The organism is Dickeya fangzhongdai (assembly GCF_002812485.1).
Taxonomy (GTDB): domain Bacteria; phylum Pseudomonadota; class Gammaproteobacteria; order Enterobacterales; family Enterobacteriaceae; genus Dickeya; species Dickeya fangzhongdai.
This window is the reverse complement of the sequence record NZ_CP025003.1, coordinates 804,808-862,478: the sequence shown is the minus strand read 5'-3', so window position 1 is coordinate 862,478 and position 57,671 is coordinate 804,808. Positions and strand designations below refer to the sequence as shown.

General features: G+C 56.1%; 46 protein-coding genes and 1 tRNA gene (2 of these 47 only partly in view). 15 read left to right on the top strand and 32 right to left on the bottom strand.

Annotated features, from left to right (window positions below; all coding sequences use genetic code 11):
* A protein-coding gene (locus CVE23_RS04070; RefSeq protein ID WP_100848953.1) for a glycosyltransferase family protein crosses the window boundary here: on the top strand, nt 1-859 show its end. It extends 1,040 nt beyond the left edge of the window; 859 of the gene's 1,899 nt are visible here — the last part of the coding sequence; its start codon lies off the left edge, out of view; the stop codon is at nt 857-859.
* 240 nt (nt 860-1,099) lie between these two features.
* Here the strand turns inward: CVE23_RS04070 and CVE23_RS04065 are convergent, their stop codons facing one another.
* From CVE23_RS04065 to CVE23_RS23195, 12 genes are all read right to left on the bottom strand, one after another.
* Nucleotides 1,100-1,552: a hypothetical protein gene (locus CVE23_RS04065; protein WP_038917890.1), complete on the bottom strand. Its 453-nt coding sequence runs from the start codon at nt 1,550-1,552 to the stop codon at nt 1,100-1,102.
* A gap of 495 nt (nt 1,553-2,047) precedes the next feature.
* Nucleotides 2,048-3,058, bottom strand: a complete 1,011-nt coding sequence (locus CVE23_RS04060; RefSeq protein ID WP_038917889.1) for an AI-2E family transporter — start codon at nt 3,056-3,058, stop codon at nt 2,048-2,050.
* A gap of 226 nt (nt 3,059-3,284) precedes the next feature.
* A complete protein-coding gene (locus CVE23_RS04055; protein WP_100848952.1) occupies nt 3,285-4,235 on the bottom strand; it encodes a DUF4880 domain-containing protein in 951 nt (316 codons plus the stop codon).
* A 4-nt stretch (nt 4,236-4,239) separates the two neighbouring features.
* On the bottom strand, nt 4,240-4,713 hold the full coding sequence (locus tag CVE23_RS04050; RefSeq protein WP_100850404.1) for a sigma-70 family RNA polymerase sigma factor: 474 nt from the start codon (nt 4,711-4,713) through the stop codon (nt 4,240-4,242).
* 227 nt (nt 4,714-4,940) lie between these two features.
* Nucleotides 4,941-5,714: an ABC transporter ATP-binding protein gene (locus tag CVE23_RS04045; protein ID WP_161130952.1), complete on the bottom strand. Its 774-nt coding sequence runs from the start codon at nt 5,712-5,714 to the stop codon at nt 4,941-4,943.
* 42 nt (nt 5,715-5,756) lie between these two features.
* On the bottom strand, nt 5,757-6,650 hold the full coding sequence (locus CVE23_RS04040; protein WP_373287793.1) for an ABC transporter ATP-binding protein: 894 nt from the start codon (nt 6,648-6,650) through the stop codon (nt 5,757-5,759).
* Nucleotides 6,622-7,425 carry an ABC transporter permease gene (locus tag CVE23_RS04035; protein WP_369831427.1) on the bottom strand — a complete coding sequence of 268 codons (804 nt, stop codon included), beginning with the start codon at nt 7,423-7,425 and terminating at the stop codon, nt 6,622-6,624. Before CVE23_RS04035 ends, CVE23_RS04040 begins: the two co-directional genes overlap by 29 nt.
* Before the next feature lie 98 nt (nt 7,426-7,523).
* Nucleotides 7,524-8,582 carry an ABC transporter permease gene (locus tag CVE23_RS04030; protein ID WP_038917884.1) on the bottom strand — a complete coding sequence of 353 codons (1,059 nt, stop codon included), beginning with the start codon at nt 8,580-8,582 and terminating at the stop codon, nt 7,524-7,526.
* Nucleotides 8,583-8,667: 85 nt separating this feature from the next.
* Nucleotides 8,668-10,278: an ABC transporter substrate-binding protein gene (locus tag CVE23_RS04025; protein WP_100848951.1), complete on the bottom strand. Its 1,611-nt coding sequence runs from the start codon at nt 10,276-10,278 to the stop codon at nt 8,668-8,670.
* Nucleotides 10,279-10,357: 79 nt separating this feature from the next.
* Nucleotides 10,358-11,512, bottom strand: a complete 1,155-nt coding sequence (locus CVE23_RS04020; protein WP_100848950.1) for a mandelate racemase family protein — start codon at nt 11,510-11,512, stop codon at nt 10,358-10,360.
* Nucleotides 11,513-12,334: 822 nt separating this feature from the next.
* Nucleotides 12,335-14,722 (bottom strand): TonB-dependent siderophore receptor, encoded by a 2,388-nt coding sequence (locus CVE23_RS04015; protein WP_100848949.1) that lies wholly within the window; start codon nt 14,720-14,722, stop codon nt 12,335-12,337.
* 593 nt (nt 14,723-15,315) lie between these two features.
* The gene (locus CVE23_RS23195; RefSeq protein ID WP_100848948.1) at nt 15,316-15,708 is read right to left on the bottom strand and encodes a transcriptional regulator; all 393 of its coding nucleotides are present in this window, start codon (nt 15,706-15,708) and stop codon (nt 15,316-15,318) included.
* Nucleotides 15,709-16,465: 757 nt separating this feature from the next.
* Here CVE23_RS23195 and acs point away from each other — a divergent pair.
* From acs to actP, 3 genes are all read left to right on the top strand, one after another.
* Nucleotides 16,466-18,427: an acetate--CoA ligase gene (gene acs, locus CVE23_RS04005; protein WP_100848947.1), complete on the top strand. Its 1,962-nt coding sequence runs from the start codon at nt 16,466-16,468 to the stop codon at nt 18,425-18,427.
* A gap of 120 nt (nt 18,428-18,547) precedes the next feature.
* Nucleotides 18,548-18,859 (top strand): DUF485 domain-containing protein, encoded by a 312-nt coding sequence (locus CVE23_RS04000; RefSeq protein ID WP_038917878.1) that lies wholly within the window; start codon nt 18,548-18,550, stop codon nt 18,857-18,859.
* Nucleotides 18,856-20,514, top strand: a complete 1,659-nt coding sequence (gene actP / locus CVE23_RS03995; protein WP_038917877.1) for a cation/acetate symporter ActP — start codon at nt 18,856-18,858, stop codon at nt 20,512-20,514. Before CVE23_RS04000 ends, actP begins: the two co-directional genes overlap by 4 nt.
* A 47-nt stretch (nt 20,515-20,561) precedes the next feature.
* Here the strand turns inward: actP and CVE23_RS03990 are convergent, their stop codons facing one another.
* The 4 genes from CVE23_RS03990 to CVE23_RS03975 all read right to left on the bottom strand — a co-directional run bounded on the left by CVE23_RS03990 (nt 20,562) and on the right by CVE23_RS03975 (nt 26,188).
* Nucleotides 20,562-22,208, bottom strand: coding sequence for a Na+/H+ antiporter (locus CVE23_RS03990; protein WP_038662213.1), 1,647 nt, complete (start codon nt 22,206-22,208; stop codon nt 20,562-20,564).
* Nucleotides 22,209-22,421: 213 nt separating this feature from the next.
* Entirely contained in the window at nt 22,422-23,789 is a 1,368-nt protein-coding gene (locus CVE23_RS03985; RefSeq protein ID WP_038662216.1) for an NCS2 family permease, read from the bottom strand.
* A 793-nt stretch (nt 23,790-24,582) separates the two neighbouring features.
* A complete protein-coding gene (gene lpxP / locus CVE23_RS03980; RefSeq protein WP_038917875.1) occupies nt 24,583-25,503 on the bottom strand; it encodes a kdo(2)-lipid IV(A) palmitoleoyltransferase in 921 nt (306 codons plus the stop codon).
* A 256-nt stretch (nt 25,504-25,759) separates the two neighbouring features.
* Complete coding sequence (locus tag CVE23_RS03975) at nt 25,760-26,188, bottom strand: TOBE domain-containing protein (RefSeq protein WP_038917874.1); 429 nt, start codon at nt 26,186-26,188, stop codon at nt 25,760-25,762.
* Nucleotides 26,189-26,419: 231 nt separating this feature from the next.
* Between CVE23_RS03975 and CVE23_RS03970 the strand changes: the two genes are divergently transcribed.
* The 5 genes from CVE23_RS03970 to CVE23_RS03950 are packed head-to-tail and all read left to right on the top strand — an operon-like array spanning nt 26,420 to nt 31,401.
* Nucleotides 26,420-27,292, top strand: coding sequence for a carbohydrate ABC transporter permease (locus CVE23_RS03970; protein ID WP_038662225.1), 873 nt, complete (start codon nt 26,420-26,422; stop codon nt 27,290-27,292).
* Nucleotides 27,282-28,169 carry a carbohydrate ABC transporter permease gene (locus tag CVE23_RS03965; protein WP_042858712.1) on the top strand — a complete coding sequence of 296 codons (888 nt, stop codon included), beginning with the start codon at nt 27,282-27,284 and terminating at the stop codon, nt 28,167-28,169. Before CVE23_RS03970 ends, CVE23_RS03965 begins: the two co-directional genes overlap by 11 nt.
* Nucleotides 28,170-28,179: 10 nt before the next feature.
* Nucleotides 28,180-29,001, top strand: coding sequence for a phosphodiesterase (locus CVE23_RS03960; protein WP_049854550.1), 822 nt, complete (start codon nt 28,180-28,182; stop codon nt 28,999-29,001).
* On the top strand, nt 29,001-30,086 hold the full coding sequence (locus CVE23_RS03955; protein WP_100848946.1) for an ABC transporter ATP-binding protein: 1,086 nt from the start codon (nt 29,001-29,003) through the stop codon (nt 30,084-30,086). The genes CVE23_RS03960 and CVE23_RS03955 overlap by 1 nt, the downstream gene beginning before the upstream one ends.
* A complete protein-coding gene (locus CVE23_RS03950) occupies nt 30,079-31,401 on the top strand; it encodes an ABC transporter substrate-binding protein (protein WP_100848945.1) in 1,323 nt (440 codons plus the stop codon). Before CVE23_RS03955 ends, CVE23_RS03950 begins: the two co-directional genes overlap by 8 nt.
* A gap of 60 nt (nt 31,402-31,461) precedes the next feature.
* Here CVE23_RS03950 and CVE23_RS03945 read toward each other — a convergent pair whose 3' ends face one another.
* Both CVE23_RS03945 and CVE23_RS03940 read right to left on the bottom strand, forming a co-directional pair.
* Nucleotides 31,462-32,010 (bottom strand): sugar transferase, encoded by a 549-nt coding sequence (locus CVE23_RS03945; protein ID WP_161130555.1) that lies wholly within the window; start codon nt 32,008-32,010, stop codon nt 31,462-31,464.
* Nucleotides 32,011-32,019: 9 nt separating this feature from the next.
* The gene (locus tag CVE23_RS03940; RefSeq protein ID WP_100848943.1) at nt 32,020-32,994 is read right to left on the bottom strand and encodes an NAD-dependent epimerase/dehydratase family protein; all 975 of its coding nucleotides are present in this window, start codon (nt 32,992-32,994) and stop codon (nt 32,020-32,022) included.
* Nucleotides 32,995-33,149: 155 nt separating this feature from the next.
* Here CVE23_RS03940 and CVE23_RS03935 point away from each other — a divergent pair, with 155 nt between their 5' ends.
* Entirely contained in the window at nt 33,150-35,051 is a 1,902-nt protein-coding gene (locus CVE23_RS03935; RefSeq protein WP_049854554.1) for a polysaccharide biosynthesis protein, read from the top strand.
* Nucleotides 35,052-35,241: 190 nt separating this feature from the next.
* Here CVE23_RS03935 and CVE23_RS03930 read toward each other — a convergent pair whose 3' ends face one another.
* The 8 genes from CVE23_RS03930 to CVE23_RS03900 form a co-directional block, all read right to left on the bottom strand.
* The gene (locus tag CVE23_RS03930) at nt 35,242-35,619 is read right to left on the bottom strand and encodes a winged helix-turn-helix transcriptional regulator (protein ID WP_038917863.1); all 378 of its coding nucleotides are present in this window, start codon (nt 35,617-35,619) and stop codon (nt 35,242-35,244) included.
* Between the two features lie 230 nt (nt 35,620-35,849).
* Complete coding sequence (locus tag CVE23_RS03925) at nt 35,850-36,569, bottom strand: phosphatase PAP2 family protein (RefSeq protein WP_100848942.1); 720 nt, start codon at nt 36,567-36,569, stop codon at nt 35,850-35,852.
* A gap of 149 nt (nt 36,570-36,718) precedes the next feature.
* Entirely contained in the window at nt 36,719-36,943 is a 225-nt protein-coding gene (locus tag CVE23_RS22645) for a hypothetical protein (RefSeq protein ID WP_127353471.1), read from the bottom strand.
* A gap of 137 nt (nt 36,944-37,080) precedes the next feature.
* A complete protein-coding gene (locus CVE23_RS03920) occupies nt 37,081-37,659 on the bottom strand; it encodes a class I SAM-dependent methyltransferase (RefSeq protein WP_038917862.1) in 579 nt (192 codons plus the stop codon).
* A 75-nt stretch (nt 37,660-37,734) separates the two neighbouring features.
* The gene (locus tag CVE23_RS03915) at nt 37,735-39,159 is read right to left on the bottom strand and encodes a heavy metal sensor histidine kinase (protein WP_100848941.1); all 1,425 of its coding nucleotides are present in this window, start codon (nt 39,157-39,159) and stop codon (nt 37,735-37,737) included.
* Nucleotides 39,143-39,844 carry a heavy metal response regulator transcription factor gene (locus CVE23_RS03910; RefSeq protein ID WP_038917860.1) on the bottom strand — a complete coding sequence of 234 codons (702 nt, stop codon included), beginning with the start codon at nt 39,842-39,844 and terminating at the stop codon, nt 39,143-39,145. The genes CVE23_RS03915 and CVE23_RS03910 overlap by 17 nt, the downstream gene beginning before the upstream one ends.
* A complete protein-coding gene (locus tag CVE23_RS03905; protein ID WP_049854557.1) occupies nt 39,841-42,921 on the bottom strand; it encodes an efflux RND transporter permease subunit in 3,081 nt (1,026 codons plus the stop codon). Before CVE23_RS03905 ends, CVE23_RS03910 begins: the two co-directional genes overlap by 4 nt.
* On the bottom strand, nt 42,921-44,048 hold the full coding sequence (locus tag CVE23_RS03900; protein ID WP_167389538.1) for an efflux RND transporter periplasmic adaptor subunit: 1,128 nt from the start codon (nt 44,046-44,048) through the stop codon (nt 42,921-42,923). The genes CVE23_RS03905 and CVE23_RS03900 overlap by 1 nt, the downstream gene beginning before the upstream one ends.
* A 293-nt stretch (nt 44,049-44,341) precedes the next feature.
* Here CVE23_RS03900 and CVE23_RS03890 point away from each other — a divergent pair, with 293 nt between their 5' ends.
* Complete coding sequence (locus tag CVE23_RS03890) at nt 44,342-46,861, top strand: hypothetical protein (RefSeq protein WP_100848939.1); 2,520 nt, start codon at nt 44,342-44,344, stop codon at nt 46,859-46,861.
* Between the two features lie 436 nt (nt 46,862-47,297).
* On the opposite strand, the gene CVE23_RS03885 is transcribed toward CVE23_RS03890, so the two are convergent.
* From CVE23_RS03885 to CVE23_RS03875, 3 genes are all read right to left on the bottom strand, one after another.
* A tRNA-Gly gene (locus CVE23_RS03885) sits at nt 47,298-47,371 on the bottom strand.
* 85 nt (nt 47,372-47,456) lie between these two features.
* Nucleotides 47,457-48,128, bottom strand: a complete 672-nt coding sequence (locus CVE23_RS03880) for a LysE family translocator (RefSeq protein WP_049854558.1) — start codon at nt 48,126-48,128, stop codon at nt 47,457-47,459.
* A gap of 136 nt (nt 48,129-48,264) precedes the next feature.
* Entirely contained in the window at nt 48,265-49,026 is a 762-nt protein-coding gene (locus CVE23_RS03875) for a helix-turn-helix transcriptional regulator (RefSeq protein ID WP_225623142.1), read from the bottom strand.
* A gap of 450 nt (nt 49,027-49,476) precedes the next feature.
* On the opposite strand from CVE23_RS03875, the gene CVE23_RS03870 reads away from it, so the two are divergent.
* The 4 genes from CVE23_RS03870 to CVE23_RS03855 all read left to right on the top strand — a co-directional run bounded on the left by CVE23_RS03870 (nt 49,477) and on the right by CVE23_RS03855 (nt 54,196).
* Nucleotides 49,477-50,904: an alkaline phosphatase family protein gene (locus CVE23_RS03870; RefSeq protein WP_038917854.1), complete on the top strand. Its 1,428-nt coding sequence runs from the start codon at nt 49,477-49,479 to the stop codon at nt 50,902-50,904.
* A gap of 149 nt (nt 50,905-51,053) precedes the next feature.
* Nucleotides 51,054-51,518, top strand: coding sequence for a hypothetical protein (locus CVE23_RS03865; protein ID WP_038917853.1), 465 nt, complete (start codon nt 51,054-51,056; stop codon nt 51,516-51,518).
* A gap of 10 nt (nt 51,519-51,528) precedes the next feature.
* Complete coding sequence (locus tag CVE23_RS03860) at nt 51,529-53,124, top strand: GMC oxidoreductase (RefSeq protein ID WP_038917852.1); 1,596 nt, start codon at nt 51,529-51,531, stop codon at nt 53,122-53,124.
* A 10-nt stretch (nt 53,125-53,134) separates the two neighbouring features.
* Nucleotides 53,135-54,196 carry a ferritin-like domain-containing protein gene (locus CVE23_RS03855; RefSeq protein WP_202438329.1) on the top strand — a complete coding sequence of 354 codons (1,062 nt, stop codon included), beginning with the start codon at nt 53,135-53,137 and terminating at the stop codon, nt 54,194-54,196.
* Between the two features lie 83 nt (nt 54,197-54,279).
* On the opposite strand, the gene lysS is transcribed toward CVE23_RS03855, so the two are convergent.
* From lysS to recJ, 3 genes are all read right to left on the bottom strand, one after another.
* The gene (lysS, locus tag CVE23_RS03850; RefSeq protein ID WP_038917850.1) at nt 54,280-55,797 is read right to left on the bottom strand and encodes a lysine--tRNA ligase; all 1,518 of its coding nucleotides are present in this window, start codon (nt 55,795-55,797) and stop codon (nt 54,280-54,282) included.
* An 8-nt stretch (nt 55,798-55,805) separates the two neighbouring features.
* A protein-coding gene (prfB, locus tag CVE23_RS03845) for a peptide chain release factor 2 (RefSeq protein ID WP_100848936.1) occupies nt 55,806-56,904 on the bottom strand; the annotation gives its coding sequence in 2 pieces (ribosomal slippage) (nt 55,806-56,828 and nt 56,830-56,904; 1,098 coding nt in all).
* Between the two features lie 167 nt (nt 56,905-57,071).
* On the bottom strand, nt 57,072-57,671 hold the final stretch of the coding sequence (gene recJ, locus CVE23_RS03840) for a single-stranded-DNA-specific exonuclease RecJ (RefSeq protein ID WP_100848935.1). 1,131 nt of this gene lie beyond the right edge of the window; only the last 600 of its 1,731 coding nucleotides appear in the window; its start codon lies off the right edge, out of view — the gene reads right to left on this strand; it ends in the stop codon at nt 57,072-57,074.

Sequence of the window (57,671 nt, the reverse complement as noted above, 5' to 3'; positions counted from 1 at the left end):
TGCCGAACTGGTGCGACAACGGCGCCGCTGGATTAACAGCACACTGGCGGTACGAGCCACCACTTTGCTGGCCTTGCCCGGACTATGGCGCCAAAACACGCTCTCATTGACCAGAAAAAGGCAAATCATCGCGTCCCTGTTCTGGAATTACAGCCAATTGCTGCTCCTGTTTCTCTTCCCCTCCCTGTTTAGCGTATTAGGCGCCATGAGTACCGAATCATTCGTTCCGGCCTCGCTCAGTGAAGCCGCGCGCTATGTGGCGGCAGGCAGCCTGCTTGGGCTCTGGTGCGGCGTGCTGTGGCTCAGTCGGATATACAGCGTCAACACCCCGACGGGGGTACGCCTGCATAGTTTTGCCATCAGCATGATGGGGCTCATCATCAATCTGATCATGCTTATCAATATCAGTAACCACCCGGTGCCAGGCAGCTTTCTCCTGCTGGTGCCGCTACTGGCGCTGCTCTTATCTTCATCGAGGAACCTAAATACGTTATGGCGCGTAGCAGTTTTTTATTTACCGAGTCTGCCGTTCTTCCACTTTTATCTCACGAGCTATTCTGTGGCGAATTTCAGCGATATTAGTTGGGGTACAAAAGGATTGACGCAACAAACCAGGCTCTCCCAGCCAGGGGCCTGGTCACGGCAGCGTGACATACTGCTGTGCGCCTGGGTTGGATGTAATACGGTACTGACGTTTTCCATGCTGGTGTTGGGGCAGCAGGCCAGCACGACTTTTGTGTCTATCTTTATTCTATTTATGCTGGCGCGTTATCTGTGCGCCGCACTATGTAGCCGCCTGACCGAGCGTATTCTTCTTTTCTGTGCCAGCCGGGTTCTCTCAACGCGACAGCCGCAATAACCTGACAACAGTATCATCCGGAACGTGCCATAATATATATCTGGTGCGTTTCGGACTACTCGCTGTGCCAAAAATCGGTTCAGTCAGTCGTATTATTTTATCCGCCGCCATTACCTTTCTATTTTTTACCTTATCTGCAAACGTTAGGCATACCAATTGAAGAGTTAAAGGCTGAATAACTCCCAATCGTTTTCAGCCGCATATATATACTGCCACGAAATAGTCAGATGATGCGGCCGACTATCCGTCGGCCATAATTTTTCGTAACGCACGCTCTGTCATGCCAAAATCCCGCGCGATCTGCTCCAGGTTCACGCCTGACTGTAATAGCAATCTAATCGCAACATTTCTCAGCTTCAGATAGATCCCCCATGCAGAGGGAATGTCCAGCACACTATCAGAAGCTGAGTGCAGTAACATGTTCCGGTATGTTTTTTCCGATAACGCGATGCCTACTTTTTGTGTAAACGCGGCATAATCTTTATTAATATAGATCCGACAGCCGCCATAACGCCTGACAAACTCCAGCATTATGTCGAACCCATCATTTTCAATTAATTCGGAAACCAGCCAGGGTAACGTTGCGAGCACGTCGATTTTATTATTCTGATAGAAATCATCAAATAAATAGAAACGCGGATCGTCAACAGAAGGCAATCCAGAGAAAATCCCCTGAAGTATTCTATAATCCATAATTACTCCTATCCTTGAGCAATATATTTTATTTATATACCCAAAACAGTTTTAGTTGCAGAAAAAAACACTTGCGTTTTGAACAACGCAACGCGTTGGCCTTCAGGACGAGGCCATGAATAGGCCAGGTAATAAAGACAGCACTCCTGCAATTTAACGTATGACGGGTATAATAATTAAAGGCATCAAATAGCCTTATTCTTATAAAAATCATCAGCCCAGAAACTGATGTTTTTTCAGCCTACAATAAAAAAAATAAAAGACAAGGATATCTATTTAACGAAAGGGTAGCTCTAATATTTATAATATATCTCGTATTACCAATACGTTGGCTATATGACGTTCATCATCACCTATAGATAATCAGGAAAACATTATTATTGTCAGAGTAATATATGACTATCTACGAAAACATAGCCAGGTCGTCTGCGCACACGACCTGGCTATGAATGGTTATGCGGCTGAGGCTGCATCCGGTAATGATGCAGGCGCAGCCTAAATCAGCGCCGCTTCCCGTAGTTCGCTTTTTAGGTAGGCGTAGTAAATGGGTGCGGCAATCACGCCGGAAATACCGAATGCGGCTTCAAACACCAGCATCGCCAGCAGAATCTCCCAGGCGTGCGCCTTGATGCGGGTGCCGACAATCTGGGCATTGAGGAAATACTCCAGTTTGTGGATCAGCATCAGATAGACCAGCGCCAGCAGCGCGATCGGCACAGAAATCGACAACGCGGCGATGAACACCACCGAGTTGGAGATCAGATTGCCAATCACCGGCAGCAAACCAAAAATGAAGGTCAGCACCACCAGCGTTTTGGCAAACGGCAGATGAATGCCGAAGCCGGGCAGCACGCCCAGAATGAAAATGGCGGACAGCACCGTGTTTACCAGCGAAATCTTCACCTGCGCGAACACGATGTTGCGAAACGAGGAGGACAGCAGCGCCACCCGGTGCATCAGTTCGGTTTTCAGCAGCGGCTTATCCACCGTCGGCTCGATGTTATACAGGGAGATGATCGCCCCGAGGATCATGCCGATCAGCATGGTGACGAAACCGTGCAGGAAATCTTTCCCCATGTTTTGCAGCATCACCACGTGCTTTTGCAGCCACATCACGAACTCGTGCTGCAACTCCTCCACGCTGACCGGCAGATAGCCCGGCAGGTAGGTCATGATCTGCTTTTGCACATCGTCGAGAATAAAGGCGATGCGGGCGTTGAACACACTGGTGTCTTTCATTTCCTGCATCAGCAACCCGACCAACGCGCCGAAAATCACGCTCAACAGGCAGACCACCAGCGTGCTGATCACCGCCACCACCGCCAGCCGGGCGCGTTTGCCGCTGATCACCTTCTGGAAATACGGCGTCAGCAGATTAATGATTTCATACACCAAAAAACCGGCGATAAAGCAGGCAAGCAGGCGCAGCTCAATCAAGAGCAACAGCCCCCCCATGATAAAGACGAAGCTCAGCAATCTGGCCTGTTTCAAATTCAACAACTGCATATGACATCCTGTTTCGTACTGCTACGTCAGGGGAATCGCAGCGCCTGCCAACGAAGGGGATCGCCCCGTCGCCAGAGGTGGCAATACTCTGACCGTGAAATAATATTTCAGCGACCATTCTTAGCATTTTAACCACGAAACACCAGCGTGATTAGCGTCATTTTTGGGCGTCTATCGTGTGGATAGACAAGGTAATGGTGGGAAAAATTTCAGAAACGGCAGGAAATTACGCCTGACGCGAGCGGATCGTCACCCACCAGTAAAAACGCTGAGAAAGGGTGATCGGCAGGGTTTTCGTCAACGCATTGAACAGCCGTTCGGTGTCCTGCAACGGGAACACCCCGGAAATACGCAGCGCCGCCACGCCGTCATCCAGTTGGAAATGCAGCCGCTGATAACGGGCGATCTCCCCGGTCAACTGGTCCAGCCGCATATTATCGGCCACCAGCACGCCGCCCGACCAGCTTTGCCGGAAGGCTTGCACCGCCACCGGCGGCTGCCACTGTTCGCGCGAGTAAGTCACTTCCTGCCCGGCAGGCAACCGCAGGCGATGGTCAGCTCCGGCGTCCAGTTGCAAGTGCGCTTCGCCGCCGAACACCGCCAGACAGCTGCGCTGCTCCCAGGTTCGCAGGGACAGCTTACAAGATGAACCGGGCATCACGCTGCCCTGCCCCGTTTCCAGCCGCAGCGCCGTATTCCCGCCGGCTGCTCGCTCCAGCAACAGTTCACCCGACAGCAGTTGCAGCACCAGTTCCTCGTTCTGATGGCGAACATTCAGCGCCGAATCGGTATTCAGCCATACCTGAACCCCTTGCGCCAACGTCAGCTGACGGCGTTCTCCCACGCCGGTGCGATAATCGGCGGCATAGCTGCGCCACGGCAGGCTATAGCCTAATGCCCCGCTCACACTGGTCAGCACCAGCAGTTTAAGCGCGCTACGCCGCTCGCGCCCCTGACGGCTCAGCACCGAGGAGATCAGCCGGTTGTCCGGCGTCTGAAAACGCGCCTGAATCTGTTCCACCTGACGCCAGGCCAGTTGATGACGTTCATCGCTCTCCAGCCAGCGGCGCCAGGCGCGCCGCTCCTGTTCGCCGCATCCTTCGTCGTGCAGCGTGGCGAACCACTCCGCCGCGGCGGACAGGATATCGGAAGACAAGGAGGAGGACGGCGACGTCATGGTATTACGCTTGAGCGGTCAGGCAGGTCAGCATGGCCTGCGCCATGTACTTTTTCACCATGCGCTCCGACACCATCAGGCGTTCCGCTACCTGACGATAGGTCAGCCCTTCCAGTTGCACCCACAGGAACACCTGTCGGGCTTTGGACGACAACGAGGACAACAACGCGTCGATCTCCACCAGCGCATCGACGATCATCGCCTGCGCTTCCGGCGACGGACTGACCACAAACTCCTGGCTGGCCAGCGTCTGCAAATACGCCTGTTCCAGATCTTTGCGCCGCCAGTGATTGACCATCAGCCCATGCGCCACGGTACTAAGCCAGGCGCGCGGTTCACGAATCGGTTCGGCGGGAAAGTGCGTCAGCAACCGCAGAAAGGTATCCTGCGCCAGATCCGCCGCCTGCTGGGAACAGCCGAGGCGACGCCGCAGCCATCCTTGCAGCCAGGAATGGTGCTCGGAATAGATCTGCTGCACACGCCGTTGGTCATCATGGCGGTCATCAGCCTGTTCGGGGCAAAAGGCGGCGGAGTGATTCACGTTGCTGGCTCGTCAGAAAACAATCAAATGATTTTCATTCTCAATATTATCAATGTCAACCTTTTATCCGCCCGTTTCCAAAATGGAAACGGGAAGGCAACCGCCGTCGCCCTCCCGTCTTATTACGCACCCGTCTTATGCACATCCATCCATAGACGCCCGGTTTACATCCGCTCCGATCGCACCGCCAAATCCCGACTGTACTGTCGGCTGGCATCCACCAGCATCGTGGTATACGCACTTTTGGGCGTATCGCGGGCTAAATCGCCGGTCGCGAGCGTTTCCAGAATACGGCCATATTGCATCACCGCGACGTTGTGGCACAGGTGCGCTATCACCCCCAAATCGTGCGTCACCATCAGGTAGGTCAATTTCTCCTGCTGCTGTAATTCCGCCAGCAGATTGAGGATTTCCGCCTGCACTGACACATCCAGCGCCGAGGTGGGTTCATCCAGCAGCAGCACCCGCGGTTCCAGAATCAACGCTCTGGCGATCGCCACGCGCTGACGCTGCCCGCCGGAAAGCTGGTGAGGATAGCGGCGGCGAAACTGCGGCCCCAGCCCCACCTTGCCCAATAACGTATCGATACGGTCATCCCGATCGTCGAAGCGATGAATTAACAGCGGTTCTTCCAGAATCGTCTCCACCGTATGACGCGGGTGCAGCGAGCCGTAGGGATCCTGAAACACCATCTGCACCCGGCGGCAGCGCGCCTGCTCGATACGATGCGCCAGCGGTTGACCATCGATCCATAACTGCCCCTGCCAGTGATTGAACAGCCCGGCCAGACATTTCAGCACCGTGGTTTTTCCGGAACCGGATTCGCCGACCAGACCGAAGATCTCACCGTCATTGACGGTGAGATTCACATCGTACAGCACCTGATTTTGCGCGCTTCCCTCGCCGAACGTCAGGTTCAGGTTACGCACCTCAATCATCGCCCGCGTCTTGTGGTTTGCCTCAGTCGTCATATGCGCTCCTTAGGGGTTAAGCCAGGCTGGATCGCGATTCATGACCGGCAGGCGCGGCCGCGGATGATCGATATCCGGCAATGAATTGAGCAAACCTCGGGTGTAGGGGTGTTGCGCATGGTCCAGATCGGCGGCCGCGATCGATTCCACCACCCGGCCGGCGTACATCACCAGCACCCGATCGCAGAAGCTGCGTACCAGATTGATGTCGTGACTGATAAAGATCAGCCCCAGACCGCGCTCGCTCACCAGATCATCCAGCATCGCCAGCACCTGCAGGCGCACGGAAACATCCAGCGCCGAGGTCGGTTCGTCGGCAATCACCACTTCCGGCTCGGTGATCAACATCATCGCGATCATAATGCGCTGCCCCTGACCGCCGGAAACCTCGTGCGGGTACAGGCCGTATACCCGTTCCGGCTGACGGATGCGCACGATGTCCAGCATCGCAATCACTTTTTCCTTCGCCGCCTGCCGCGAAACGCAGTGGTGCGCAAGATAGGCTTCGGCGATCTGATCGCCGACGCACACCACCGGATTCAGCGAATACTTGGGATCCTGCATGATCATGGAGATGCGTTTGCCGCGAATCTGGCGCATCCGCGCTTCATCCGCCGCCAGCAGGTCGATGCCGTTAAAATCCAGCCGGTCGGCGGTGATGCGGGCGCTGCGCGGATGCAGTCGCAACAGCGCCCGCCCGACGGTGGATTTGCCGGAGCCGGATTCGCCGACAATCGCCAGCTTTTCACACCCCAGCGAGAAGGACACGCCGCGCACGGCGTCGGTCACCGCGCGGCCATTGACGAAACTCACCCGCAGATTGTCCACCTCCAGCAGCGAAGCTGCTTCCGGCTTGCGGTGAGCCGCATTCACATTATTCAGTTCTGGGATCGAGGATGTCACGTAAGCCGTCTCCAAGGAAATTGAACGCCAGACTGTTGATCAAAATCGCCAGCCCCGGAATCGTCACCAGCCACCAGCACTCCATCATGTAGCGGCGGCCGGCCGAAATCATCGCCCCCCATTCCGGGTCGGGCGGCTGCGCCCCCAGCCCGAGAAAGCCCAGACCGGCCGCGGTCAGAATGATCCCGGCCATGTTCATGGTGATACGGATAATCACTGACGGCAGGCACAGCGGCACAATGTGGTGCAGCAGAATGCGCAGCGAAGACGCGCCCTGCAGTTTCACCGCCGAGACAAAATCAGCCTGACGCAGCGACAGGGTTTCCGCCCGCGCCAGACGCGCGATCGGCGGCCAGGCGGTGAGCGTAATGGCGATCACCACATGCTCCAGCCCTGGGCCGAGCGCCGCCACAAACGCCAGCGCCAGCACCAGACTGGGAAAAGAGATAAAGATATCGGTGATGCGCATCAGAATGGTGTCGACCACCCCGCCGTAATACCCCGCGACCACGCCCAGCAGCAGCCCGATCGGCCCGACGGTGATCGACACCAGCGCCACGATATACAGCGTGATGCGGGAGCCGTACACCAGACGACTAAACACATCGCGTCCGAACTCGTCGGTGCCGAACCAATGGCTGGCGCTCGGCGCCTGCAGCGTGTTGGCGAGATCCTGCGCCAGCGGGTCATGGGTGGCTAGCCACGGCGAAAAAATGGCCATCAGCATCAGCACCAGAACAATCGCCGACCCTATCGCCGTCAGCGGGTTGCGCATCAACAGCGACAGAAAACCCAGAATACGCGCGCCGCGCAGCTTCAAACGGCCGGCGCGCTTGTGCGGCCGGGCGCGCAATACCGGCTCGGAGGAAATCGTCATACTCTCGTCCTCGGATCAAAGACCTGATACAGCATGTCCGACAGCAGATTCAGGCTGACGAAAATCAACCCGACCAGCAGGACACAACCCATCACCGCGTTCATGTCGCCCAGCAACAGGCTACCGGTGAGATAAGAGCCAAACCCCGGCCACGAGAACACGGTTTCAATTAATACCGCGCCTTCCAGCAGCGACCCGTAAGCCAGCGCCACCACCGTCAGCAGTTGCACCAGAATGTTGCGGAACGCGTGCGCCCACACGACGCGAAACTCCGACAGCCCTTTCACCCGCGCGGTGATGATGTATTCCTGCGACAGCTGCGCCAGCATGAAACTGCGCGTCATGCGGCTGATGTACGCCAGCGAGTGGAACCCCAGCAGAGTGGCGGGCAGCACCAGATGATTGAGCGCGCTGCGAAACACCTCCCAGTTGCCGTCCAGCATGGCGTCGACCAACAGCAGGCCGGTGCGGTTTTCCACCAGCCCGTCATAGGCCATGTCCACCCGCCCGGCGCCGCCGACCCAGTTCAGCCAGGCATAGAACACCAGCAGCCCCATCATCCCCACCCAAAAGATCGGGGTGGAATAGCCGGCCAGGCTGATGAAACGCACCACATAGTCCGCCCATTTGCCGCGCCTTGCCGCCGCCAGCACGCCGAGCGGCACGCCCAGACCGGCGCCGACGATGATCGCCATCGTCGCCAGTTCAATGGTGGCGGGAAAAACGCGAATAATGTCGTCGATAACCGGGCGGCCGGTCAGCAGCGCATTGCCAAGATCGCCATGCAGCAGCGCGTTGAAATAGATCCAAAACTGAACGTATAGCGGCTTATCCAGCCCCAGTTGCTGGTAAACCTGTTGGTAGGTGCTTTGGTCGGCATCCTGCCCCACGATCGCCAGCACCGGATCGATGGGCATGACGCGACCGATAACAAACGTCAGGATCAATAAGCCGAACAATGTGACCACAACCTGGAATAAGCGTTTCGCCAGCCGGCGCAACACGCCGCCCGGTTTAAGCCACTCGCCTGGTTTGATCCGATCAGAGAAAACCATGTTCTTTCTCCCGAGCCCCCGGCCGGCGACGGACATCAGGCCGCCGCCGGCGCAGTGATTTCACGTTGACGTTCTGCGTCGCCAACTAGCGTTGCTTGTACACGTCCCGCAGATGGGTCGTGGAGGACGGATGCGGCACATACTTCATGACATCCTTGCGCAGCACGACCGAATCGATCATCTGGGAAACCGGGATAATGGCCGGGTACAGCGCCTCATAACGGTTCTGGACGTCGATGTACATTTGCTTCTGCTTTTGCGGATCCTTTTCCAGCAACGCCTGATCGATCATCTCGTTCAGCTGTTTGTCGTAGAACGAGGTGCGCCAGCCCTGAAAATTGGTCAGCTTGGCTTCGTCGCTGTTATCCGGGTTGTAGACCACGGAACGCAGGCTGGAATGCGGATGGGGATCGACGCCGCCGCCGCCGCGCCCGACCAGCATGTCGAACTTGCGATCGCGCATCGCGCCATACACCTGATTGCCGGTGCCGGAGAGGATCTGAACTTTGATGCCGGCTTGCGCCAGCGTGGACTGCACGGAGGTGGCGAGGTTCAGGAACGGCTGATCCGACAGCACGCGCAGCGTGGTGTCAAACCCGTTCGGATAGCCCGCTTCCGTCAGCAGGGTTTTGGCCCGCGCCACATCCAGTTTGTAGCCCGGATCGGGCAGCGTGGCGTCCATCCCTTTCTGGATCGGGCGCTGATGATAGAAACCATAGCCGGTCATCACAGTGTTATTGATGCCGTCGTAGTCGATCAGATAACGCACCGCTTCGCGCACTTTCGGATTGGCGAAGTACGGGTTCTTCAGGCTCATCGCCACGTAATACAGCGTGCCTTTGGTCACCTCCTTCACCGTCACGTCTTTATCCTGCTTGAGCGCATTGATATCCGGCACCGACATGCCGGTCGCCACGTCAATGTCGCCTTTCTCGATCATCAACCGCAGCGCCTGCGATTCGGTCATATGCCGGAAAATGACGCGCTTCATTTTGGCGTCGCCCTGCCAGTAACCGCTGACGCGGCTGATGCGCAGCACATCTTTCGCCTGCCACACATCCAGCTTGAAGGGGCCGGAACCGGCTTCATTGGTGGTCAGCCAGCCATTGCCCCAGTCGCCGTTTTTCTCGTGTTGCAGCACCGTCTTGCGATCCAGCACCGAGCCGCTGCCCAACGTCGCCAGCGAGTAGATGATAAGCTTGGGATCGTTGAGCTTGGGTAGTTCGATCTCCACCGTATGGGCATCTTTGGCGCGGATCATCTTCGCGACGTTATCCGCGGTAAAGCCGTACGATTTCCAGGTGGTCGCCTGCGCCATGTTCAGATGCAGCAGCCGGTTCATCGACCAGACAAAATCTTCCGCGGTCACCGGGTTGCCGGAATGGAATTTCGCGTTATCGACCAGATTGAAGGTAATGACGTTGCCGTCGTCGCTGACGCTCCAGCTTTTCGCCAGCGCGGGCAAAACGTGGCTCAGGTTGTCGGGGTCCAGTTCGACCAGCGAGTCATAGAGGTTTACGACCACCCCCACCACTTCATTGCCGGTCATGGCGGCCGGATCCAGTGACAGCATGTTGTTCATGTTCATGCCGACAATCAGTTGATCGTCAGGGGTTTTGGCTGACAGCATGGCCGGCGTGGCGGCCATACACAGTGTACTCAACAGCAGGGTACGAAGTATTGCTCGTGCTTTCATTATTCTTCTCCAGGTGTGGAAGTATGGAAGACGACAACATTTGTTTTTTTAGTGGTTACTCGCGTACAGACCACAAGCGCTACGCCTGACTCAGGGTATGCGCTTCAATCCAGTCAAAATTAATGTCTTCCCCCAGTCCCGGACGCTGGGGCAGATGAACGAATCCGTCGTCGTCCATCGGGTCGATGAGAGAATTCAGGTAGGCGACAGGTTCGTCGTAATCAAGGAACGGATGCAGCAGGCCGCGTTCGTACCAGCGGCAGTTTTTAATCGCCCCCACCACCGCCAGGTTCGGCGCGCCGTTGCCATGAATTTCGCAATCCATGCCGAAGGCTTCCGCCAGATGCGCCACTTTAAGACACGGTGAAATCCCGCCCACGCCCTGCACCCCGGCGCGCAGAATGTCGCAGGCGCCTTCTTTCACCCAGTCGGCGCGGCTGAAGTATTTCCCGCCCAGGCTTTCCGGCCCGATGACGTCAATGTCCAGATTCTTGTTCAGCCAGTTGTAGGACGCCATGCTCTGCTCTTCCATCGGCTCTTCGAACCAGGTGAAGTTCAGTTTTTGCAGTTCACGGCCGATATACAGCGCCTCGCTGCGGCTGTACCAGTGGTAGCCGTCCAGCATCAGGCAGATATCCGGCCCCACCGCCTCGCGCACCGCCGCACAGGCTTTGACATCCATTTTCGGGCTGGGCGCGAACGACACCGGCGGCATCCAGGTGTGCAGTTTGATGGCCTTGTAACCGCGTTTCACCAGCTTTTCAGCGAACCGGCCGTATTCTTCCGGCGTGGACAGGCCGCCGGTCAGCTCGTCGCCGCACATGGTGCTGCCGTAGGCCGGCACTTTATCGCGGTAGCCGCCCAGCAGTTTGTACACCGGCAGGTTCAGCGCGCGCCCGGCCAGATCCCACAGCGCCTGCTCGGCGATCGCCAGCGCGCGGTCGGTCAACTGGTTGGCGCTGCCGCGCTGCCAGTGCACCAGATCCTGCCACAACCGCTCGCGATCAAACGGATCCTGCCCAATCAGCACCTTGCGGAAAAAGCTGTTCACCACGTATGGGCGGATCACTTCCGGCGGCGCAAACGCATAGCCTTTGTGACCTTCATCGGTGCTGATCGTCAGTAACGCCATGCGGGCCTGATTCTCGGCGCCGGGATGGGAATGTCCGGCGCTGTCGGAGACGCGACGAGTGGGATAGGTGAAGACGGTGACATCAATCGATTCTATTTTCACGTTGTTACCTGCCTGGATAGTTAACTCATTTACAAGATTTTCAGCAATAAACTGTGTGTATCGAAAAATGCATCAGATATATGGCGTAAGTCTGTATCAAGCAAAGCGCAGATATATTTCCCTGTCGCTATACGGCAGAGAGATCAACATCACAAAAAAGGAACCATGTATTAATTAAAGAAAAACCATGTTTTATTTAAATTATTGTGGCTGTGTTTCATTTAGTCATTAGGCAATATCTCCCATATGATGAAATTATGACGTGGAAAATTAGGCAAACGCCCATAACCTTGTGAGCATTATCACGAGGAAAAATCTATCCCTTATCATTTGAAAGGTTAAAGACAGGCAGGAGACAGGCGGGAGCGAGGCAGGCAAGGCGCAACTACCGGAAGGGCCAATGTCGTTATAGATAAAGACAATTTATCAATTGGAAGTGCATCGTGACGCATCACGGCAGGCTGGTATCGGTATGACTGGCGCCGTCGGAACACCTGCAGCAGCGACGTTGGTTCAGGCGTATACCCTGGTTAATTCATTTATTTTTTTATTAGCCTGCAACCTGCGGGAATATATAAATATGACGCCGATTAATCAGATGATAAATATTGCATGTAAGAGGCAATATCCCGCCGTTAAATATAACGGGATACTGCCTGATACATCGTTTATACCCGTCATACTTCAAGTTGCAGGCGCGTTGGCGGCCCTCGCTCGGTTGCCGCGTTGCAAGGCTCTTAATGAGCCTTGCCCTAAGGGCCAGCGCATTGCATTGTTCAACACGCGAGCGAGTTGTCCTGCAACTCGAATTATTTAGGGTAATTACCAGCGATACGTCACATTGGCGGTAATATCACGCCCTTCTCCGTAATAACACCAGAAATTACAGGCGCTGACATAGTGATGATCCGCCAGATTGGTCGCGTTAACCTGCACGCGCCAGTTCTTGGTCACATCGTAGGCGATCATCGCATCCCACAGCGTATACGCCGGGACTTTCAGGCTGGCGCTTTCCAGACGGTCGCCGTAGGAACTGCCGATGTAGCGCACGCCGCTGCCGACGGTCAGCCCTTCCAGCGGGCCGCTGAACGCGTAGCTCACCCAGGTGGAGAACATATGTTCCGGTAACCCCGGCAGCCGCTTGCCGTTTTCTCCCGCTACGCCGGATTGGGTGGTTTCCACATTGTTATAGGTGTAGTTGCTGGTTAACGTCACGCCTTTATACACTTCACCGCTCAGTTCCAGCTCGATCCCGCGGGAACGCGCTTCGCCCGACTGCACCTGACGGCTCGGGTTATTGACGTCGGTGGTCAGGATATTTTCCTGACGCAGGTTATACAGCGCCGCCGAGGCATAACCGTTGAACCCTTGCGGGGTATACTTCACCCCCACTTCCGTCTGTTTGCCCATGGTCGGCTTGTACTGGTTGCCATAGGCGTCATAATCCGCCAGCGGCTGGAACGACTCGGCATAGCTGACATACGGCGAAATACCGTTATCAAACAGGTACATCGCGCCAGCCGTTTTGGTGAACTTGGTGTCGCTGGTGCGGGAGTCGATCCCCATGATCGTGTTGCGCGTGTAGGATTTGGCGTCGTCGTAACGGCCGCCCAGCAGCAGGATCAGACGATCGTCATACTTGATCTGGTTCTGCACATAGTAACCGTTCTGATGGCGACCGGAACGGTGATTGGACAGCTGGTTATCGCTCAGGGTGTAACGGCCATAGACCGGGCTGAAAATGTCCAGCGGCGCGCTGTTGAACTGGTAGAGCGAGGCGTTGTACGGCGACAGATCCGCATCGCGGCTCTGGGTATTGGCGCGACGGTAGTCAACGCCCAGCAACAGGGTATTGTCGATATCGCCCCAGCGCCATTCGCCTACCATGCGGTTATCCACCGACCAGTTCTGCGCAAAGCCGTCGCGGTAGGTCAGCCCACGATTAACGGTACGATCGTCCAGTTGGCCCATGGCATAGACCCCGCGCAGGTCCATGTTCAGGTAGGTGTAGTTCGTGTTCTGGTGGAAGGTCCAGGTATCGTTCAGGTGGTGCGTGAACTCATACCCGAGGTTCAGTTGGCGGCTATCGAACCGGTTCAGGCTCGGTTCCCCCAGCGAGGTCTTGTAGCCAACCTTGCCGTAGGGCGTGTCGTGCAGGGTGCCGTAGGGCATCTTGAAGCCATTGGTCATCCCGGAACGGGTATCCATGTAGCTGCTCAACAGCGTCAGTTCGGTATTGTCGCCCATCAGGAAAGTCAGGCTGGGCGCGAGGTAAAACCGCTTGCTGTCGGCAAAATCCACTTCGCCGGACGTATCGCGCGCGGTGCCGACCACCCGGTACAGCACCGTGCCGTCGTCGTTCAGCGGGCCGGAGCTGTCCACCGCCAGCTGACGGTAGTCATTGGAGCCGTACTCCACCGATACCTGCCCCTGCGGCAGGCGCGTCGGACGCTTGGTGATCACATTCACCAGCCCGCCCGGCGGATTCTGACCATACAGCACCGATGCCGGGCCTTTCAGTACCTCAACGCGTTCCACGCCGAACGGTTCCAACTGCTGAGTATAAAACCCGTCTTCGTTCAGGGTAGCCAGCCCATTCTGGAAGCGGGAAAGATCGCTGAAGCCGCGGATCACCAGCCATTCGGTCTTATTGTCCGGCCCGTAGGGCGTAGCCAGCACGCCCGCGCTGTAACGCAATGCCTGATCGATCTTCTTGGCGCCGCGCTCTTCAATCTGCTGTGCGTTCACGACTGCGACGGCGCGGGGCGTTTCCGACAAGGGCGTGTCCAGCTTCAGGGCGGTATTTGGCGGCGCGGTCACCACTATCTGCTCGTTTTTGACGGCTGTGTTCGCTGGCGCGGCGGCGGGCGTTGCCGTCGTCTGCTTCGCCAGCGTAACCGTTCCATCCGCGCCAACCTGCGCCTGCAGACCACTATTGGTCAGGATGGACTGAAACCCTTGCTCAACACTGAAGGAACCACGCAGGCCCTGACTGGCTTTTCCCTGGGTCAGCGCCGGATCGTAAGAAAGCAGTACCCCGGATTGCTGTGCAAACTGATTCAGCACCTGGTTCAACGGCCCGGCGGAAACGGCGTAAGTCCGGGTGACGGCGTTGGCCGATGCCGCCTGACTCACCCCCACGGGCAGCGCCGCATACACGGATAGCCCCAGCATCCCGGCCCGAAGCAGGCGGGTACGATATGTCAACATAGTGATTCCCCTTCAGTATCGAATTTTCAGCATCAATCATGTGGTCTTTAACGCCGTTGGCGGTGTCTATTCACCGCACTCATGCATCGACCAGGGACACAACCGCATCACGTCCCAGGCACCACCTGATTGCTATGCCAAGCCAGTCACGCCAAAAGGGAACCGCCGATCAAAAAAAATTTTCGCGCAGTTTCTGATTCAACGGGCGGCTACACCGCGACAAGCGGGAATAAAGCGCCTTTAGCGCTGCGATATTCCGGCAAAATAACCCGAACAAGCCGCGAATAATTAGCCTTGCAACGTTATGTCGCCATTATTGAAGGTGAGTAAAAAAAGAATCTTTTTCTGTTGTCCATTTTATTATGGATTATGTAAAAAAGACACTTAACGCTAAGAAGTGTATTTAAATATGGATTTGTTATTCGCTTGATCGTGGAGTGAGGTATCGAAACGTATCGATATAAAAACAACACAAAAAGAAAGAGAATAGCGCTATCGTTAGGACGCTTGATAATAGCCGACATGAAAACACAAAAAAATCACATCAATGAATGAATTGATACGGTGTGCGTTTAATTTCCGGACATCCGGCGTCATGACGCCATGGTCGTGGTGATGTCGCCATCATCCTGGTTGAGGATTAACAGCGACAATACCCGATCTTCCACATTCAACTTGGAAAACGACAGCGTACTGAGCGGCTTTTTGGCAAACCCGTCAGACAGGAGATCCCAGGCGACATGTGTACTGAGCAGATCGTTGTTGGTCATGAAATCCTGATACGCGAACCGCACATTCACCGGGAGCACTTCGTCAATGGAAGCCGGCGTTGTGGCGCCGGTGCGCAAGCCAAAATGTGCATTAAATGCGGAATTCGCGCAGAGTATCTTGCATTTGTCATCAATGACTGCGATCGCTCGTCTATCATTGTGAACAGGGGCGCTTAACATACTCATGATCTCATTCTGCCCAAATATCAGACTCATATGTCCTCTGCTTCTTGCTATGTGAAATCTATCCCCCCTGAAGCAGCCTAAATGTGGACGGCTCGGGGAGTCCGGGGATAGTTTTAAAGTCAACCAGATAAATTACCTGGTAAATGCAATAATTAAACCGTTGATATAATTAGAATTCAGCCAACCGGGACAAAGGACGTTCTGAGCAAGAACTTAATTTCCTGCGTTATTATGCAGTCCAAACAATATAGATATTATACTTTGGTAAATTATATCCCACGTCTTCCTGCGGACTGAAAGTCGAAATTATCTATCACAATAATCAGCCCATTTATTGCCTACAAATTGTTTACAACCAAAACAATTTCGTAACGAAATAGAGGCATTAAATGTCACCCTTTTAGGGATCATTAGCACTATATCTGCTTTCGCTGGGAGTCGATCGTTCAAATAAGGCCGATCTTTTGCTTGTTTGATCATATCGTCCGATCAAATTCTTATTAATGATAGTTAATGTCGATGAAATAGTCATTTTCATTAACTATTCCCTTTACGAATTCAAAGAACGACACATAAGTAACAAAAATGTGAGCAAAGTCGCACAAACTTGTGTGCTTTGGCTGCTTCCTGCGCATGCCGCCGCCAACTCAGACTATCTTTAAAAGCAAACGTCTCGGCTCTTTCCTGCAATGCGTGATCCATCGCGCAAAAAAGAAACAAATGTTAATGGCTCACTGTTATTAACTATTGATTGACATAATATTAACAATGTTTAAGGAGAAGCGCTATGAGCCAATATAATAAGCACCCTATACCCGCCGCCATTGCGGAAAACGCCTTAATCACCGCCGAACAATATAAAAAGATGTATCAGGAATCTGTGCAGGATCCTGATGCCTTCTGGCGGGAACAAGGCAAGATCGTTGATTGGATCAAACCCTATCAACGGGTTAAAAACACCTCTTTTGACCCGGGCCATGTCCGTATCCGCTGGTTCGAGGACGGTACATTAAATGTAGCGGCCAACTGCCTCGATCGCCATCTCGACACGCTAGGTGATCAAACCGCGATCATCTGGGAAGGCGACGACGCCGGAGAAAGCAAAAAAGTCACTTACCGCGAGCTGTATCAGGCGGTTTGTCGTTTCGCCAACGTACTGAAATCCAAAGGTATCCGTAAAGGCGACGTGGTCGCTATTTATATGCCGATGGTGCCGGAAGCCGCCGTGGCGATGCTGGCCTGCGCCCGCGTCGGCGCCGTGCATTCGGTGATCTTCGGTGGATTCTCCCCGGAGTCCATCGCCGGCCGTATTGTCGATTCCAACGCCAAACTGGTGGTCACCGCCGATGAAGGCATTCGCGCCGGGCGGGCAATTCCGCTGAAAAAGAACATTGACGAAGCCCTGCGCAACCCGGCGGTCACCAGCGTCAATCATGTGATCGTATTCCGCCGCACCGGCAATCCCGGCAGTTGGCAAAACGATCGGGATCTGTGGTGGCACGATTTGATCGCTCAGGCGGACGATCATTGCCCGCCGGAAGAAATGAACGCCGAAGATCCGCTGTTTATCCTGTATACCTCCGGCTCCACCGGTAAACCCAAAGGGGTGTTGCACACCACCGGCGGGTATCTGGTGTACGCCGCCACCACTTTTAAATATGTGTTCGATTATCACCCCGGCGACATTTACTGGTGTACCGCCGACGTCGGTTGGGTCACCGGTCACAGTTACCTGTTGTACGGCCCGCTGGCCTGCGGCGCTATTACGCTGATGTTTGAAGGCGTACCCAACTGGCCTACCGCCAGCCGTATGGGGCAAGTGGTGGACAAACACCAGGTCAATATTCTGTATACCGCGCCCACCGCCATTCGCGCGCTGATGGCGGACGGCGACAAGGCGATAGAAGGCACCTCGCGTCAGTCGCTCAAAATCATGGGCTCGGTGGGGGAACCCATCAACCCGGAAGCCTGGGAATGGTACTTCCGGAAAATCGGCAATAGCCGCTGCCCGATCGTCGACACCTGGTGGCAGACGGAAACCGGGGGATTCATGATCACCCCGCTGCCGGGCGCCATCGAAGCCAAACCGGGATCGGCGACGTTGCCGTTCTTCGGGGTGCAACCGGCGCTGGTGGACAACCTCGGCAACCCGCAGGACGGCGCCTGCGAAGGTAATCTGGTGATTACCGACTCCTGGCCCGGTCAGGCGCGCACGCTGTTTGGCGACCACGAGCGCTTTGAACAGACCTATTTCTCCACCTTCAAAGGCATGTATTTCAGCGGCGACGGCGCACGCCGCGACGAAGACGGCTATTACTGGATCACCGGCCGCGTGGACGACGTGCTGAACGTTTCCGGCCACCGGCTGGGAACGGCGGAAATCGAATCCGCGCTGGTTTCGCACCCGAAAATCGCCGAAGCGGCGGTGGTCGGCATTCCGCACAGCCTCAAGGGGCAGGCGATCTATGCCTATATCACCCTGAATCACGGTGAAGAACCTACCAGCGAGCTGTATACCGAAGTGCGCAACTGGGTACGTAAAGAGATCGGCCCCATCGCCACCCCGGATATCCTGCACTGGACCGATGCGCTACCGAAAACCCGATCCGGCAAAATCATGCGCCGTATTCTGCGCAAGATTGCAGCCGGGGATACCAGCAATCTTGGGGATATCTCCACCCTCGCCGATCCTGGCGTGGTAGAGAAACTGCTGGAAGAAAAACAAGCCATGAATCACACACCGTCCTAACTGTCATCTGATAAAACAGCGCCCCCGCACCAGATCGCATTACGCCGTCTGGTGTGTGGTGGCACCTAAAAAAACAGCCGCCCGTAAGGGCGACGCGACTTATCTGACTGGAGATTTATGATGAATGATCTCATTTATCAACGGATTGAAGATAACCCGCTATTTAAAGAACTGATCCAGAAACGGCAGCGCTTTGCCGCCTTTCTTTCACTGATCATGCTGGTGTTGTACGTCGGTTTCATTCTGTTGATCGCCTTTGCGCCGGGTTGGCTGGGGACGCCGATCGCGCCCGGCGCGGGGACGACCCGCGGCATCCCGTTGGGTATTGGGCTCATCGTTATCTCTTTTGTGCTTACCGGTATTTATGTCTACCGCGCCAATGGCGAATTTGACCGCCTGACCAAAGAGTTGCTCAACGAGGTGCAAAAATGAAAAGCCGCATTTTCCTGCTGACCGCTTTGCTGGGGCTACCGATATGGGCGCAGGCGGCGGATGCCGTTTCCGGCAACGTCCAGAAGCAACCACTGAATATTCAGGCCATCGCACTGTTCGTACTGTTTGTAGCGGCAACGCTCTACATCACCTACTGGGCTTCCAAACGCACCCGCTCGCGTAGCGATTACTACACCGCGGGCGGCAACATCACCGGCTTTCAGAACGGGCTGGCGATTGCCGGCGACTATATGTCCGCGGCCTCGTTCCTCGGCATTTCGGCGCTGGTCTACACCTCCGGCTTTGACGGCCTGATCTACTCGCTCGGCTTTCTGGTGGGCTGGCCGATCATCCTGTTCCTGATTGCAGAGCGGTTACGCAATCTGGGCCGCTATACGTTCGCCGACGTCGCCTCCTACCGGTTACAGCAAAAACCGATTCGGACGCTGTCCGCCTGCGGCTCGCTGGTGGTGGTGGCGCTGTACCTGATTGCCCAGATGGTAGGCGCCGGCAAGCTCATTCAGTTGCTGTTCGGGCTGAATTACCACATCGCAGTGGTGCTGGTCGGTATTCTGATGGTGATGTACGTGCTGTTTGGCGGCATGCTGGCCACCACCTGGGTACAAATCATCAAAGCGGTGTTGTTGCTGTGCGGCGCCACCTTCATGGCGATCATGGTGCTGAAAACGGTGAACTTCAGCTTCGATAGCCTGTTCACCGAAGCGACCAAGGTTCACGCGAAAGGTATTGCGATCATGAAACCCGGCGGGCTGGTGTCCGACCCGATTTCCGCGCTGTCGCTCGGGTTGGGGCTGATGTTCGGCACCGCCGGCCTGCCGCATATCCTGATGCGTTTCTTCACCGTCAGCGATGCCCGTGAAGCACGCAAAAGCGTGTTCTTTGCCACCGGGTTTATGGGGTATTTCTACTTCCTGACCTTCATCATCGGTTTCGGCGCGATTCTGCTGGTAGGCGCCAACCCGGCGTTCAAAGACGCCGCCGGCGCGCTGATCGGCGGCAACAATATGGCGGCGATACATCTGGCGAATGCGGTAGGCGGTAACTTCTTCCTCGGCTTTATCTCCGCCGTGGCCTTCGCCACCATTCTGGCGGTGGTGGCCGGGCTGACGCTGGCCGGCGCATCAGCCGTATCGCATGACCTGTATTCGAACGTCATCAAGAAGGGTCAGGCTACCGAGCGCGACGAACTGAAGGTATCGAAACTCACGGTGCTGGCGTTGGGGATCATCGCCATCCTGCTGGGTATTCTGTTCGAAAATCAGAATATCGCCTTTATGGTGGGACTGGCGTTCTCGATTGCCGCCAGCTGTAACTTCCCGATTATCCTGCTGTCGATGTACTGGTCCAAACTGACCACCCGCGGCGCCATGATCGGCGGCTGGGCCGGGCTGCTGACAGCGATAGTGCTGATGGTGCTTGGGCCGACCATCTGGGTGAAAATCCTCGGTCACGCCAGCCCGATTTATCCGTATGAATACCCGGCGCTGTTCTCAATGCTGGTGGCCTTTATCGGTATCTGGTTTTTCTCGATTACCGACAATTCAGCCAACGCCGTCGAAGAACGCGGCAAGTTCAAGGCGCAGTTCATTCGCTCGCAAACCGGCCTTGGCATCTCCAAAGGGTCATCTCACTAAGTTCAACATGACTCACGACAACCGGGGAGCCTTGCTCCCCGTTTTTTTTACACTTTCTCGCTGAGTACCGCTTCCAGTAAATCCAGTTCGCGCAGCATTTTCTGCAACGTTTCGTTGCTGATGCGCTGCGTGGCGCGCAGGTGATACAGTTCGGCGCGCTCTGCGCTGACGGCGGCCAGACGGAAGCGCCGTTCCAGATTCTCCACCGCCATGTTGTTTTCCAGCTCGTCGGTGCCCGCCACGCGACGATGCAACATACCGATGACGCGCGCGCTCACCTCCGCCAGCACCTGATCGTCCAGATTCTCTTCCCGGTCCGCCGCCAGTCGCTCCTGCATTTTCTTCAGGCTATCGATAGCGACCTGCGCCATCGTTACCCGCGCGATGCGTTCCTCTTTTTTCTGCACGCTGTGGTCGGTCAGCGTAATGCCCCTGAGCAGCAGCGGTAGCGCCATCACACCGCACAGCAGTGAAAACAGAATCACGCCGGTGGCGATAAACACCAGTTGATAGCGGGACGGGAACGGCTCGCCGCTGCTCAGAAACAGCGGAATGGACAGCACACCCGCCAGCGTGATGGCGCCCCGTACGCCGGCAAAGGTGCTGATCCAGATCTCGCGCGAGGTGTAGTCGGCGAACAGCATCGGGCGTTTGTTCTGTACATAACGGCTGTAGAGCTTCATCAGCCACAGCCAGGCAAACCGCAGCAACAGCAAGGCGCAATAGATCAGGGCGATATCGGCGAACAGCATCCAGGTTTCGATGGTCGGATCCAGCTCCGCCTGCACAATCGACTCTTCAATCACGCCGGGCAATTGCAGCCCCAGCATCAGGAACACCATGCCGTTGAACACAAACTCCAACATGTTCCACACGCCGTTGGCGCGCAGCCGCATGTTGAGCGGCGCCTGCCGCAACAGCTGGGTTCGGCTGATGGTCATCCCCGACGCCACCGCCGCCAGAATGCCCGATACGCCGAAATGTTCGGCGATCAGGTAGGCGGCGAACGGCAACAGCAGCAGTAATACGATTTGGGTGGCGGCATCGTCATCGTTCTGATGGCCGAGCAACGACAGGGATTTACTGTACACCCAGGTAACGCCGATCCCGGCCAGCAGGCCGCCCAGCGCCACCTGCAAAAACGCCAGCGTCGCGCCGGAAACCGTGAACACCATGGTTCCCATGGCGATCGCCACCGCAAACTTGAGCGACACCAGCGCCGAGGCGTCGTTCATCAGCGCCTCGCCCTGCAGGATCCCCATCAGCTTTTTCGGGATCCGGTCTTCGCCGACGATACCGGACAGGGCTACCGCATCGGTGGGAGACAGGACGGCAGCCAGCGCAAAGGCGGCCACCAGCGGCATTTCCGGGATCATCCAGTGCAGCAGGTAACCGATACCCACCACGGTAATCACCACCAGCACCAGCGCCAGTCCCAGAATTTCACGCATATGGTGCAGGAACTCGCGTGTCGAGGTTTTCCAGCCGTCGGCGAACAGCAACGGCGGAATAAACAGCACCATAAACAACTCGGGATTGAAATCGACATGCAGACCGAATTGCGGCCAGGCCAGCATGGCGCCCAGAGCGATCTGCATCAGCGGCAGCGGTATCTGGAAAGGCAGGATGCGCGTCACTACGCCTGAAAGAGAAACGATCAGCGTCATAATCAGAATGGTGAAAAATATTTCCATGTGTTCCCTGGTTGCTTGCCGTTACATGAAAGGAGGTCGGGTAGCTGCCATCGGGCGCCGACTGCACCATCCGGTGGATGATCTGTTGAAATAATAACAAGATACAAAGCAATGAACAGGAATCGAAGACAAAAAAACAGCGCTTTCGGCACAGAGAAACAAAAAAGGGGAACCCGCGTTCCCCTTATTACATGGTGTGGAATAAAAGACGGCTTAGAGCGCCCAGCCGCCGGCGTAAAATACCACCAACGCTACGGCGATAATCACGGTGCCGAGATTGAGTTTACGCCATTCGCCAGAGAACAGACGGCCTAATACCAGCGAGCCAAAGCCCAGCATGATGCCGGTGACGATGTTACAGGTCAGCACGATGAATACCGCGCACACCAGGCCGGACATGGCGTCGACAAAGTCGTTGAAATCCAGTTTGGAGACGTTGCTCAGCATCAGCAACCCGACATACATCAGCGCCGGCGCCGTGGCATAAGCCGGCACCAGATAAGACAGCGGCGACAGGAACAGGATCAGCAGGAACAGCACGCCCACTACGGTCGCGGTCAGACCGGTTTTACCGCCTGCGGCAGTACCCGCTGCGGACTCAATGTAGACCGCCGCCGGCGACGTTCCCACCAGACTGGAGAAAATGCTGCTGACGGAGTCGGCGGTCAGCGCGCGGCCGCCATTGATAATCTGGCCGTCTTTGTCCAGCAGGTTGGCCTGCCCGGCCACTGCGCGAATGGTGCCGGTGGCGTCAAACACCGCCGTCATCACCAGCGCCAGCACGCTCGGCAGCACTACCGGCTGCAACGCGCCCTTGATGTCGAGGCTGAAAATCAGCGACTGGCCGTTAGCATCGGTCAGGCTCGGCAGGGCGAACAGCCCCTGATATTTCACGTTCGGGTCAAAAATCAGACCGATGACTGAAATGGCGACGATCACCAGCAGGATCCCGCCCGGCACGCGGCGTTTTTCAAGACCGATAGTAGCGGCCAGACCGATCAGCGACATTATCACCGGAAACGCGGTGAAGTGACCCAGCGCCACCGGCAAGCCGTCGATCGGGTTCTTGATCACCAGACCAATGCCGTTGGCGGCGATAATCAGCAGGAACAACCCGATACCGATGCCTGCGCCATGCGCCACGCCCATCGGCAGGTTGCGCAGGATCCAGGAGCGGATGCCGGTAGCGGAAATCACGGTAAACAGCACGCCCATCATGAAGATGGCGCCCAGCGCGACCGGCACGCTGATATGCTGACCCAGCACCAGACTGAAGGCGGTAAACGCGGTCAGCGAAATCGCACAACCGATCGCCATCGGCAGGTTGGCCCACAACCCCATCAGCAGTGAACCGAACCCGGCCACCAGACAGGTCGCCACAAACACCGCTGCGGGCGGAAATCCGGCTTTACCCAGCATGCCCGGCACGACGATGACCGAGTAAACCATCGCCAGAAAAGTAGTCAGGCCTGCCAGCACTTCCTGACGAACGCTGCTGCCGCGCTGCGTAATCTTGAAAAAGGCATCAAGCGCGCCTGCGGGACGAGCCGCATCGTCAGCCTGACGAGTGGTATTGGACATGGTGTATCCCCTGAAATGTCGTTTTATGGTTATCAAACGTTATGGTTCAAACGTTATGGTTATCAAGCGCCGTGACCGGCACTTGGCCAGTATTCGGTGAAAACGGTGTGATTCGACGCCCCTTGCCAGACGCCGGACAGCCTGCCGTTTTCCCACTCCAGCCTGACACGCAAACGATTAACCGTTGCGTTACAAAGCGGCTGAATCCTGCCAGTTGTTGTTGAGGCGGCAGATTATCCTGCCTTCGGGACATTCATTTCAACTGCTATTCCCCGCATTCACGCCGTGGTCGCGCTGAAAATGACGCAAACCAAACGCCGCATGCCGTTGCCGCGATCATCAGACCAACGGCTCTTCGCCACCGTTCGAATAGCAACATCTTGAGTATGAAAGAAAATAAAACCGCGGTTCAGTCAGAGTAGACTACCCGTTCATCTTTTTGTGATGCGCGTCACAAAAAAGTTGACCACTCCCTGAGCAGGGTGTATCTTTAAAACCGTGAACAACGTCACAGAAATAATGAATCACACAGAGGAATACGACAATGAAACTGCTGCACAAAATTATCGCCATGTTTGAAAACTTCACCATCAACTTCGGTACTTTCAACCAATAATTCTTTTATGCGTATGGGGGGAACACCATGAGTATTGTCCGTCAAATCACTCAAATCCTAAAAGCGCTGGGCAAAACCTACCGCGGTGTTAATCCCTACGCGCTGTTTCGTTAATCATCAGTCATTCTCTCCTTCTTGTGGCTGCCTTCGGGCAGCCACTTTTTTTTGCGTCTGGCCTTAGCGGTACAGCGACGCCTCGCCGCACGGGCGGGTCTTGAAGCGACGGTGCAGCCATAAATACTGTTCCGGCGCACGCAGGATTTCCCGCTCAATCACCCGATTCATGTACTGCGCCGCCTGCTGCTGATCCTGACTCGGATAATCTTCCAGTTCCGGCTCAATCACCAGCTGATACCCTTGCCGGTTCGGCTTGCGAATCAGTACCGTGGTAATTATCGCCGGTTTGGCCAGACGATGGATGGTGGCCGTACCGCAGGTCGTCGCCGCCTGCTCTACCGCAAAGAAAGGCGCGAACACGCTGCCTTTCGGGCCGTAATCCTGATCGGGAGCGAACCACACCGCTTCGCCGCTTTTCAGCGCCTGCACCATGCCGCGCAGATCCTTACGGTCGATCATCGCTTTGTTGGAGCGGGAGCGTCCCCAGGTCTGCACCAGTTCCATCAGTTTATTGTTATGCCGCCGGTACATCGCCATCATCGGCTGACACAGCCCCATAGCGCGGCCGCCCAGTTCCAGCGACATAAAATGAATGCCAATCACCATCACGCCGCGCTGTTCGCGCCCGGCCTGCTGAAGGTTCTCGAAGCCGGAGACGTCGAACCACGCTCTGACTCGTCTGTCCGACCAGAACCAGGCCATGCCGGTTTCCATCAGCGCCATCCCCAGCGAGGCGAAATTCGCCTCCAGCATCACTTCACGTTGTGATGCCGGCATATCGGGGAAGCACAGTTCCAGGTTGCGGCGGGCAATACTCACCCGACGCTTGAGAAAATGACGGGAACTACGCCCCAGTCGACTGCCCAACCGCATCAGCAGCGGATAAGGCAACTGCACCAGCAGAAACAGCACGGCAAGGCCGAACCACAGCAGCCAGTAGCGGGGGTGGAACAATTCCCTGGTAAAGGTTTGTTGAGTCATTATGAATATCTTCTTGATTGCCATACCAGCCAGTTTTAACAAACTAACCATGCACGACATTGTCGTTATCCAGGCAGCCCGGAAGAAAACACAGTCAATGTGAAAAAAGAGGAGAAACGTGCGGCAAAGTACAGTCCGGCGCATGCCGCACGTCTCTGCCGCTAAAAAGCGACTCAGATTACCCGAAATCCACCGAATAAAGGAGGGATTCGAGTGTAAAGATTGTGTGCGGCGTCAATGTCGTTGCCGCTCGCCGTCAGGCGCGGGTCGCCAGAATGACGCTGGAAGCCTTGATCAGGGCGATCACCGCCGATCCGGCCTGCAATCCCATCTCTTCCACACTTTCGTTGGTGACGCTGGCAGTCAATTTCAGACCTTTGGCGGTGGTGATATGCACCGTGGCGTGTACCGCGCCTTTGACCACGTCATCAATCGTACCGCTGAACTGATTACGGGCGGAGAAGTTCAGGCCGCAATCGGCCGAAGCCAGAATCACCCACGGCGCCTTAATCAACGCCAGCGCCGCTTTACCCGGCGCCAGTCCGAGCGTCGTCACGCTGCTGCGGGTAATCACGGTAGTCAGTTGCTCGCCGCTTTCCAACGTTAGCACCACTTCGCTATTGACCGCGCCTTCCGCCACGCTGGCCACTGTTCCACTAAGTTGATTTCGTGCAGAAACGGACATAGAACCTCCTGGATAAATCGGTAAATAACCATAAAAGCGTTTAATGGATCATCAAACGCTTTTTCCCGCCGCAGTACAAGCCATCAGCAACAGTTTTATTTTATGGAAACCTTCGTCACCAAATCGTCACCGGCCTGCCATGCCCTTGCAGTATTCCCTGCGCAGCATATGCCTTCCGTTTTACGAAACCCGTTGACTGGCATTAACCATCACCATGCGAAAACTATCACCATGCAAAAAAACTGGCTCCCCTGGGTGATTCTGTCGCCTTCTTTGCTGTTCCTACTCTTGTTCACCTACTTTCCACTGTTGCGCTCCGTTTATGACAGCCTGTTCGATACCCGTATGGCGGGCGCAGACGCGCCGTTCGTCGGTTTGGGAAACGTGGTTCGCCTGCTGAATGACGCCGTATTCTGGCGCGCGCTGCTCAATAACCTGGTCTATATTTTGCTGACGGTGATCCCCGGCGTGGTGCTGGCGCTGCTGCTGGCGGTGGCGCTATGGGAAAACCACGCGGTCAACCGCTGGCTGCGTACCGCGTTTTTTTTCCCGATGATCATCCCGATGGTCAGCGCCGCCGCGCTGTGGCTGTTTATCTTCATGCCCGGCATCGGCCTGCTGGATTACTATCTGGCCAAGCTGTTCGGCCCGATGAACAACAACTATCTGGGCCGCAGCAACAGCGCGCTGCTCGCCCTTGCGCTGATTGGCGTATGGAAATTCGCCGGTTACTACATGCTGTTCTTTCTGGCTGGTTTGCAGAGCATCCCGCCGTCCACCCGCGAAGCCGCGATTATGGAAGGCGCCACGTCGACGCAGGTGTTTTTCCGGGTCACGCTGCCGCTGCTGCGCCCAACGCTGAGTTTTGTCATTACCACCGCGCTGATTTACTCCATCACCCAAATCGACCACGTGGCGGTGATGACCCACGGCGGGCCGGACAACGCCACCACCGTGTTGCTGTACTACATCCAGAACCTGGCCTGGGACACCCACGACCTCGGCAAAGCCTCGGCCGCTACCTTCCTGACGCTGGCGGGGCTGTTCGTTTTCTCGCTGATTAACCTGAAAGTGCTTGAGAAAGGGGCGCATTATGAGCGTTGAGATCTCCCCCGCCGTTGCCTGTTCCACCCGCGCGCCCTTGCCGGCATGGCTGCGCTGGCGCCAGTCGCGCCGGGCGACTCTGAGCCTGCTGATGATCTGCGCCGCGCTGCTGTGGATAAGCCCGTTTATCTGGATGCTCTCGTCGGCATTCAGCGCCACCACCTTTGGCGTGGGAATGGCGTCGCTGTTGCCGCGCTGGCCGCTGACGCTGGATAACTTCCGCGACGCCTGGCAGAGCGCCGACTGGATAAGCCTGTACGCCAACACCATTTTCTTTACCTTCGGCACCTTTTTCGTCCAGTTGCTGACCATCACCACCGCCGGTTACGTCTTCGCCTGCCACGAGTTTCGCGGCAAGCAGACGCTATTCCTGCTGTTTCTGGTGCAGTTGATGATCATGCCAGTGGTGATGATGGTGCCCAATATGATGACGCTGAAGGCCTTTGGCCTGCTCAATACCCTGACCGGCGTGATGATGCCCTATTTCACCTCGGCGTTTGGCGTATTTCTGATGCGTCAGGCGTTTCTGGCTATTCCCAAAGAGATTGAAGAAGCCGCGCTAATGGAGGGCTGCCGCTGGTGGCAGGTGTTATTCCGCGTGCTGCTGCCGATGTCCTGGCCCTCCATTCTGGCGTTCGCCACCGTCAGCATTACCTATCACTGGAACGAGTATTTGTGGCCGCTGATGATGCTCAACGACCCGGACAAACAGGTGCTGACCGTTGGGCTGGTGTCATTCGCCATGGGTGCCGAATCCGGCGGCCAGTGGGGAATGATCAGCGCCGGGACGCTGATGGTGTGCCTGCCGCTGATGCTGGCGTTTATCGTTTTCCAAAAACAGTTCCTGAGAAGCTTTGGTTTCTCAGGGATAAAATAAGGAGTTTTTCATGCTGTTAGCGCAAATTTCCGACACCCATTTTCGAAGCCCAGGGCAGAAACTGTACGATTTCATCGACATCAACGCCGGCAACGCCGACGTGGTGTCGCAGCTTAACGCCCTGACCGAACGCCCGGACGCAGTGGTGATTAGCGGCGATATCGTCAACTGCGGTCGCCCGTCGGAATACCAGGTGGCCCGCCAGATTCTGGGCAATCTGGCCTACCCGCTGTACATCATCCCCGGCAACCACGACGACAAAACCCACTTTCTGGAGTATCTGCAACCGTTGTGCCCGCAACTGGGCCACGACCCGCAGAATATGCGCTACGCGATTGACGATTTCGCCACCCGGTTGCTGTTCATCGACTCCAGCCGCGCCGGCACCTCCAAAGGCTGGCTGACGGAAGAGACGCTGGCCTGGCTGGAAGCGCAACTGATGCGTGATGACAAGCCCACCGCCGTGTTTATGCACCACCCGCCGCTCGCCCTCGGCTCCGCGCAAATGGACCGCATCGCCTGCGAAAACGGCCACCGCCTGCTGGAACTGGTGGAGCGTTTTCCGTCGCTGGTGCGCATTTTCTGCGGGCATAACCACTGCCTGATCATGACTCAGTACCGTCAGGCGATCATCGCCACCGTGCCGGGTACGGTCCATCAGGTGCCCTACTATCACGAAGACACTCGCCCTTACTACGACATGTCGCCGCCGGCCTGCCTGATGCACCGTCTGGTGGACAAACAGTGGGTCAGCTATCTGCACCCGCTGTCGCATTACGCCGGTCCGTGGCTGTACAACGAAAGCATCAGTTGCCCGGTGGATGAGCGTTAATGGCTACGTTACGACTGCACAACGTCAGCAAACGATTTGACGACAAACCGGCGCTGCGCTCGCTGTCGCTGGAGATCGCCGACGGCGAATTTCTGGTGCTGGTCGGGCCGTCCGGCTGCGGCAAAAGCACCCTGCTGCGCCTGCTGGCCGGACTGGAAACGGTAAGCGACGGCGAGATTTGGCTGGATGGCGACGACATCACCGCCCGGTCGCCGCGCGAGCGCAACTTCGCGATGATTTTTCAGAACTACGCGCTGTTTCCGCACCTGACGGTGAAGGACAACATTACCTTCGGCATGCAGATTCGCCATGAACCGAAAGCGAGCTGGCAACCCCGGCTGGAGAAAGTGGCGCAGTTGCTGCAACTGGACGAACTGCTGGACCGCAAACCGGGCAAGCTGTCCGGCGGCCAGCGTCAGCGGGTGGCGATGGCGCGCGCCATCGTCCGCAACCCCAGGTTGTTTCTGATGGATGAACCGCTGTCCAATCTGGACGCCCGGCTGCGCACCGAAGTGCGCGACGGCATCATGACGCTGCACCGGCAGTTAAAAACCAGCACCGTCTACGTCACCCACGACCAGACCGAAGCCATGTCGATGGCGGATCGCATCGTGGTGATGAACAACGGCGAAGTCCAGCAGGTCGGCACGCCGGAGCAGTTGTATGCCTTCCCGACCAACCGGTTCGTGGCGAGTTTCATCGGTTCGCCCGCCATGAACCTTATTACGCTGTCTTGCGCAGGCGGCGCGGTGCAGGTGGGTGAGCAAGCGCTTCCTCTGCCGCCGCACGCCGGCCAGCTCCAGCAGGTGATTTTCGGCATCCGTCCGGAACACCTTACCGATGCCCCGGAAACCGAACAGCACACGCTGCGTCTGCCCGGCACCGTGACGCAACGAGAATTGATGGGCGCAGACTATCTGCTGCACATCAGCACGCCGATTGGCGAACTACGCTACAGCCGCAAAAACCGTGGCGACGCCCCGATGGTCGGCGATACCGTCAGCCTCGGTTTTTCACCTTTTGATGTTCATCTTTTTCATGCTGATACACAGCAGAACGTATACCAGGAGATCCCCCATGCATAAGCCCCTGAAACAGCGGTTACAGGCGCTCACCCTCGGCATCACGCTGGCCTTCGCCGGTTCGGCGCTGGCCAAACAGAACATCGATTTCATGTTTCCGGCCCCGGTGGACGGCAAACTGACGATGGAAATGACCCGCATCATCAAAGAATTCAACAGTTCCCAGCAGGATGTGGAAGTGAGGGGAATTTTCACCGGTAACTACGACACCACCAAAATGAAAGCGGAAGCGGCGCAGAAAGCCGGCCAGCCGCCCGCGCTGGTGATCATGTCCGCCAACTTCACCACCGATCTGGCGCTGAAAAACGAAATCCTGCCGATGGACGAACTGTTCAAATTCGGCAACGAAAAAGCCGGTACGTTTTTGACCAACGAATTCTGGCCGGCCATGCACAAGAACGCGCAGGTGATGGGCGTGACGTACGCCATTCCGTTCCACAACTCGACGCCGATCCTCTATTACAACAAGACGATGTTCGAAAAAGCCGGCATCGCCCAGGCGCCGCAAACCTGGCAGGCGCTGCTGGAAGACGCCAGGAAGCTGACCGACCAGAGCAAAGGCCAGTGGGGCATCATGCTGCCGTCCACCAACGACGACTACGGCGGCTGGATTTTCTCCTCGCTGGTGCGCGCCAACGGCGGCAACTACTTCAACGAGGACTATCCGGGCGAGGTCTACTACAACACCCCGACGACCATCGGCGCGCTGCGCTTCTGGCAAAACCTGATCTACAAAGACAACGTGATGCCGTCCGGCGTACTGGATTCCAAGCAGATCAGCGCTGCGTTCTTCTCCGGCAAACTCGGCATGGCGATGCTGAGCACCGGCGCGCTGGGTTTTATGCGTGAAAACACCAAAGACTTTGAACTGGGCGTGGCGATGCTGCCCGCCAAAGAGCAGCGCGCGGTACCGATCGGCGGCGCCAGCCTGGTAAGCTTCAAAGGTATTTCCGACGAGCAGAAAAAGGCCGCCTACCAGTTCCTGAGCTATCTGGTCAGCCCGCAGGTTAACGGCGCCTGGAGCCGCTTCACCGGCTATTTCTCGCCGCGCAAAGCCTCATACGACACGCCGGAAATGAAAACCTATCTGGAAAAAGACCCGCGCGCCGCCACCGCGCTGGAGCAGTTGAAGTATGCCCATCCGTGGTACTCCACCTATGAAACCGTAGCGGTGCGTAAAGCGATGGAAAACCAGCTGGCCGCGGTGGTGAATGACGAGAAAGTCACGCCGGAAGCGGCGGCCAAAGCCGCCCAGCAGGAAGCGGACACTATCATGAAACCCTACGTGGACCAGACGGCGCTGGCCCCGGTGAAGTGATCCTTCCACACCATGAAGAGATGTTAGTTACGATGCCGGTTTGACCGGCATCGTTTTTTCTCACCGCACCCGATCGCCGGAACCTTTGCCGACCACCGTTTGCACCAGATAAGTGAAGTAATGTTTTACCGATAGGGTCTGAATCATGCGTTGATCCCACTCCGCCAGTTTCTGCGGCGTAGACATATCGATAGCGTTAACCTGCGCCAGCCCGGTAATCCCCGGCAACACATCAAATACGCCGCGCGCCTGACGTTCGGCAATCAGTTCCTGTTGGTTAAACAGACAAGGACGCGGCCCCACCAGGCTCATCTCCCCTCTCAGCACATTAATCAACTGAGGCAACTCATCCAGCTTGGTTTTACGCAAAAACGCGCCTAACCGCGTCACGGCACTGCGGCTGGCAAGGTGCGTCGCCACTGACTCGGTCGTCACCGCCATCGTGCGGAACTTAATCAGGTTAAACGGGCGCTGATGTCGGCCGACCCGCTGCTGAATAAAAACCGGCGAACCGGTATCAAACAATCCCAACACATAAACAATCAGCATCACCGGCCACAGACACAGCAAGCCAATCAGCGCCAGTAATACATCCAGAACACGCAGCATAATAATCGGTCAACCTTTTTTGGATTCGGACTCGGAGACGCCGGACGTTTCCGCCAGAAACGCCCGCGCCGTGATGGCAATCGCCTGATGATAAGGGACGGCGGGCTGCCAGCCAAGCCGTTGCCGGGTTTCGCGGATATCCACCTGCAGCGAACCCAGCAGGCGCTCCGCCACCGCGGATTTTCCCAGCAGGGCCGCGGCGCTTTTCAGTACCCACGGCGGCAGCGGCCAACAGCGGTTTTTCACCCCCAGCGCCGCCGCCATATCCGCCAGCAGATCGGCGGTGGAGACGTCGTGGTCGTCCGACGCCAGCCACACCCGCCCCGGCGCCTGCGGATGGCGCAAACTCAGCAGAATCAGGTCGGCCAGGTTGTCCACAAATACCAGACTGCGCTGGTTATGAACCGCCGCCAGCGGCAGCGGCACGCCTTTGCTGGTCCAGTTCATCATCGCCCGGAAATTGGCTTTGACGCCCGGTCCATACACCAGCGGCGGGCGAATAATCACCACCTCAAGACCGGTTTCCTGCGCCAGACGCATCAGCGCCTGCTCCGCCTCGTATTTGCTCACGCCGTAAGGATCGGCGGGCGGTACCGCCACATCGGGCTGAAAAGGCCGGCCAGGCTGAGTGGTTTCGCCATTCACCTTGATGGAACTCAGAAAGACAAACCGTTTAACGCCGGCTTCCGCGGCCTGCTGCGCCAGTCGCAACGTCCCCGCCACATTGGTTTCCCGATAAAGCGCCAATGCATCACCGCCGTCCTGCATCTGATGCACTCTGGCGGCGCAGTGTACCACCGCATCCACACCCTGCAGCGCCGGCGTCCAGTCGGTCGTGGCGGTCAGATTGGCGCGAATCATCGGGCTATCGGATACCTCTGCACGCTCGCTGCAATGCAGAACACAGGCGATGCCTTGCTCGCCCGCCAGCGCGACCAGCCGCTTCCCGATAAACCCACGGCTTCCCGTTACTAAGATTTTCAATATGGTTACCTTCCGCAGGAAAATACCTGATAATACCTTGGTACCCGCTATACCAGAAATTGAGATTCTCACAGCTGGTCAAGACGTTGTCGGACCACTAAAATGTCCGCCTAATTTACTCCAATTGTCGTCTCACACAGACATTCAGGCCCCAGATGTTTAAACCCATTCCATTTTTGCTAAGTACTGAGCGTAGAAACAAACGCATCATGACGGTGCTCTATGATGCGATCGCCATTGTAGTTTCACTTTATCTGGCCGTCGCCGTTCGTTTGGGCACCTTGGATTTTCCTGTGGGTTACGCTGAAATCGCCAGCGTCCTGATCACGTTGTCCATCACGCTTTTGGTATTTATTCGCTGCGGTATGTACAGGGCCGTGCTGCGTTACATGATGCTGCCGGCAATGGGGTATGTTTTTCTGTCGGTGATTCTGTCGGCCATCAGCCTGGCGCTGAGTAGTTTCTTTTTTCAGTCGTTTGTGCCGCGCAGCGTCCCTTTTATCTACGCCGGACTGGCGACGCTGGCGCTGGGCAGCCCTCGCGTACTCATTCGCACGTTTTATTACCACTATTACAAACGTCAGAAGCCAAATGTCTTTATCTATGGCGCGGGAGCAACCGGGCGTGACCTGCTTTATTCCCTGATCCAGGGAGACGAGTTTCATCCGGTGGTGGTGCTTGATGATGACGAAAAAAAGATTGGTCAAATCATCTGCGGCATCAAGGTGCATCACAGTAGCGAATTCGAAAAACTGAAACCGTTATATCAACCGGTAAAACTGCTGCTGGCGATTAATAACATCAAAAAAGGCCAGCGATTGAGATTGCTGGAAAAATTGTCGCACTGGCCGATTGAAGTGCAATCCGTACCCTCGGTCGAAGACATTGCCGCCGGAAAGGCTGTTGCGACAGAAATACGGGATTTGGACGTGGCGGACTTGCTGGGACGTGAAGCGGTAGGCCCCGACAAGCAGCTGATGTCTAAAAACATTACCGGCAAATCAGTCATGGTTACCGGAGCTGGCGGTTCCATCGGCTCAGAGCTCTGCCGCCAGATTCTGACGCAGCACCCCCGCACGCTGGTGCTGTTTGAACTGAATGAATACAACCTCTATACCATCGACCAGGAGCTTCAGGGCATCAAGAAACGTTTGCTGCTTGATACCAAAATCGTTGCCGCACTGGGGTCGGTGCAAAAGCAAAACCGGATCCAGAAGCTGATGCGGGCCCATCAGGTAGAAACCATTTATCATGCCGCGGCTTACAAGCATGTGCCGTTGGTGGAAGACAATGTCATCGAAGGTATCCGCAATAATGTCTTCGGCACGCTGGCCTGCGCCGAAGCCGCAATAGAGGAAGGGGTGCGCAACTTCACCCTGATTTCGACCGACAAAGCGGTGCGCCCCACCAACATCATGGGGACCAGTAAGCGAATGGCAGAACTGATTCTGCAAGCGCTGGCGGAACGGCAAAGCCAGACGACCTTCACCATGGTCCGTTTCGGCAACGTATTAGGTTCCTCTGGCTCTGTCGTTCCGCTGTTTAAAAAACAGATTCGTCAGGGAGGCCCGGTTACGGTAACCCATCCGGACATTACCCGTTATTTCATGCTGATACCTGAAGCGGCGCAACTCGTTATACAGGCAGGCGCGATGGGGATTAACGGCCAGGTTTTTGTTCTGGATATGGGGGAGCCGGTTAAAATCCTCGATTTAGCGCGCAGAATGATCAACCTGATGGGAATGAAAGGGTGCATCGAAGGCTATGGCGAAGATGGCGATATCGTTATTAAATTCACGGGATTACGCCCGGGAGAAAAGCTCTACGAGGAATTGTTGATTGGCGAAAATGTAGAAGGCACCAGCCACCCCAGAATCATGACCGCGCAGGAAGAAAGACTGAGCTGGCAGGAAATGGAACAACTGTTACAAAAGCTCGACAAGAGTTGCCATGATTATGATGTCGGCGACATCAAGGAGATATTGCTGGAAGCGCCAACGGGATATACGCCCATCGCCAATAATAATATTGCGAATAATAAAGAGCAGAAGGATTAACGGGTATGATTAATGGCCGGGGCCGACCTCATACCGCGGCTTTTTAATAACCCCCGTCCGTAAATCGCTGAGATTGCCTGTTCCCGATACATTGCATGTATCACGACAGGCATCATCGCCTTTTCAAAAGGCCAGTCGGATTAAACCGCAGCCCTCATCGTCGGATAGAGAAGCGCTACCGATTAAACGATTATGCCGCCGTGGAAGCCGAATTAAGCTCGTCGTAGCGCTGCTGGGCGAGCATGACTTCATCAATATTGCTCTCTGCCCAGTGGGTCAGTTCGTGTACGGTCTTGACCAGCGTCTTACCCAGCGAGGTAATCGAATACTCCACCGTCACCGGCACCGTGGCGAACACCTGCCGACGGATCATGCCATCGCGCTCCAGATGCTTCAGCGTCTGCGACAACACCTTCTGCGATACGCCTTCAATGTCACGTCTTAATTGATTAAATCGTACCGGCTCGCACGCCAGACGATCCAGAATCAACAGCGACCACTTATTGGACAAACGATCCAGCACCACGCGCGCCGGACAGGTTTTGCTGTAGACATTGAATTCAGGCATCTTGTTACCTCTGCTCCATCTGCTGCCGTTGATGAGTTTCTATTTCATACCTGCATAACCATACTGCATTTTGTTTCCTTTTGGGAGCTGGTTTATTTTTGAAACTGTTAATAGCATGTCGCGTTGTTCAGGCGCCTCAAGGTATGCGGCACATACGGTTATGCCGCGCTCAGCCAGTGACTGATCTGAACCGGTCTATCCGATGGATACCCCGTCGATGCGCGGGTCGTTCAAACCGGAACAGTACGGTTGATCATCTTGATCGAAGGATACGTCAGGATCAGAGCCAGCCCTGTCGATCCAAGCAAGTCGACCGGCCAGTGCATGCCAAGCAGGAGACGGCTTGCCAGCACGCCGGCGGCCCAGGCGATCAGCGCCACCGCGCCGATAAAACGCCGCCGCGGCCACAGTAACCCGACCCCGAGCATGGCCCAGGCGGCGGCGAAAATAGAGTGACCGGAAGGAAATGAATAGCTGGTTTGCTCCGCCCAGTGGGCTTTTTGCCAGACAGGCATCGTGGCATGGTCTTTAAGGCCGTCAAATACGATGCGGCGGCGTTTATCGGTATCCAGATTGTAGAAACGGTGAATTTCCGCTGGCTGGTTGTGGCTTAACCACGCCACAAACGGCCGCGGCTCCTGTACGCATCGCTTCAGTACGCCAACGGACACTTGTCCCAGCAAAATGGGCGCGATAATCAACAAAGCACATCGCCAGACGAGCGTCTTCGCGGGTTTTAACACCCATAGCAGCACACCCAGTAAAAACAGCGCCGTGATAATACCGAACGGATTACTCACCGTTTGCGTCAGAAAATAAAAAAAGGCCAGCAGCCGGGACGGCGCATCCGGATTCCACTGCCAGCCCGCCATCCATGCGATACAGGGCACCGCCAATAACGCAGCCAGGCAAACGCCTATTCCGGTGAATACTTTCGGTTGTTTTTTCATTACACGAACATCTCTTTTTTTAGCGTACTATCAGCCGCTGTTGAAATACGATAAAACACCTGTTCCGGGCAGCATCACGTCGCCGGAGTCAGGATTTATCCACTGTTATTGATTAGCAATAACAACGGGGATTCTGTTTATTTCTCACCTTATTTATCGGTAGATAACCGATGGGGAAAGTCATTATTTCCCGTTGAGTTTTTATTAATATCGAACGGATGATTTTCGGGTGTCGTATCCGTATGGGGATACCAGGCCGCCGGAGAAAGTATCCATGTATTTCCCACTTTATTTACACTCGCCTGGGCAGGGCTTTGCTCGATAAGAAAAAACGACGCCGCCGCCAGCATTATGTATAAAATATTTACTTTCATCCGACCTCCTCGCTACAGGACTGAAAAAACCGATATTCTCCGCCTGCCGGGATAATATATCGCCGCAGGCGATGTGAGGCTGTGCGGAAACAGCACGGCGATATCGTATCGAACACAGGGAACAGCAAAGAAATGCGTTATTCTTCCCGCAGCGTACAGACGTAGACCAGCGCGGGCGGAACGTTTTTCACCACGACAATCCGCTGCCAGTTAAAATAATGCGACAATAATTTCTCCGACAGCGGACTATATTGAAACTGAACAAACGTACTGTGCGGCGCCATGCATTTACGAATCTGATTCAGAATGCGCACGGTAATTCTGGTGGGCATCGACAACAGCGGCAGGCAGGAAAAAACAATATCATAACGATTAATGAGTGTTTCTGCCGATGCAGCGACGACATTCAGCCGTTTATCTCCAATCTTTTGTAGCTGATTAACGAACCCCGGATTAATTTCATACGCATCCAGCACCGCGTCGGCGCGCATTCGCTCAAGAATGCCTTTGGTCAATACGCCGTTCGCCGCGCCAAGTTCAGCGATAGAAAGATTCGTACACCAGTCTACCTGGTTCATCATCGCGCGGCACAGCGTGGCGGATGACGGAATAACGGAGCCTACCGAGCGCGGCGCGGCAATAAACTGCCGGACATATGAAAAATAATTTTTCAGTTGAGCGCGAGACAACGCGGTGTTTTGCCTATTCTGAATCATAGTCTGAACCAGCCTCCTGTATGATAATAGGGTCTATTATCAGTGCGTCATGATGACCCAGGCTCAACGCATAAATTACAATTTTGTCAGGTTGGCGATGTCTTCCTTGCGCGTCGGCAGCACCAGCGTAAAACAACTTCCCTTCCCTTCCTCGCTCGCCACCTGGATTTTGCCGCCGTGCATCTCGGCGATGGTTTTCACCAGCGCCAGCCCTAAGCCGGTGTTTTCCGCGTTGCTGCGGGCGTCATCCACCCGATAGAAACGGTCGAAGATATGCGGCAAATGATCCGCGCTGATGCCTTCGCCGTTATCAATAACGCTCAGACAGGCCTTGCCGTTGTAGTTCACCGCGCTCAACAAAATCCTCCCGCCGGGCGGCGTATGGCGCAGCGCATTGGACAGCAGATTCGCCAGCGCGCGCTGCAAATGAATGGGATCGGCATAGAAAACGACGTCGCCTTCGCTCGACAAGTCGATATTCTTTTCTTCCGCGAGAATATCGTAGAAATTGATCAACCGGGCGAATTCGGTTGCGCTGTTCAGCTGTTCCACGTTGAGCGGCTCGCGGCTGTTATCCGCACGGGCCAGAAACAACATGGATGAAATCATGCGCGACAGCCGCTCCCCTTCCTCCACAATCGCCGCCAGCGTTTCGCGGTACTCATCCTGACTGCGCGCCTTGCTTTGCGTCACGCTCGCCGCCGAAATCAAATTGTTGATTGGGCCGCGCAACTCATGGGCGATATCCGATGAAAAGCGACTCAACTGCTTAAACGATGCCTCCAGGCGGGTCATCATGCCGTCGAACGAGGCGGCCAGCGTATTCAACTCCGACGGCCAGCGCTGTGTGGACAGGCGGGTGTGCAAATCTTCCGCGTGGATATGTTCGATTTCCCGGCTCATCGTCCGCAGCGGCAGCAGCCCTTTGCGGGCCAGCCAGTAGCCAATGGCGGAAAAAATGACGATGGACAGCGCCACGGCAATCTGCATGCGCTTCCAATAATCTTCAATGATTTCATTGTTCTTTGAGACGTTCAGCGCCGCCTGCACCAGCCACGGCTGGTTATCCTTGAGGACGAAATCGGTCGAGGCGATCAGGTATTTTTCGCTGGCTTCGTGCGCGCGATAGCGCCACGCGCTGTAGCGAAATTCGCTGGATGGCGCGGGGAAATCCTGCTGCGGGACGCGCATATTTTTCGACTGCGCCCAGACTTTGCCGTCCGGGCTGATGATCCTGAGCGAAAGGCGTTCCTGACGGGCGACGAACTCGAACAGCTCCTGCTGCCAAAGGTCTTTCGGTCCCTGACGTTCGCTGATGGTAGCGGCGATTTCCTGCTGAAAGCGCAGCGTACTGCGCAGTTCATCTTCATCCTTCTGGCTAAGCTGGTTGCGCATCGTGGAGTACAGCAGCCCCGAAACGCTGTACAGCACCAGACTCATGGCGAGGGAAAAATAAAGCGTCAGCCTCAGGGTGATCGGAAAATTACGCGGTATCAGCATCGTTTCTCACTTCCAGTACATATCCGGCGCCGCGGATGGTGTGCAGCAGTTTGATCTCATAGCCATCGTCGATTTTGCTGCGCAGCCGGCGAATCGCCACGTCAATGACGTTCGTTTCTGGGTCAAAATTCATGTCCCAGACCTGCTCCGCCAGCACGGTGCGCGACAGCACTTCGCCGCTGCGGCGCATCAGCAGGCTCAACAGCAAAAACTCTTTTTGCGTCAGCTCGATGCGTTTTCCACCGCGCGACACGCGATGTTTAAGAAAATCCAGCTGCAAGTTGCTGATTTGCAGAACGGACTCCTCCACCGCCGGCGCATGTACCGCCTGCCGCCGCATAATGACGCGCACCCGCGCCAACAGCTCGCTAAAGGAAAAGGGTTTGATCAGATAATCTTCCGCCCCCAATTCCAGACCACGCACCCGGTCTTCCACCTCGTCGCGCGCCGTCAGGAACATGACGGGGGTCAATTTCCCGGCCTGACGCGCCAGCTCCAGGATCTTCCAGCCGTTCATACCGGGCAGCATGACGTCGAGGATCGCCAGATCATAATCGTTGGTCAGCAGATAGTGCAGGCCATCCACGCCATCGTGGGCGACATCGACCACAAAATCATTCTCCTTGAGCCCTTTGGAGATGTAATCCGCCGCCATGGTTTGGTCTTCTACCAGCAATAGTCTCATTGTTCCTCCACCGGATGCGCCATCGTCGCCATTTCAACGTTTGGCCGATCAAACAGCAGATACAGAACGGGGGTAATAAACAGCGTAATCAGCTGCGAGAACAGCAACCCGCCTACCACCGCCACGCCCATCGGCTGACGCAGCTCGGCCCCGGCGCCCCAGCCAAAGGCGATGGGCAGCGCCCCCATCATGGCGCACAGCGTCGTCATCATGATCGGCCGAAAGCGCTGCATGCACGCCTGTATAATGGCGTCATGGGGCGACAGACCCCGCGTCCGCTGTGCGACAAGAGCGAAATCGATCATCATGATGGCGTTCTTTTTCACGATGCCAATCAGCAACAGAATGCCGATCATGGCGATAAACGTCAGATCCAGATTCATCAGCCGCAACGCCAGCAGCGCGCCCACCGCGGCGGACGGCAGCCCCAGCAGGATAGTCAGCGGATGGATCCAGCTTTCATACAATACGCCCAGAATGACGTAAATCACCGCCAGCGCCATCACAATCAGCCAGACCTGACTGGTCTGGGACTGCTGGTAGAGCGCCGCCTGTCCCGCGTAGCTGCCGATAACCGAATTAGGCATCTGGATAGCCTGCTGTACCTGCGCGATCGCGTTGGTGGCGTCGGAAAGCGATTTCCCGGGCGCCAGATCGAACGAAACGGTGATCGCCGGCAACTGCCCCTGATGGTTTACCGCCGTCACCCCCTGTGAACGCGTGATGTGGGTAAAGGTCGTCACCGGCAGCAAGGTGTTCGCCGACGAGCGGACATAGATTTTCGACAGGTCGCTTTCATTCTGCCTAAAGGCGCTGTTAACCTCCATGATGACCTGATAGCTGTCTTCCGGCGCGTAAATGGTCGATGCCTGCTGCGTCCCGAAGGCGGCGTACAGGTTGCTGCGGATCTGATCGATATCCACGCCCATCAGCGACGCTTTGTTGCGGTCAATCTGCAACTGCGCCTGCAAACCGTTCAGCTGCGCGTCGCTGTTCACGCCCACGAAAACGCCGGTTTTTTTCATTCCGTCCATCAGCCTGTTCGCCCAGTCATTTAACGATAGTCCATCGCCGCTGTTCACCGACTGTAGCGTGTACTGGTAGTTGCTTTTTGACGAACGCCCGCCGACTTTCAGGTTCTGCACCGGGCTGTAAAACACGGTAATCCCCGGCAGATAGCGCGTTTCGGCGCGCATTTTCTGCAACACCTGCGCCATCGGCGGCCGCTGCGCGCTGTCTTTTAGCGTCAGCATCAGTTGCGTGGTGTCATGGTCGACTTTGGTCACCATATCGCTGACGGCCGGGTCCTGTAGCAGGGTATTGCCCAACTGCTGCGCCACCTTCAACCGCCCTTCGTAGGACATATCCTGCGGCGTATCAATATTCGCCGTCACCTGGCCGAGATCTTCCTGCGGAAAAAAACCTTTGGGCGCACTCCAGTACAGTAAAACGCTGAGTAATACCGTCGCCAGCGCGGTGAGCACCATCACCCAGCGATGCCCGATGGCCCAGTCGAGCGCGTTACCATACCCGCGGCGCAGGGATTCAAACCCGCGTTCAAATAGCTGGCTCCAGGCCGGCTCCGGCGCCGGATGTTCCTGATGCTTGATCAGCATCGGCACCAGCAGCGGAATCACCGTCAGCGACGCCGCCGCCGATACCAGTATCGCCAGCGACACCACCCAGGCGAATTCATGGAACAGTAGCCCCAACGTGCCGGGCATAAAGAAAATGGGGATAAACACCGCCACCAGCGACAGCGAAATCGACACCACGGTAAACGCCACCTCTCTGACCCCGAGCAGCGCCGCCCGCCAGGGCGACTCGCCCTCCTCCATGTAGCGCATGATGTTCTCCAGCACCACAATGGCGTCGTCAACCACCAGCCCCACGGCAATCGTCAGCCCCATCAGCGAGATATTGTCGAGGCTCATCCCGAGCAGGTACATCAGCGCAAAAGCGCCCAGCAGGGACACCGGCACGCTGAGCGCCGGGATCAGCGTGGCGCGGAAATGGCGCAAGAAAAGCAGAATCACCAGCACCACCAGCGCGATGGTCAGCATCAGGGTGAGATTCACATCATGAATCGCCTGACGAATCGAGATTGAACGATCGTTCAGCAGCTTCATTTGTACCGACGGCGGCATCTGCGCCTGCAATTTGGGCAGCAGTTGGTTGATGGCGTCGAGCGTCGCCACGATATTCGCCCCCGGCTGGCGGTTGATGCTCAATACAATCGCGGTATGCCCGTTGACCGCGCTATAGCTTAGGGCATTTTCGATGCTGTCCTGCACGCTGGCGACATCCGACAGCCGTACCGGCTGCCCGTTACGCGTAGCGATAATCACGTTGGCGAAATCCGCCGCCTTCATCAGATCGCCGCGGGTTTGCAGCATCATCATCTGACGCTTGCCGTCCAGCTCGCCGATGGGCGAATTCGCATTGGCGGCCTTCAGCGCCGTCTGCACTTCAGACAACGTCATATCGGTCGCCGCCAGCCTGTCGGGGTCGATTTCCACCCGCACCGCATAGCGTTTCTGGCCGATCACATTCACCTCCGCCACACCTTTAATGGTCGATAGCGCGGGGGAAATCAGGTTATCGGTGAAACGGTTGAGATCGGAAAGCGTCATGGATGGCGAGTCGATGCCAATCGCCGCGATGGGCGCGTCCGCCGGGTTCACCTTGCGAAACGAGGGCGGCGTCGTCATCTGCGACGGCAGCTTTTTCATCGTCTGGTAGAGCGCCGACTGCACGTCAACGGCGGCCGCGTCGATGTTCACGGACGGGTCGAACTCCAGCACGATGGTGGTCGCCCCCTGCAAACTGGTCGAGGTCAGCATCGACAAACCGGGGATCGTGGACAGGTTCTTCTCCAGCGGCGTGGCGACCGACGACGCCATCGTTTCCGGGCTGGCTCCGGAAAGCGATGCGCTCACCCTGATGGTGGGCATATCAAACGACGGCAATGCCGCCACGGGCAGTTTCGTCCAGCAGATGACCCCGGTGACGATCACCGACAGCCATAGCAGCATCACGGCAATGGGGCGGGACAGGCACAGTTCGGCGAGTTTCATCAGTTCTGCCCTGCCGCATCTTTTTTCGCCACGGCGACTTTCATACCGGGACGCAAATTGTTGGCGCCCTCAATCACCACATCGGTACCCTGCGATATGCCGTCCACCACGGCCATCTGCTGCTGGATGCGCAACAGGTTCACCGGCTGCATCACCGCCTGACGTTGTTTATCGACGAGATAGACGAAATGCCCGTCCGGGCCGTTCTGAATCGCCTGCGGCGGCAGCACGACCACGTTTTCCGCACCCGCGTCAATGTTGACCGCCTGATACGCGCCCGGCCACAGCAGATTACCGGCGTTGCTAAACCGCGCCTTCAGCGCGATGGTGCCGGACTCGGTGCTGACGGTGTTATTAATAAAATCCAATATGCCTTCCACCGCCTGCCCTTTGGCGTTATTCACCCATACCCGTACCGGCCCTTGCGCCTGCGCGGCCAGCACCGGGTTGAGATCTTTTTCCGGCAGCGTAAAAGAGACGCCAATCGGGTCGAACTGGCTGACGGTGACAAGGGGAAGCGAACTGCCGGGTTGCACCAGGCTGCCCGGATGAACGTTCAGCGCGCCGGTTTTGCCGTTAACCGGCGCGTAAATGCGCGTGTAGCCAAGCTGCGCCTGCGCGCTGCGAATATCGTCCCGCGCCGCGTTGAACTGCGCGTCATACTGTTGTCGCGCGCTTTGCAGCGCGTCCCAGTCGGACGCCGAGATATAATTCTGCGCTTTCAGCGCCCGCCCGCGGTTTAGATCCCGCTGCGCTTTATCCAGCAGCGAGCGTGATTCCGCCTGCGACGCCACCGCCCGGTGCAAGGCCGTCTGCTGCGTGTTGTCATCCAGCGTGAACAGCAGTTGTCCCTGATGCACCACATCCCCTTCTTTGAACTCCACCGATTTTACGGTTCCGGTAATCTGCGACTGGATATCGACCTGATTTAGCGAGACGACATGCCCCTGCGTGGCGAGCGTCAGCGGCAGCGATTTGACCTGCGCCGGCACCAGGCTCACCAGCGGAGCGGGCGCGCTGCGCGGAGTGGCGGAAACGGCGCTTTGGCGGGAATACAGAAAATAGAGAATAACGGCGCCAACCATCAGGCTGGCAACGATAAACGGCCTTGAGCGTAATAATTTCATGGCAATGAACACCCGGAAAGAAATAGCTCAAGTCTACCCACCGCCAACCGACAGAAATGCGCTGCCCAGATGACAATTTTGTCATCTCAGCCGTGAGGACAGGATATGCCTACTGTTGTAGGGGCGGTCCAAATGTGGAAAATAATAGCCAGTTGCTGGAGGCGAGCATTACGCTTGCACAAGCCCATGGCGTCTCGAGAAGAGACAAGAGCATTAAAAACGCGGATGATCTGGACGCTTTTATGATGGCGTGATGCCGGGATGAAACAGTTAAAGCAAGGATAAAAATAATAATGCTACAGATAATTGGTGCATTAATTCTTCTGGTTATAGGGTTTGTTGTTCTTAAAGCGTTGTTTAGGGCATCGCTCAATATTCTGGGCGTGGTATTTGGCCTCGGCGTACTTATCGTGGCAGGCCCGCCGTTATTAGCGGGCTATATTGTGGAACGAGTAACCTTTGCGCTTCGCCTGCGCTGGCTGCTGGGTGTTCCACTCGTCATCGTTGGCATGATAATTAGCTTTATGTGGGGACTGGACGGCGAACACATTGCCTATGAAGCACATACCTTTGATTCAATGAAGTTTATTTTGACTGCGGCGCTTGCCGGCGGCTTACTGGCGGAACCCCTGCAAACCAAAGCTATCCTGAAGAATGGGCTCGCTCCCGTCGATATTGCCGGAAAACTCAAAGAATACTATTGCTGTTTTTACACGTCTTATTTTCTTATGGCCTGCTCGGCGGTTACACCGTTTATCGCATGGGAATACGCTATTTCGCCTTCACTAATGTGGTGGGCAGGGCTGCTTTACTGGATTGCAGCCTTACTGACGCAGTTCTATGCAGCAAACCAGCTTCAGGAACTGAAGAAGCTAACGATGGCCGTTAAAGAAGGATTGAAGGAACAAAAAGCGATCAATAGCCGGAGCTGGCTGGCGGAGCTAAAGAAAGCAAGCAACCTCTCCGCAGAATTAACCGAAAGCGTTTTTCTAAAGCTAGTCTCGCAACATATTCTGCAGGGCAAGACACGAGAGCAAGAATTGGCGGGTGATAACTGGTTGTTGAATGATGCCTGGTATGAAGGAAAAATGGCGGAATTCAACGGGCAGTTGAACAGCAAGCTAACGCATTCGCCGGATGAAGTAAAAACGCTCTTCAGCAATCGACTGAATTTACCTGCCGCCGCAAATGATGACCTTCTGAATCGTTATCTTGACGGTGGGAGTTATTATTCGTTTTCAGACGGGCGCAAATTTGTATCATTCCGCTTTATTGATGAGCTTTGTACCTGCGCGTCATGCGGTTTGAGTGAGATTAAAAGCGTGAACGGTTCCGGTAGCGGAAATCATGAATGGTATTGCTCTGATATATGCCGTGAAACCGAAAAACTTTGCCAGGAAATCCATGAAAGACCGCAGGCTGAATTTATTTCCAGCGCGGCGACGAATGGCCTGATTCTCATGACGCTGCCAGAAGCCTGGAATACCAACGAAAAAATGTTCGCCGTGGGCGGACAAGGACATGGTTTTGCTGCTGAACGGGGCAACCATCTTGTCGATAGAGTACAACTGAAAGACGCTCAAATCCTCGGTGACGACAATGCAAAAAATGGCGCAGACAGGCTGGTTAACGGTACTGAGATCCAAACCAAATATTGCTCAACCGCCGCGCGCAGCGTAGGTGCCGGTTTTGATGGGCAAAATGGACATTATCGTTACTACGACAGTAACGGCGCGCCGATGCAGCTCGAGGTGCCAAAAGACCAGTACGCAAAAGCGCTTGAGACCATGGAGAACAAAATTCGCGATGGCAAAGTGCCTGGCGTTAACGATCCAGCCGAAGCGACAAAACTGATACGTCGGGGGCACCTCACCTACGCGCAGGCGCAAAATATCACTAAATTTGGTACGTTCGAATCCATTACCTACGATCTTGCGGAAGGATCCATTGTCAGTCTTGCCGCAGGCGGGATTAGTTTCGGTCTGACGGCTTCCATTTTCTATCTCAATACCGGCGATCGTAAGGCTGCGTTACAAACTGCCGCGATACAAGCCGGGAAAACCTTTACCCGCACGCTGACGGTTTATGTAACGGTCCAGCAATTACACCGTATTAGTGCCGTTCAGGGGCTGCTTAAAAATATCGATTTCGCTGCTGCCAGCCCGACGGTACGTAATGCGCTTCAGCGGGGAGTCGGAGCCAATAATCTAAATTCTCTAAATAAAATGATGCGTGGCACGCTGGTGACCTCTTTCGCGCTGGTAGCCGTTACCACTGGCCCGGATATGATCAAGATGGTACGTGGTCGTATTTCAGGAGCCCAGTTCATAAAAAATCTGGCTGTAACCTCTTCCGGCGTCGCTGGGGGTGCCATTGGCTCTATTGCTGGCGGTGTGATGCTTAGCCCATTAGGGCCGTTTGGCGCTTTAGCTGGACGTGCAGCAGGTGGTTTACTGGGCGGCATGATTGCAGCGGCTATTTCCAGAAAAATTGCCGGCGCGCTGATTGAAGATGATCGGGTTAAGGTGCTGGAGCTAATTCAGGAGCAGGTGGCATGGCTTGCGGCAAGTTTTCTGCTTACAGAGCATGAGCTGGAAAACCTTAACGCGAATCTGGCAAGCGTGCTCAACCAAAAAACGCTGGAGATCATCTTCGCCGCTAAGGAACAGGGCCGCGCAACAGCAAATATGTTGCTCAAGCCGCTGGTGGTGAGTGTGGTTAAGCAACGACCAGTTCTGACATACGGGCAAGAACAAATCAGCGAGATGGTTGATCAAATGGAGACGGCTGTTCCAGTTTCTGCCGCTGCATAACGAAAGTACTACAGAAACAATTTTTTGACGCATCCAATCGGACTGGGCTGAGCGTGTTGCAGCCCAGCCACAAACTTGAATAAGGGCGCAGGCGCGCTTCTTTGATAACTCGCTTTATTACCTATAAATCAATGCTACAGGCTACGTCTCGTTAACTGTAACAGTCTGCCAGGAATGGCAGACTACTCCAAACCACCACGGCTCCAGGGCATTTTATTGCAAGGAAAAAATGACCGTATACACACGTGATAGATTCAAGGAGTACCGAATTGAACCAAGGGAAGAGAGCAAACCTGACGAGCAGTTAACTTCATTGAGGGTAAGTTTATATCCCCATTCCCCTACATCAACGTTGAGTATGAGTGACGAAAAAATTCTATAATTGATTATTTAACAAGGAAAAATTGAATTTAGTGCAGTTCAGGAGCGTTGATTTTGGAGCGGGCGAAGGGAATCGAACCCTCGTATAGAGCTTGGGAAGCTCTCGTTCTACCATTGAACTACGCCCGCGTCGAAAGTGACTGGCATTATAGCGTCATCTGTCTGGCGGGCAAGACAAAACACCAGCTGACTGCGCGCGTTTTAAGCAGTCGATTCAGTTGGCCGGCGTCAGCAGCGTTTGGTATCCGTTAACGATCACCTGTGCGGCGAACACGGCGAACAGCACGGCGGATAACGCGCTGCAATAAAACGACAGTCGGCCTTTCAACGCGCCGCGCCCGTACTGGATCAACAGCGCCATGAACAGCGTCCAGAGCACGCCGCCGATAAAGAAGCCCCCCAGAAACAGCGCTACCTGTCTGGCGGAGCCGTCGGTGGCCTGTGCAATCAACGTCCCGCCGACCGCCGCAAACCACAGCAGCGCGCTGGGCGACGCCAGCGCCATTCCCATTCCGCTGATAAAATCGCGGTGAGCCGACGCCGGCGCGCGCGGCGAAAACACGGTAACGGTATCGATCGGCAAACCGCGCTGCTGGCGGTAGTCGCGCCAGGCGCTGCGCGCCATGCTGAACGACAGCCACAGCAGTACACCGCCGCCGCCTATCCACAACAGCCAGCGTACCGGCGTATAGTTGAAAATCACCGCCATCCCCAGCACCGACAGCGTGGCGTAAATCAGGTCGCCGAAGCAGGACCCCAGGCCGATAAAAAACGCCGCGCCTGCGCCATCCCGGACGCCGCGATTAATAATGGCGGTATTGACGATCCCCAAATCCAGGCACAGCGACAACGACAACAGCAAGCCGCTCAGCATCACCAGTAACATAGCGTCCCTCAGTTATTCTTTTTTCCGGTAACGTTTTTCCGGTCGCTCTGGTGCGTTTCCGGTAATTAATGTCTGTTTCCGGTAACTTAATGATTAATGTGCGACGAGCTTACGGCGATATTCACCGTCTGTATTGTCAAAATTTGATATCGCGAAACTGCCCCGGCGTCATGGCGCTATAACGGCCGAACGCCTTGGTGAAATGCGCCTGATCGGCGAACCCCAGCGCCAGCGCCACCTGACTGATAGGCATCCCCTGACGCAGCCAGATTCGCGCACGGCGCATACGCACCTGCATCAGCCACGCCAGCGGCGAGATACCTTCCGAATGGGTGAAACCGCGCACCAGATGGGCGGCGGAAATGCCCTCCTGCCGCGCCAGTTCGGACAGCGTTGGAATCTCGGCCAGATCGCTCGCCAGCCGCGCCTTGATCCGGCGGATCCGGGCCGGCTCCCGTATGGGATGGGGAACAGAAGCGCCGCGGGCTTGCGTCATCAGTTCAGATAACCACATCACTATCTGTTCCTCACGCTGCGCGGGCGTCATCACCGCCGTCACCAGTTGGGTCAATTGGCGGGCCAGCCGGGGAGACACGCTGGCCGGACGTGAAAACAGGAACGATTGCTGGAAATAGTCTTCGAACGCCCGTGGTTGTACGTACAGCGACGCGCATTGCCAGCGGTCGTGGCTGTGTTCGCTGCCCTGCAACTGGCCGGGATTATAGGTCGTGACCATCGACGTGTCGGCAACAAAGGTGTCGCCGTCCAGCCAGACCTGCTCCAGCCCGCCCAGATTGGCGCTGATGACGAATTCGTCATGGCTGTGACGAGGGAAACGCTTGCCGTTGGTCAGCAACGCCAGTTCGAACGCGTCATTACGGTACGTGATCATCATCATCCCCGGTGAGAAACAACATACCGACGATAACACGGCGACTATCGCAGAAAGAAGCGATGCCCGCTTTTCCGCCGCCAGCATCCCCAGTAATGATCATTCTGCGCTAATTCCCTTAGGTAAAGTAAGCGAATTAATTATTTTACCCTCTGTCTATTCCCGACAAAAAAACATTTATATTAAAAATAGACACTTCAGCATGTCATTTATTTTTAATTTGACAGAATAAACAGCCGGACTAAATTATCGATACATAACACGAATAAAATCCTTTATTCCCGCCCTTGTATCAATTGGCTTCATGACATCCCCACCAGGCCGAGAACCCAGGCAAAGCTACCAATACATTGATATATAACTTTTATACCCGTCATACTTTGAGTTGCAGGTGCGTTGGCTTTCCTACAACTCGAATTATTTAGGGTATATATCAACATTCGCTGAGAGGTTGTCATGGCCAATACCGGATTATCGAATATTGAGCATATTGTTGTATTAATGCTGGAAAACCGTTCTTTTGATCATATGTTGGGATTTCTTTACGCCGACCGGAATAACCTTTCTCCGCTCGGGCATCCCTTCGCCGGTTTAACCGGAAATGAAACCAATCCAGACAGTAACGGCAATCCGGTTCAGGTATTTAAAATTACGCCGGATACGCCCAATGCGTATTTCATGCCGGGATCCGACCCCGGAGAGGGGTATTACGCGACGAATTCGCAACTGTTTGGCGATATTCATGCGCCAGGCGCCCCACCCGCCGACAGCAATCAGGGATTCGTCACCGATTACGCCTACACTCTGGGCTGGCAGTCGCAGGAAAGCGGCTGGAAAATCCTGCCTGGCACCCAGGCCGACAATATCATGGGTTGCTTTACGCCACAGGCGCTTCCGGTATTATCCGCGCTGGCGACGGGCTATGCCGTCTGCGATCGCTGGTATGGCTCCGCGCCCACCGAGACGCTGCCCAACCGGGCGTTCGTTTCGGCCGCCACCTCTCAAGGGCACATGAATGACAAGACCAAGAGCTATACCTGCCCTTCCATTTTTGGCCTGCTCAGTCAGTCAGCCATCACATGGTCCATCTACGGTTATGACCAGCCGCCGCTGACCCGCCACAATTTTCCCGATACCCAACAGGCTGATGACAGTCACTTCGGCTTGTTCAGCAATTTTCAGCAGGCGGCCCGCAACGGCACGCTGGCGTCGTATGTTTTTCTGGAGCCCAGTTGGGGTGAAGATGGCAACAGCCAGCACCCGGTCGCCGACGTCGCGCAGGGGGAACAGCTGATTCACGATGTTTACTATGCCCTGCGCAATAGCCCGCTCTGGAACAAGACGTTGTTGATCATTACCTACGATGAACACGGCGGCTGCTACGACCATCTGCCTCCTCCGTGGAATGCGACGCCGCCGGACGACAGTACCGGCGAGTACGGCTTCGACTTCACCCGTTTCGGGCCGCGCGTGCCCACCGTACTGGTTTCCCCCTGGGTTGAAGCGGGTACCGTATTCCGGGTTCCGGATCAGGCTACGCCGCTGGATCACACCTCGATCCTCAAAACCGTGGAACAACGCTGGGCGCTGTCGCCCCTGACAAACCGCGATGCCGCCGCCTCCGGCGTGGGGGAAGTTCTTACGCTCACGACGCCACGCACCGACGATCCGCTGGCTGGAGTGGCCGTTCCCACCTCAACCGGAAAAAATCCGGCGCTGGGCATGCCGTCCCATCTGCAACAGGTCCATGCCGAGCTGGTCAGCGAACTGCCGGTATCGGACGCGCAAGGCGGAATGCACCATCAGATGCCCGATATGACCACCGCGGCCGAGTACGCCGACTACATCCGCCAGCGCACACAAGACTGGCTGAATTCCCGTTAACCGTTTCCCGGCCAGACCGGGATCGGACGACAGAATCAGCGGGGGCGCTACCGCTCGGCCCGCGTCCCGCTGTGTTTTGGCAAGGTTTTCACCCGCAACGCTTCAAACCTTGCTGTTTTTCTTTCTCCTGCGCATTTCTGTGAGGACCTATGTCTGACATCAACACACAACATTACCTTAGCGCCCAACTGGCGCCTCTGGGTATAACCACGCTGGACGCCATGTGGCAACTGTTTGTACACATCGGCAAGTTCTGGCGCAATCTGGACGACTCGCCCACCTATCAGCCGCTGCTGTACTCCTTCATGGCAAACCGTATTGATACCAACCCGCTGTACCAACAGTACTACGCCACCGCCCAAACGGTGATCGCACAGTTGATACAGGAGCATGGTCAGGAAGGCGCTTATACCTTCCTGTTTACCGACGCGAGCGCCAATCAGCCCCCGGCCCTGACGCCGTTGACCATTACCCGGCAGAAAGTCTCCAATGAATTCATTGCCCTACAGTTATCGCTGGGCGGCTTCAAATCCTTCGGCGGCGCGCTGAACTATCCGGGGTACTTTGGCGGCGCCAACGTTCCCGGCGCTCCAATACCCTATCGTTCATTCTGAGGGCTCCATCATGCGTGTCGATACGTTGATTATTGGTTCCGGCATCGCCGCCGCCGCCCTGTCGCAGCGTCTGCTGGATCACGATCCCCATGCCTCCATCCTGCTGCTGGAAGCCGGCGGCAGGGTGAAAATGCAGGATTACAACACCTGGACGACCTATCTGGTCAACGGCAAGCTGCCTTATGAAAAGTATTACGATCTCCCTTACCCGGAACGGGATCATCCGGGAGAAAACCTGAATGCCGGCGGTACGGAAATCCCGCTGGCCGGCGCACGGGCGCTAACCTACGGCGGCTCGACCATCCACTGGGGCGGCTGGTCCTTTCGTCTCAAACCGGAAGATTTTTTCCTGCACAGCAATACCGGCGAGTCGATCGACTGGCCGTTCGATTACCACGAACTGGAGCCCTATTACTGCGCCGCGGAGCATTACATCGGCGTCTCCGGCGACTCCCACGACCCCACCGTACCGCGCAGCGCTGGCTATCCGTTCCCGGCCTTCCCCTATACGCTGGAGGACCAACCGATGGCGACGGCGATGGAATCGCTCGGCATCGGCTATAGTCACGTCCCGATCGCCCGCCACGGCATGACGGATACCGTGTCTCGCCATGCGCCGTGCCAGACGACCGGCACCTGCAAGTACTGCCCGTTCGGCGCCCGCTACGCCGCCACCAACTTTCTCAACGATATGCAGACATGGGAAAACCACGAAAACTTCCATATCCGCACCAACGTCATCGTTGAGAAAATCCTGATGGACGGCAAACAGTCGGCAACCGGCGTGGAATGCGTTGATAAAGAGGACGGCCAGACGGAAGTTATCCACGCCAAACGTATTATCGTTGCGGCAGGCACTATCGAATCCGCCAAACTGCTGTTACGTTCAACCTCGACAAACTGGCCCGGCGGGCTTGGCAACCAGCATGACCTGGTCGGTCGGAATTTTATTACCCATCCTTATTTCATCTTCACCGCCAACCTGCCGGACAACCCGCAGGCGCTGCAGCCGGAGATGAATTTTCCCACCCTGTGCTCCCGCCATTTCGACAGCCCGGAAGAGCAGGCCAAAGGGAAGTTCATGCTGATCAATCCGCCCGGCAGCCCGCTGCTCAATCTGGCGCAGCAGATGCAAAACGGCCTGACGCGCGAAAAGATGGATGCCTATGTTTCCGGTCCGACGCAAATCCAGTTGCACGGTATGCTCGAAGTGTTTTCACGCTATGACAACCGCATCCTTAACTTTAACAAGATCAATCATCTGGGAATGGAGGAAACCCTTGTCGACTACACCAAAGATGCAACCTTCGACCAGCGGATGATGGAAATTCAGTCCCATGTTAATCAACTGTTTGGGCAAATTGGCGCTACGCTGGCCGGCAAACCCAGCATTTCCTGGCGCGCCGACCACGCGGCCTGCGTGACCCGAATGAGCCACGACGAAAAACAGGGTGTGGTCGATCCGCACCTGCGCATTCATGGCACCGACAATGTCTACGTCTGTTCGAATGCGGTGTTCCCTTCAACCGGCGCCATCAACCCGACCCTGACGCTGACGGCCCTGTCTCTGCGTCTGGCGGATCACCTCCACCATCGTGGCCTGTAAGGAGTTGAACATGAGCCTTGAAACCCAAAAGACCGAGCTGCTTGACTGGCTGAAAACCGCCATGACGCTGGAGTTCGGCACCATTCCGCCTTACATGATGGCGCTGGTCAGCCTGCACCCGGATAAAAACCGGGTGCCCGCCGATCTGATCAGAGCGGTGATGATTGAAGAGATGCTGCACATGACGCTGGTCGGTAACCTGATCAACAGTCTGGGCGGCCGGGTCGACCTCGGTCCGGACTCGCTGCCGAGCTATCCGCTGGCGATGGAGTTCAGAGGAAAGCGCTTCAAAGACCGGAAGTTTGACGTCAACCTTCAGGCGTTCAGCCCGCAGGCGATCGAAATCTTTATGATGATTGAGCTGCCTTCCGATTGGGCGGAACGGGAGTCGTTGATGCTGATGGCCGCCGACGAACTGGATATCGACGGCCTGACGATTGGCGACTTTTACCTCAACATCCTGCATCAACTGGAAGAACTGTGCGGCAAGTACGGCGAAAGCGCCGTTTTTTGCGGCGACCTCGCCTTGCAGATCAGTCAGGATTATTACTGGTCCAGCGGCGGCAAACCGATCGTGATCACCAATCTGTCCAGCGCCCGGGAAGCGATTACGACCATTATCGAACAGGGTGAAGGGTCATCCACCAGTATCTACGACGATGACCACCTTACCTTCGGGCAACCGGTGGAACTGGCGCATTTCTACCGGTTCAGGGAGATTTATTTCGCCCGCTATTACCAGCCCGGCGACGAACCGCATCAACCGCCCAGCGGCGAGCCTTTTCCGGTCGACTATCAGGCCGTGTACCCTATCAAGACCAACCCGGTGGCGAGCGATTACGCGCCGGACACGCCGCTGGCGACGCTCAACGAGCAATTTAACCGGCAATACACGCTGATGCTGTTGCAATTGCAGCAGGCCTTTAGCGGCCATCCGAGAGCGCTGTATACCGCGATCATGAACGGCATGCACGGCATGGTGCCCATCGCCATCAATATGGCCAGCCAGCCGATACCCGGCGATGCCGATCTGCGTCACGGCACGCCGACATTCAGTTGGTTTACGCCCTAGCGCGCCCGGCGCAAGTTGCAGCCATAAAAAAACCGGTGCCAGCAGGCACCGGTTTTTCATCGTGCGACCATCGCCAGACAGAATTATTTCTGCGGACGCATCGCCGGGAACAGGATCACATCGCGAATGGTGTGGCTGTTGGTGAACAGCATGACCATACGGTCGATACCGATGCCCAGACCGGCGGTCGGCGGCAGGCCGTGCTCCAGCGCGGTGACGTAGTCTTCGTCGTAGAACATGGCTTCGTCATCGCCGGCGTCTTTCGCAGCAACCTGATCCTGGAAGCGTTGCGCCTGATCTTCAGCGTCGTTCAGCTCGGAGAAACCGTTGCCGATTTCACGTCCGCCGATGAAGAATTCAAAGCGGTCGGTGATTTCCGGGTTCTGATCGTTACGGCGCGCCAGCGGAGAGACTTCCGCCGGGTATTCGGTGATGAAGGTCGGCTGAATCAGATGCGCTTCCGCTACTTCTTCGAAGATCTCGGTTACGATACGGCCCAGACCCCAGCTCTTCTCAACCTTGATGCCGATGGACTCCGCGATGGCTTTCGCCGCGTCGAAGCCGTCCAGATCCGCCAGGTTGGTTTCCGGGCGGTATTTCTTGATCGCCTCACGCATGGTCAGCTTCTCGAACGGCTTGCCGAAGTCGAACAGCTGGTCGCCGTACGGCACTTCGGTGGTACCCAGCACGTCCTGCGCCAGCGTGCGGAACAGCGACTCGGTCAGTTCGATCAGGTCTTTATAGTCCGCGTACGCCATGTAGAGTTCCATCATGGTGAACTCAGGGTTGTGACGCGGCGACACGCCTTCATTACGGAAGTTACGGTTGATCTCGAACACGCGTTCAAAACCGCCCACCACCAGACGCTTCAGATACAGTTCCGGCGCAATACGCAGGTACATGTCGATATCCAGCGCGTTGTGATGGGTGATGAACGGACGCGCGGATGCGCCGCCGGGGATCACCTGCATCATCGGGGTTTCCACTTCCATGAAGTCGCGGCCGACCATGAACTGGCGGATACCGGCCAGAATCTGCGAGCGCACACGGAAGGTGTGGCGGGACTCGTCGTTAGCGATCAGGTCCAGATAGCGCTGACGGTAACGGGTTTCCTGATCCGCCAGGCCGTGGAACTTGTCCGGCAACGGGCGCAGCGCTTTGGTCAGCAGACGCAGTTCGGTACAGTGGATCGACAACTCGCCGGTCTTGGTTTTGAACAGCTTGCCGCGCGCGCCGACGATATCGCCGAGGTCCCACTTTTTGAACTGTTCGTTGTAAACGCCTTCCGGCAGATCGTCGCGCGCCACATACAGCTGAATGCGGCCGCCCACGTCCTGCAGCGTAACGAACGACGCTTTGCCCATGATACGGCGGGTCATCATGCGGCCGGCCACGTTCACTTCCAGACCCAGCGCTTCCAGCTCTTCGTTGTCTTTTTCGTCGTAGCTGGCGTGCAGCCGATCGGCAGTGCTGTCACGGCGGAAGTCATTCGGGAAAGCCACGCCGGTTTCACGCAACGACGCCAGCTTCTCGCGGCGCGTTCTGAGTTCGTTATTGAGATCCAGCGCCTGCTCGGCACCCTGGTTTTGTGGTTCAGACATGAGATTCCTTATAACCCCGCTTTTAAACTTGCTTCGATAAACTTGTCCAGATCACCGTCCAGCACCGACTGGGTATTACGTGTTTCCACCCCGGTGCGCAGGTCTTTAATGCGGGAGTCATCCAGCACATAAGAACGAATCTGGCTGCCCCAGCCGATGTCGGACTTGTTGTCTTCCATCGCCTGTTTCTCCGCGTTCTTCTTCTGCATTTCAAACTCATACAGCTTGGCTTTCAGCTGCTTCATGGCCTGATCTTTGTTCTTGTGCTGGGATCGATCGTTCTGGCACTGGGTAACGATATTGGTGGGAATGTGGGTGATACGCACCGCGGATTCAGTACGGTTAACGTGCTGGCCGCCGGCGCCGGACGCGCGGTATACGTCGATACGCAGGTCCGCGGGATTGATCTCGATATCAATGTCGTCGTCCACTTCCGGATACACGAAAGCGGAACTGAACGAGGTGTGACGACGGCCGCCGGAATCGAACGGACTCTTACGCACCAGGCGGTGTACGCCGGTTTCGGTACGCAGCCAGCCAAACGCATAGTCGCCCATGATCTTGATGGTGGCGGATTTGATGCCGGCCACTTCGCCTTCGGACTCTTCAATGATTTCAGTCTTGAAGCCTTTGCTTTCCGCCCAGCGCAGATACATGCGCAGCAGCATGCTGGCCCAGTCCTGCGCCTCGGTGCCGCCGGAACCGGCCTGCAGGTCAAGGTAGCAGTCCGCGCTGTCGTACTCGCCGGAGAACATACGGCGGAATTCCAGCTGACCCAGCTTGTTTTCCAGCTGATCCAGCTCGGCAGCGGTTTCGTTGAAGGTGTCTTCATCGTCTTCTTCCACCGCCAGTTCCAGCAGACCGGAGACATCGTCCAGCCCCTGAACCATCTGATCAATGGTGTCGACAATCATTTCCAGGGAGGAACGCTCTTTCCCCAGCGCCTGCGCGCGTTCAGGCTCGTTCCATACGTCGGGCTGTTCCAGCTCGGCGTTTACCTCTTCCAGACGCTCTTTCTTGGCGTCATAGTCAAAGATACCCCCTCAGAACAGCTGTCCGTTCAGACAGGTCCTGAATGCGGTTTTTTACCGGATTGATTTCAAACATGGTGTTAGGATCTTAATGTTGTTTGTCGATGACAGAATGCATGTAAACGGCGAATTGTAGCGGATCCGCGCCGTGGTTTATAGCTTTTTACCGATTTTAGCGGGATACGCCGCATAGCGAAAAGAAAACGCCGGGGGAAACCCGGCGTCAGTTGTGCCGCCTGCATACTACAGCGGCCACAGGTGTTCGATCAGCAGTTGTACCGAGCGTTTGCCGCGGAATTCGTTGACGTCCAGTTTGTAAGCCAGTTCAACTTCGCGCACGCTGCTGTCAGGCCACAACAAGGTGTCGACGTTGAAAGCGATGCCGTCCAGCAGCGGGCCGCCGCCCAGCGGTTCCACCATCACCTTGAGGTGGCGCTCGCCGACCAGTCGTTGCTGCAACAGCCGAAAACGCCCGTCGAAGGTCGGCTCCGGAAACGCCTGCCCCCACGGCCCCGCTTCACGCAGCATTTCAGCGGTGCCGAGCGTCAGTTCAGGGATCGCCAGTTCGCCGTCGGACCAGACGACGCCTTCCAGTTGCGACGCATCCAGCCACTCGCCCACCAGATCGGCAAAACGCTGGCGAAACTCGTCAAAACGGTCTTCCACCAGCGACAATCCCGCCGCCATCGCGTGGCCGCCGAACTTCAACATCAGACCGGGGTGACAGGTATCAAGGCGCTCCAGCGCGTCGCGCAGATGCAGCCCGGCGATAGACCGCCCGGAACCTTTCAGAATACCGTCGCCCGCAGGCGCAAACGCGATCACCGGGCGGTGAAAACGCTC

Excerpts from the sequence above, each read along its gene's own strand:
- CVE23_RS04065 (WP_038917890.1), bottom strand. The coding sequence starts at position 1,552 with ATGGATTATAGAATACTTCAGGGGATTTTCTCTGGATTGCCTTCTGTT.
- CVE23_RS04060 (WP_038917889.1), bottom strand. The coding sequence starts at position 3,058 with ATGCAGTTGTTGAATTTGAAACAGGCCAGATTGCTGAGCTTCGTCTTT.
- CVE23_RS04055 (WP_100848952.1), bottom strand. The coding sequence starts at position 4,235 with ATGACGTCGCCGTCCTCCTCCTTGTCTTCCGATATCCTGTCCGCCGCG.
- CVE23_RS04045 (WP_161130952.1), bottom strand. The coding sequence starts at position 5,714 with ATGATTGAGGTGCGTAACCTGAACCTGACGTTCGGCGAGGGAAGCGCG.
- CVE23_RS04035 (WP_369831427.1), bottom strand. The coding sequence starts at position 7,425 with ATGCGCAACCCGCTGACGGCGATAGGGTCGGCGATTGTTCTGGTGCTG.
- CVE23_RS04030 (WP_038917884.1), bottom strand. The coding sequence starts at position 8,582 with ATGGTTTTCTCTGATCGGATCAAACCAGGCGAGTGGCTTAAACCGGGC.
- CVE23_RS04025 (WP_100848951.1), bottom strand. The coding sequence starts at position 10,278 with ATGAAAGCACGAGCAATACTTCGTACCCTGCTGTTGAGTACACTGTGT.
- CVE23_RS04015 (WP_100848949.1), bottom strand. The coding sequence starts at position 14,722 with ATGTTGACATATCGTACCCGCCTGCTTCGGGCCGGGATGCTGGGGCTA.
- CVE23_RS23195 (WP_100848948.1), bottom strand. The coding sequence starts at position 15,708 with ATGAGTCTGATATTTGGGCAGAATGAGATCATGAGTATGTTAAGCGCC.
- acs (WP_100848947.1), top strand. The coding sequence starts at position 16,466 with ATGAGCCAATATAATAAGCACCCTATACCCGCCGCCATTGCGGAAAAC.
- CVE23_RS04000 (WP_038917878.1), top strand. The coding sequence starts at position 18,548 with ATGAATGATCTCATTTATCAACGGATTGAAGATAACCCGCTATTTAAA.
- actP (WP_038917877.1), top strand. The coding sequence starts at position 18,856 with ATGAAAAGCCGCATTTTCCTGCTGACCGCTTTGCTGGGGCTACCGATA.
- CVE23_RS03990 (WP_038662213.1), bottom strand. The coding sequence starts at position 22,208 with ATGGAAATATTTTTCACCATTCTGATTATGACGCTGATCGTTTCTCTT.
- CVE23_RS03985 (WP_038662216.1), bottom strand. The coding sequence starts at position 23,789 with ATGTCCAATACCACTCGTCAGGCTGACGATGCGGCTCGTCCCGCAGGC.
- lpxP (WP_038917875.1), bottom strand. The coding sequence starts at position 25,503 with ATGACTCAACAAACCTTTACCAGGGAATTGTTCCACCCCCGCTACTGG.
- CVE23_RS03975 (WP_038917874.1), bottom strand. The coding sequence starts at position 26,188 with ATGTCCGTTTCTGCACGAAATCAACTTAGTGGAACAGTGGCCAGCGTG.
- CVE23_RS03970 (WP_038662225.1), top strand. The coding sequence starts at position 26,420 with ATGCAAAAAAACTGGCTCCCCTGGGTGATTCTGTCGCCTTCTTTGCTG.
- CVE23_RS03965 (WP_042858712.1), top strand. The coding sequence starts at position 27,282 with ATGAGCGTTGAGATCTCCCCCGCCGTTGCCTGTTCCACCCGCGCGCCC.
- CVE23_RS03960 (WP_049854550.1), top strand. The coding sequence starts at position 28,180 with ATGCTGTTAGCGCAAATTTCCGACACCCATTTTCGAAGCCCAGGGCAG.
- CVE23_RS03955 (WP_100848946.1), top strand. The coding sequence starts at position 29,001 with ATGGCTACGTTACGACTGCACAACGTCAGCAAACGATTTGACGACAAA.
- CVE23_RS03950 (WP_100848945.1), top strand. The coding sequence starts at position 30,079 with ATGCATAAGCCCCTGAAACAGCGGTTACAGGCGCTCACCCTCGGCATC.
- CVE23_RS03945 (WP_161130555.1), bottom strand. The coding sequence starts at position 32,010 with ATGCTGCGTGTTCTGGATGTATTACTGGCGCTGATTGGCTTGCTGTGT.
- CVE23_RS03935 (WP_049854554.1), top strand. The coding sequence starts at position 33,150 with ATGTTTAAACCCATTCCATTTTTGCTAAGTACTGAGCGTAGAAACAAA.
- CVE23_RS03930 (WP_038917863.1), bottom strand. The coding sequence starts at position 35,619 with ATGCCTGAATTCAATGTCTACAGCAAAACCTGTCCGGCGCGCGTGGTG.
- CVE23_RS03925 (WP_100848942.1), bottom strand. The coding sequence starts at position 36,569 with ATGAAAAAACAACCGAAAGTATTCACCGGAATAGGCGTTTGCCTGGCT.
- CVE23_RS22645 (WP_127353471.1), bottom strand. The coding sequence starts at position 36,943 with ATGAAAGTAAATATTTTATACATAATGCTGGCGGCGGCGTCGTTTTTT.
- CVE23_RS03920 (WP_038917862.1), bottom strand. The coding sequence starts at position 37,659 with ATGATTCAGAATAGGCAAAACACCGCGTTGTCTCGCGCTCAACTGAAA.
- CVE23_RS03915 (WP_100848941.1), bottom strand. The coding sequence starts at position 39,159 with ATGCTGATACCGCGTAATTTTCCGATCACCCTGAGGCTGACGCTTTAT.
- CVE23_RS03910 (WP_038917860.1), bottom strand. The coding sequence starts at position 39,844 with ATGAGACTATTGCTGGTAGAAGACCAAACCATGGCGGCGGATTACATC.
- CVE23_RS03905 (WP_049854557.1), bottom strand. The coding sequence starts at position 42,921 with ATGAAACTCGCCGAACTGTGCCTGTCCCGCCCCATTGCCGTGATGCTG.
- CVE23_RS03900 (WP_167389538.1), bottom strand. The coding sequence starts at position 44,048 with ATGAAATTATTACGCTCAAGGCCGTTTATCGTTGCCAGCCTGATGGTT.
- CVE23_RS03890 (WP_100848939.1), top strand. The coding sequence starts at position 44,342 with ATGCTACAGATAATTGGTGCATTAATTCTTCTGGTTATAGGGTTTGTT.
- CVE23_RS03880 (WP_049854558.1), bottom strand. The coding sequence starts at position 48,128 with ATGTTACTGGTGATGCTGAGCGGCTTGCTGTTGTCGTTGTCGCTGTGC.
- CVE23_RS03875 (WP_225623142.1), bottom strand. The coding sequence starts at position 49,026 with ATGATGATGATCACGTACCGTAATGACGCGTTCGAACTGGCGTTGCTG.
- CVE23_RS03870 (WP_038917854.1), top strand. The coding sequence starts at position 49,477 with ATGGCCAATACCGGATTATCGAATATTGAGCATATTGTTGTATTAATG.
- CVE23_RS03865 (WP_038917853.1), top strand. The coding sequence starts at position 51,054 with ATGTCTGACATCAACACACAACATTACCTTAGCGCCCAACTGGCGCCT.
- CVE23_RS03860 (WP_038917852.1), top strand. The coding sequence starts at position 51,529 with ATGCGTGTCGATACGTTGATTATTGGTTCCGGCATCGCCGCCGCCGCC.
- CVE23_RS03855 (WP_202438329.1), top strand. The coding sequence starts at position 53,135 with ATGAGCCTTGAAACCCAAAAGACCGAGCTGCTTGACTGGCTGAAAACC.
- lysS (WP_038917850.1), bottom strand. The coding sequence starts at position 55,797 with ATGTCTGAACCACAAAACCAGGGTGCCGAGCAGGCGCTGGATCTCAAT.